We start from the raw sequence: 57,671 nt of genomic DNA, 5'->3' as shown, positions 1-57,671 counted from the left end.
GCTACGGGTGCAAGAGCGGCGATGGTGCCCATGGATGTTCCCATTGCTGTGGCAATAAAACCTGCAATAAGAAACATGCCCGGTAAGATTAAACTTGGTGGAAGCAGAGATAAGCCAAGATTTACCGTTGCGTCGACACCCCCAGTCGCTTTGGCAACAGCGGCGAATGCCCCTGCTAGCAGGTAGATTAGGCACATCGCGATGATATCGCTGTGGCCGACTCCGTGAATGAACTGCTCAATCGCTTTATTGAGTTTCTCTTTACTAAGGAGGATGGCGAGTACAATGGCTGGCAGTGCCGCAACAGGAGCTGGAAGCTGGTAGAAAGCAAAATCGACGCCTTGCAACGTCAGGTAGCTTCCCACTCCGATAAACAGAGTCAGAAACATCGCGAGAGGGAGTAAAGCTTTGGCCGATGGCGATACTGGCATTATTAAAAGTCTCAATAAACGAAAAGGGCGCAAAGAGTACGTAGTTTGATTGGACGTGTCAACTTCCAGACGTCCGTATGGCTTTTGTGAGGGGGTAGAAATGATCGGTTTAATCGTTATACAAAAAAACCCGCACATGGCGGGTTTTCAAATTTAGATCAACGGTAATTAGTTGAACATTGCAGAGATTGACTCTTCGTTACTAATGCGGCGAATCGCTTCAGCAAGCATACGTGATAGGCTAAGCGTGGTGACTTTACCTGTTGCTTCCATCTCTTTAGGTAGCGTGATTGAGTCAGTGACAATAACTTGGTCTAGGACTGAGTTACCGATGTTCTGTGCTGCATTACCTGAGAAAACAGCGTGAGTTGCGTAAGCAAATACTCGCTTAGCACCGCGTTCTTTCAACGCTTCTGCTGCTTTACATAGTGTGCCACCTGTATCGATCATATCGTCAACGATCACACAGTCACGACCTTCAACATCACCGATTAGGTTCATCACTTCAGAAACGTTTGCACGCGGGCGACGCTTATCAACAATAGCGATGTCAATATCACCAAGCGCTTTAGCTGTTGCACGAGCACGTACTACGCCACCTAGGTCTGGAGAAACCACAACTGGGTTTTCTAGACCACGTGCTTGCATGTCTTCTAGCAACACAGGAGTACCGAAGATGTTATCTACTGGTACGTCGAAGAAGCCTTGGATTTGCTCTGCGTGAAGGTCAATAGTAAGAACGCGGTCAACGCCAACGTTTGAAAGGAAGTCTGCAACAACTTTAGCAGTGATTGGCACACGGGCAGAACGTACACGACGGTCTTGGCGAGCGTAACCAAAGTAAGGGATAACTGCTGTAATACGGCCCGCTGAAGCGCGGCGCATTGCGTCAATCATCACTACAAGTTCCATTAGGTTGTCATTGGTTGGTGCGCAGGTAGATTGGATGATGAAAACATCACTACCACGTACGTTTTCGTTGATTTGAACAGCGACTTCGCCATCAGAAAAACGAGAAACAGTAGCATCACCAAGAGAGATGTATAGACGATCAGCAATACGTTGGGCTAGTTCAGGTGTAGCGTTACCAGCAAATAGCTTCATATCAGGCACGGTGGAAACCTCAGGGTTGCGTCCAGTTTTTAAATAGATTGTGATTGAGCTAAGTGATACTTAGCTAGCGTCTCATATAAAGGTGAAATATTTCTACCTTTAGCGACAAATGCGGAGACAGTGTCTGGCAGTTTCCCGAGGGTCGATTCAGCTTGAGTTTTGCACGAAAACTCGGCAAATATGCATGATCCCGTCCCGGTCAACCGCGACGGCGCGTATTGTAGCAGCCAAGAAAGTTGCTTATCAACCTCTGGGTACAGCATTCGGACAATTTTTTCGCAATCGTTTCCGTATTCACTGTCAACAAGCGTTGCCAGCGAACGTTTTGGCGTGTTTCTGGTTAAGTCTGGATGAGTGAAAATATCGACGGTTGCAATCGATACATCGGGTCTCACGACGAGATACCACTTTTCTTCCGGTTCGGCTTGAGTTAACTCTTCACCGACTCCTTCGGCAAACGCAGCAAAACCGCGCGTAAATACAGGTACATCGGCTCCAAGCTCTAACCCGATTTCAGCCAATTGATCTTCAGTTAAATTGGTTTGCCAGAGGTAGTTGAGCGCGACTAATGTGGTTGCCGCATTTGATGAACCGCCACCGATGCCACCACCCATCGGCAGAACTTTATTGAGTTCTATGTGAGCGCCGAACGGGCACTGAGTTCTTTTTTGCAAAGCGGATGCCGCTTTCCAAATCAAGTTATCTTGCAGGGCAACACCGGGAATATCCGGAGTAATGGTAATGTCACCTGAATGATTGGCGATAATAGTCAGTTCATCACCGTGGTCGAGAAACTGAAATAAGGTTTGCAACTCATGGTAACCATTGTCTCGGCGACCAGTTATATAGAGAAATAAGTTGAGTTTTGCTGGTGAAGGCCAGTGAGTGGTGTCGGTGATCATGAGCTTATAGTCCACTTCGAAATGATAATGTTGATTGAGATATCGCCTTGGGTCAGTTTGAGTTTTTGTGGCAGGGGTAGCGCGACACCATCAATGATGACATCTTGATAGCTCAAGTAGCTAAGTTGCCAGATTTGGCTGCCAACTGATTTGGTCAATGAGGCGAGTGTATTGGTCTCGTTAAGTTGATAGTCATCTGCCTGTGTTGGCCTTCCCAGTAACCAATCATTAAGCTGCTGAACCGGAATGTTTAAGCCTGTAAGTTGCTGTATTAGTGTTTCTGCGCTTGAGGCATGAAAAGTTTGGTCGTCGTAGGTTTCTACCTGCGCACCATTAGGCGTGGCTTGCAAATTGAGCGCGGTCTGGCCAAGGAAAGTGGTCAAACGCAACTGGGTCAAAGCAGGGGAGTAGCGCCACTGAAAATTGAGTGATTGTCTTTGGTCTGGTGCAATATAGCCCAGCTTGCCATTAGATTGATAATTCTGAATTGTGGCTAAACGCTGTTGATGTGTCTGCCATTCGACATCGGTTGTACTTTCTAAGCTTGCACATCCGTTTAAGAAAAAAGTACCGATAAGCAAGCAAAAAATCGCTCGAAAATGTGTCACCATCGCTGATTATTCATCCAGTTTTTGCCAAACAGTCTGGTCACTATATCATTGAAATCACGAACTCAAGAAAACATATCCTGATTCCCCTTTCAATAAACGGGGGCATCAAGTAAAATTCCGACCCTATTTGTCCATTGTCTGATTCAGAGAACCCAAGATACATGTCTTTGCTTGCTATAGGTATCAATCACAATACGGCCTCCGTCGAGCTTCGTGAAAAAGTCGCGTTTGGTCCGGAAAAGTTACCTGAAGCATTAGACCAGCTTGGCCAAAGCCCCATCGTCAACGGTAGTGTGATTGTCTCTACTTGCAATCGCACCGAGATCTATTGCGATGTGAAAAGTGGCGGCAAAAGCAAGATCATCGAATGGTTATCTCAGTTCCATCAAGTCAGCCCTGAGGATCTAAAACCAAGCCTATATGTGCATGAAGAACAAGCCGCTATTCGCCATTTGATGCGAGTTTCTTGTGGTTTGGATTCTTTGGTACTGGGTGAACCGCAGATTCTTGGTCAGGTAAAACAAGCGTTTTCTGATTCACGCGGCAGTAAGGCGGTAGATTCGGCAATGGAGAAATTGTTTCAGAAAGCCTTTTCTGTTGCCAAACGAGTCCGTACCGAAACCGACATTGGCGGCAATGCCGTCTCGGTCGCCTATGCCGCTTGTACTCTGGCCAAGCATATTTTTGAGTCGCTTGAAAAATCAACCGTATTATTGGTTGGTGCAGGTGAAACCATTGAGCTGGTGGCAAAACATTTGGCAGCCAATGGGTGCAGTAAGATGATTGTTGCCAACCGGACCAAAGAGCGTGCTTTGCCGCTGGCAGAGCAATTTGGTGCTGAGATTATTGGTTTGCCAGAAATTCCACACCACTTGCCTCGCGCCGATATTGTGATTAGTTCGACAGCCAGCCCTTTGCCTATCATAGGTAAAGGTATGGTAGAAACCGCGCTGAAAAGCCGTCGCTTTCAGCCTATGTTGCTGGTTGATATCGCCGTGCCGCGAGATATTGAGTCGCAAGTGGGTGAACTCAATGACGCTTATCTCTATTCGGTTGACGATCTACAATCGATCGTCGATAGCAATATGGAGCAGCGCAAAATTGAAGCCATTCAGGCAGAGGCGATTGTCAGTGAAGAGAGCGCGGCATTTATGTCGTGGATGCGTTCATTGCAGGCGGTTGACAGTATTAGAGAGTATCGTCAATCCGCCAACGACATTCGTGAAGAGCTGCTGAATAAAAGTTTACAGTCTCTGGCAGCAGGAGCCGATGCAGAAAAAGTGCTGCTTGAGCTTAGCAACAAGTTAACCAACAAGTTAATTCATGCGCCAACCCGCGCATTGCAAAGTGCCGCCGAGAAAGGTGAGCCAGCACGGCTTGCTACTATTAGACAAAGTTTAGGTCTGGATAACTCATAACGTGCGTTGTGAGTAACAGACTTCATTAGACCCCTGAGTTAAAGAAAACTATGAAATCCTCTATTCTAACTAAGCTAGAAACCCTGGTTGAGCGTTACGAAGAAGTTCAACATCTACTTGGTGATCCTGGTGTTATCGGTGACCAAGATAAATTCCGTGCGTTATCCAAAGAGTACTCGCAGCTAGAGGAAGTCACTAAGTGTTTCCAAGCTTATCAGCAAGCTCAAGAAGACTTGCTTGCCGCTGAAGAGATGGCAAAAGAAGATGACGAAGAAATGCGCGAAATGGCTCAGGAAGAGATCAAAGACGCCAAAGAGACGATTGAGCGTTTAAGCGACGAATTACAAATCCTATTGCTGCCGAAAGACCCTAACGACGATCGCAACTGTTTCCTTGAAATTCGCGCTGGTGCGGGTGGTGACGAAGCTGGTATCTTCGCGGGTGATCTATTCCGTATGTACAGTAAATTTGCTGAAAAGAAAGGTTGGCGCGTAGAGGTGATGTCTTCCAACGAAGCCGAACATGGTGGATACAAAGAGATGATCGCTAAAGTGTCGGGTGATGGTGCATACGGCGTATTGAAATTTGAATCAGGTGGTCACCGCGTACAACGTGTACCCGCTACTGAGTCTCAAGGTCGTGTACATACTTCTGCTTGTACCGTCGCGGTGATGGCGGAAATTCCAGAAGCGGAAATTCCAGAAATCAAAGCGGCAGATCTAAAAATCGATACCTTCCGTGCATCAGGCGCAGGTGGTCAGCACGTTAACACCACAGATTCTGCTATTCGTATTACTCACTTACCTACCGGTACGGTTGTTGAGTGTCAGGATGAGCGCTCTCAGCACAAAAACAAAGCGAAAGCGATGGCTGTACTTGCTGCACGTATTATTCAGGCGGAAGAAGCTAAGCGTGCCGCTGAAGTGTCGGATACGCGCCGTAACCTACTTGGTTCGGGTGACCGTAGTGACCGTATTCGTACTTACAACTACCCACAAGGTCGTGTGTCTGATCACCGTATCAACCTAACTATCTACCGTCTGAATGAAGTGATGGAAGGGGATTTGGCAAGTTTGGTTGATCCTGTTATCCAAGAACACCAAGCGGATCAGTTAGCCGCTCTAGCAGAGAACAACTGATCGAATGTCGGCTGATAACAGTGTTGAATGCACACTCAGAAAGGCCGTACAGCAACTTCAAGAGAGTGGCAGCGATTCGCCCTCTCTTGATGCCGCGGTGCTTCTTTGCCACGCTCTAGATAAACCCCGCTCATTTCTTTTGACTTGGCCTGATAAGATCCTTGAGTCTGAGCAGTTAAATGCATTTAACGCGCTATTACAACGCAGACTGACAGGAGAGCCAGTTGCTTATATTACCGGCGAACGTGAATTTTGGTCGCTGCCGTTAAAGGTATCCCCAAGCACGCTTATTCCAAGGCCTGACACCGAGCGTCTGGTTGAAATCGCGCTTGATAAAGCTCTGTTAAATCAAGGTGACATTCTTGATTTAGGCACCGGAACAGGTGCAATTGCTTTGGCGCTGGCGTCGGAATTACCTCAACGAACAGTGTGGGGTGTCGACCTCAAACAGGAAGCTCAGCAACTTGCACAATCCAATGCCAGCTTGCTCAATCTGACCAATACGCATTTCCTATTTGGCAGTTGGTTTGACCCTATAGAGTCTGGCACAGAGTTTGCTCTTATCGTCTCTAATCCACCTTACATTGAGAAAAACGATCCTCATCTCACTCAAGGAGATGTCCGATTTGAACCAATGAGTGCATTAGTTGCAGAAGAGAAAGGTCTGGCAGACATTAAACATATCGCAACGCTTGCTCGTTCTTATTTATCTGAGGCAGGTTGGCTTATGTTCGAGCATGGTTTCGAGCAAGGCGAGGCGGTTCGAGAACTATTAGTTTCCCTCGGCTATGACCAGGTGGAAACTTACAAGGACTATGGTGACAATGATCGAGTAACCATCGGTCAATTTCATCACTGAAGTAAGAGAGATAATTCATGTACGAAGGTTTAAAACATTTTCATCTGTTAACCATTGCGATCAGCGCGACACTACTTTCAGTGCGTTTTGCGATGATGATGGCGAACTCACCGTTCTTAGAAAAAAAATTCTTCAAGGTGTTTCCACATATCAATGACACCGCATTATTGCTATCAGGTATTGGTTTGATTTTTATCACTGGCTTTATTCCGTTTACGCCAGCTGCGCCTTGGCTAACAGAGAAAATTACCTGTGTTTTAGCCTATATTGCACTCGGATTTTTCGCGTTAAAGTTAGGCAAGAACAAGCTACTCAGAACCTTTTCGTTCTTTGGCGCACTCGGTTGGCTAGCGATGGCAGGTAAGGTAGCTATTACTAAAACTCCAATGTTCTTTGGCTAACGAGGTTACAACGACCAATATGCTTGAGTTATTTGATGAAGACTTTGATGCAATGGAGCTGGTAGAAGGCGCGTTGGCATTAAACAAAGCGATCAATCCTCAAACCCAAGTTCAATGGGCTGACGCTGAGTTGAGCCGCCTATTACAAGAAGCGGAGCTCGCCCTCGTCCATGAAGTGAATGAGCAACAGCGCTTTGAAGCCCTATTGCGCCTTTTTTATCATCAATGGGGTTTTCAAGGAGATCGAGAAAGCTATTTCCATTCAGAAAATGGCTTTGTTGATAAAGTTCTTGAAACACGCAAAGGGATACCGGTTAGCTTAGGTGCCATTTTACTTTATATCGCGCGTAAATTAGGTTTCCCTCTCGTTGGCGTGACTTTCCCGACTCAATTTCTCCTCAAATTAGAGTGGTACGGTGAGAAAGCACGTTACATCAATCCGTTCAATGGTGAATTTGTCTCTGAGCATACCTTGGGTGCTTGGCTAATCGGTCATAAAGGACCGCTGGCTAAATTAGAGTCGAAGCACTTGCTTGAAACAGATAACCCGACGGTGATAGGTCGCTGGTTAGCGCTGCTGAAAAGCGCTTTGTTACGTGAAGAGCGCTATACTTTGGCGTTAAAGTGTACCGATCTTGCGTTAACCTTTGTTCCTGACGATCCTTATGAGATCCGTGACAGAGGGTTTATTTACCAGCAGCTTGATTGTCATCAAATTGCGTTAAATGACTATCAGTATTTTATTGACCAGTGTCCTGATGACCCTGCAGCCGAGCTGCTTAAAAATCAAGTCACCGCTATGAGTAGCACTCAGGTGACTTTACATTAAGCCCATCTCTTAGAGTTGGCACGACATCGAAATAGAGAGAAGAACATGGAACAGAAAATTGTTCACGTTGGTGATATCCCAGTAGCGAACGACAAACCATTCACGCTGTTTGCTGGTATGAACGTGTTAGAATCTCGCGATCTCGCTATGCAGATCTGTGAGCACTACGTAAAAGTCACCGAAAAGTTGGGGATTCCTTACGTTTTTAAAGCCTCTTTTGATAAAGCGAACCGCAGTTCTGTTCACTCTTACCGAGGCCCTGGTCTTGAAGAAGGGATGAAAATCTTCCAAGAATTAAAAGATACCTTTGGTGTAAAAATCATTACTGATGTGCATACAGAAGCGCAAGCTCAACCAGTGGCCGATGTTGTTGATGTTATTCAGCTACCTGCATTCCTTGCGCGCCAAACCGATTTGGTGGAAGCGATGGCAAAGACGGGTGCGGTGATCAATGTTAAGAAACCTCAGTTCATGAGTCCTGGTCAGGTCGGTAACATCGTCGACAAGTTCAGCGAATGTGGCAATGAAAAGATTATCCTATGTGAGCGCGGCTCATGTCACGGTTACGATAACCTAGTGGTTGATATGCTTGGCTTTGGTGTCATGAAGAAAGCGTCTAACGGTAGCCCGATCATTTTCGATGTTACGCACTCACTTCAAATGCGTGACCCATCAGGTGCTGCTTCAGGTGGTCGCCGCGAACAAACGGTTGAACTGGCAAAAGCAGGCCTTGCAACTGGCATCGCGGGTCTGTTTATTGAAGCGCACCCGAATCCAGATCAAGCGCGTTGTGATGGTCCATCGGCATTGCCTTTAGATAAACTCGAACCATTCCTTGCTCAGATGAAGGCATTGGACGATCTGATCAAAGGCTTCGAGCACATTGATATTAAGTAATTTTGCTTGATTATTCTAATATGGGCTGGTGAATACCGGCCCTTTTTTTGTTTTACGCGCGTCAGGATTTTGACCATGCTTTCCAACTGTGTTGAGTAAGCGCTAACCTTCACACTGCTATTCTGCTTGGCATAGCTCACAGTCAAACGATTGCTTGTGATCGTTTATTAAACCAATTGTAATTTTGACGATCTGTTACACATTTAGTAGGGTTTTATGGTGATCTATACTACATAAATATGAAATCACTCTGTCACGTCATGAATGTTAATTTAAACTAGTTCAAGTTTTACTGCTCTCTCAACCTGTTATTTCCAATTCTGTCTATTCTCGGAGAGCAGTATATAAAAGCAGTGGAAACCCCTAAAAGTTCAAAAGGTATGACAATGAAGCAAGGCCTGATCGTAAAAAGCGCAATTAGCGCAGCAATTTTGGCGACCCTAGCTGGTTGTGCAACAGCACCACAACACGAATGGGAAGCAGACAAAACTTATAAGTTAACGGTTCTACATACTAACGACCACCATGGTCGCTTCTGGCAGAATAAATATGGTGAGTACGGCATGGCGGCTCGTAAGACTCTGATTGATGAACTTCGTGCAGAGATCGCTGCTGAAGGTGGTAGCTCGTTATTGCTCTCTGGTGGTGACATCAATACGGGTGTGCCAGAGTCTGACTTGCAAGATGCAGAACCAGATTTTAAAGGTATGAGCAAAATTGGTTACGATGCTATGGCGCTAGGTAACCACGAGTTTGACAACTCGCTTGATGTACTATTCAAACAGAAAGAGTGGGCAAACTTCCCTATGCTTTCTGCGAACATCTACGATAAGAAGACTGGCGAACGCATGTTCCAGGCTTACGAGATGTTTAACAAACAAGGCATCAAGATCGCTGTTATTGGTTTAACGACTGAAGATACGGCTAAAATCGGTAACCCTGAATTTATCGGTGGCATTGACTTCCGTGATCCAAAAGAAGAAGCGAAAAAACTGATCGCTGAATTGGAAAAAACAGAAAAACCAGACCTGATTTTCGCTGTGACTCACATGGGCCACTACGAAGATGGTAAGCGTGGTGTTAACGCACCGGGTGACGTGGCATTGGCGCGTTACTTGGATGAAGGTTCTCTTGACATGATCGTCGGTGGTCACTCTCAAGAGCCTGTTTGTATGGAAGCGCCTAACGTTGTTAAGAAAAACTTCAAACCTTCTGACGAATGTAAGCCAGATATGCAAAATGGTACTTACATCGTTCAGGCCCACGAATGGGGTAAATATGTAGGTCGTGCAGACTACGAATTCCGTAACGGTGAGCTTGAAATGGTTAGCTACGATCTCATTCCAGTAAACCTTAAAAAGAAAGTTAAGGTGGATGGTAAGAGCCAACGCGTGTTAATTGAAGACGCAATTGCTGAAGATCAAGAGCTACTTGAATTCCTACGTCCTTACCAAGAAAAAGGTCAGGCGCAGTTGGATGTTAAGATTGCTGAGACTAACGGCAAGTTAGAAGGTGATCGTAACGTAGTTCGATTCCAACAGACTAACCTAGGTCGTCTGATTGCAACCGCTCATATGGAACGTGCGAAAGCTGATTTCGCAGTAATGAACTCAGGTGGCGTACGTGATTCGATTGCGGCTGGTGACGTAACTTACAAAGACGTTTTGATTGTTCAGCCATTTGCCAACATCCTGACTTACACAGATATGTCTGGTCAAGAGGTAATGGATTACCTCAATGTTGTCGCAACTAAGCCTGTCGACTCAGGTGCTTATGCCCAGTTTGCGGGTATCTCAATGACAGTTGCAGAGGGCAAAGTATCGAACGTATTTATTGGTGGTAAACAGCTTCGCCTTGACGAGACTTACCGTTTCACTGTACCAAGCTTCAATGCTGCGGGTGGTGATGGTTACCCTAAATTGACTGGCCATCCAGGCTTTGTAAACACTGGCTTTGTTGATGCTGAAGTACTAAAAGAGTACCTACAAGCAAACAGCCCAGTCGATATCAACAAGTACGCACCATCAGGTGAGATTGTTTACAAGTAAGTTGACACCCACTTACTCAGCTAATTAAGCTAAAGCGCTACTCGAAAGAGTGGCGCTTTTTTGTTGTTATTCACTGGGGGGAATATGACGCCTGCAATCGACCTGGCAAAGAAGAAAAAAATCAACCACGCCATACACCAGTATCACCATGATCCTCGGGCTGAAAGCTATGGATTAGAAGCAGCACAAGCATTAGGTCAGAACCCAGAGCACGTTTTTAAAACCTTGCTGTTTTGCTTAAATGGTGAGCCGAAAAATCTAGCGGTTGCCGTAATCCCAGTTGCTCAGAAACTCAACTTAAAACAAGCGGCAAAGGCAGCGAAAGGCAAAAAAGCCGAGATGGCCGATCCGGATATTGCACAGAAGATAACGGGGTATGTGGTTGGTGGCATTAGCCCACTTGGGCAGAAAAAAGCACTGCCGACATTTATCCACCAAAGTGCATTGGCGCAAGATACGATTTGTGTCAGTGCAGGCAAGCGCGGTTTAGAAATCGAATTAGCACCGCAAGATTTGGCACTGTTAACTAGAGCGCAATTCGCGGAGTTGTGTGGGTAGGGACGGGCAAACTTTTTAAATCAGTCAAGTTAGTCGCTGTCGAATTGGCCAAAAAAGGGTTGGCATAAAACGCCAACCCTACAAATATATGAATTTCTAGTTTCTACTTCGCTTCTTCTTCCATTTGTGCATTATCCACGATGTGGTTTTCACCCAAGTCGTGTGGAAGAATTAGGTTGAGTAGGATAGCGACGATACCACATAGGCTCACACCTTGAAGGCTAAACTCGCCAACACCAAAAGCCATCCCGCCAATACCAAATACAAGCGTAATCGCGACAATGACTAAGTTGCGCGATTTGTGTAAATCGACATTGTTTTTAATCAGAGTGTTAAGACCTACGGTTGCGATGGAGCCAAACAGTAGAATCATAATGCCGCCCATAACAGGCATTGGAATGGTTTGTAGTACCGCGCCAAGTTTACCCACTAACGCTAACACGATGGCGCACACCGCCGCCCAAGTCATGATTACAGGATTAAAGGCCTTAGTTAACATTACCGCCCCCGTAACTTCAGAGTAAGTTGTATTTGGCGGAGCACCAACCATAGAGGCGGCAATCGTCGCAACCCCATCACCAGTAATCGTGCGGTGCAAGCCTGGTTTCTTGATGTAGTTTTTTCCGGTTACATTTGAAATAGCAAGCATATCGCCGACGTGTTCAACAGCCGGAGCAATCGCAACAGGAATCATAAATAGGATGGCGTTGATGTTGAACTCTGGGAAGGTGAAGTTTGGCAATGCAAACCATGCTGCTTGATGAACCGGATTGAAATCAACAATGCCATAACCAAGGCTTAGTGCGTAGCCGACCACAATGCCACCTAAGATTGGTGTGAGCTTCAAAAAGCCTTTAGCAAAGACACTAAGAACAATAGTGGTTAGCAATGAAGCAACTGAAATGACCAATGAGGCATTTGCGTCAATGACTTGCGCGCCATCCACTTTGCCGAGCGCCATATTGACCGCTACAGGTGCAAGGCCAAGACCGATAACCATAATCACAGGGCCGACGACGACGGGTGGTAGTAGTTTATGAATAATCTCTACACCACGAACTTTAATCAATGCGCCCATTGCAACATAGACGAAGCCGGCTGCCATCAGGCCGCCCATCGTTGCAGGAACACCCCAAGATTGCACACCATAAAGAATTGGTGCAATAAAGGCGAAAGAGGAAGCAAGAAAGATAGGCACAGAACGACGGGTAATCAGTTGGAACAGAAGTGTACCGACACCGGCACCAAAGAGCGCGACACTAGGATCTAATCCTGTCAACAACGGGACAAGGACTAGGGCTCCGAAGGCGACAAACAACATTTGTGCACCTTGAATAGCATTTTTCATCGGTTATTCCTTTAGGTTGCAAAGCAAAGAGCACCAAATAGTGGCGCTCTAATAATAAAATTCGCGGGATTTTATCATTCCTGCAAACGTTTGCAATTGGTATTGGATCAAAGTTTTTTTAATTTACTGTCTGATTATCCTGTCGTACCCGGATAGAAAACCGTGAATAGTCCTAATAACCCGGTGCATTAGTTGCCCCGATCACGATAGTTGCTTATCATCGACATTTAACGTGTAAGAAACTGATCTTAGGAAGTGTATGCGTCATTTAGCTTTGTTCATTTTGGGACTGATTGCCCTGCCTGCATTGGCTCTCACCAATGTGGATTTGTACCAAACTGAAGTTGTATTAGACCAAACCATTGACAATGCCGATGCGCAAGCGCGCGTCGAAGGCATGAAGCAAGTGATTGTACGTGCCTCTGGTGACCGCAACGCAGTATCAAATCAAGTGGTGCAAAAGGCACTGAGACAAAACTCTCAATACGTTGCCCAGCTAAGCTACGGCCAGGTCAATGGCGCTCAATCTCTACGTATGTCATTTAGTGCCCCGCAAATCCGCTCTCTATTGAGTCAGGCACAGTTGCCGATTTGGCCAGCAGATCGCGCCAATCTGCTCGTTTGGCTAGTTGAAGAAAGCCACGCGGATCGCAATATTATTTGGGAACACTCTAGTTCTGCTGTACTAAGCCAAATGAAGCATCAAGCGGAAAGTCGTGGCCTACCTTTAACCATTCCGGTTGGTGACTTTGATGACATTACTGGCGTCGAAGTGTCTGACCTGTGGGGAGGATTCATTCAACCTGTTGGACAAGCAAGTCAACGCTATCCAGTTGATGCTGTGCTGGTGGTAAAGGCGCAAGGCAATAGTTTGCGTTGGACCTTGTATGACCAAAGACCAGCGACGATAGGTGTAACTCGTCAATCGCCTTTAGCTGGTTCGAACAATGGTAGCGATGCTGCGGAAAAAATGATCCATCAACTCAGCGATTATTACGCGAAGAAAAGCGCTGTGGTCGTAGCGAGTGAGTCGTCAGAAGCGATTAAAGTTCGCTTTACTGAGCTCAATGATGCGGTGAGCTTCTTTACCTTAGAGAATCAGTTGAAAAAATTGAGCTCGGTTGCGGCCTTGGATATCCTCAAAATTCAGGGCAACCAAGTGACCTTCAATGTCCATCTTTTATCCTCTCAACAAGAATTTGAGCAAGAAGTAAGACGTTTGAAAGATGTTGTTCAAAGGGAGAGCGTCACTGATGAGCCTGTCGTGATGCTTGCCGATGTTGAAGTGATTGAACCGAGCAATGAGCCAACTTCGCCAGACAGTTCAATGCCAGATACTGCAGTAGAAGTAGCAGCGCCTAGTGAAGTCATTCCTGCTGTTGAAGTGACGCCTGAAAAGGTGGTTCCGGCGGAATTGATCTTGATGTTTGAATGGCAAGGCAAACCTTACGTTGCGCCTGTCCCTGTAGAGTCAGAATCAGAAGTGACATCGGATGCTGCTCTTGCTAAGCCTGATGTGATTAGCGAATAATTGACTTGATAAAAAAGGGTCTGGAAATCCAGACCCTTTTTATTGTCAGCTATTTATCTATTGGTATTATTTTGATTCAAAGCGCGCTTTTTCTTCTTTCTCGACTTTAGACAATCTTTTTAGTTTCATACCCAGCTCTTTGCCTCGAGCCCTTGCATAAAGAATATTGCCAAAGAATGCCAGCGTTGTTAGCACCAGCTCAACGCCCGCTAGCCAGCGCTCTCCGTCATCGATATACAGCATGGTAAATCCATGAAGAAAGTAGAGCATTAAAACAAAGTTGGCCCATGCGTGAGTGTATGGTTTACCTGCCAAAATTCCCGGCAAAGGCAACAGCAGAGGGACAGCCCAGGCAATAGCCAATGTTGTACTACTAATGTGCGGATGTGGAGAGAGTGAAAGCTGCCACAGCATTACCCATGCAAGTAACGCAAGGTTGCCAAATAAAGCCATTAAGCGATAGAGCTTAGTCGCGGACTGCATCTCTTGCATTGTTACTGACCTTTTAGTTTTAATGCGGTTAACGCTAAGCGCTTTCCGAGTTGTTGTGACAATTCGATTTCATCTTCACTCAGGGTATGGTTTGCACTTGTAGAAGTCGCGCCATAAGGCGTACCACCGGTTTGGGTTGAGTGAAGTTTAGGTTGTGAGTAGGGAATACCTAAAATCATCATACCGTGGTGGAGAAGCGGCAACATCATCGTTTGCAGTGTCGTCTCTTGGCCGCCATGCAGCGTCGATGAAGAGGTAAAAACACACGCCGGCTTGTCAATCAAATCACCCGATACCCAAAGCGCCGTGGTCTTGTCCCAAAAGTGTTTTAATGGTGCAGCCATATTACCAAACCAAACCGGACTGCCCATCGCTAAACCATCACATTGTTTAAGCTCATTGATAGTAATGGCAGGATCTTGGAGGTTGTTATCGCCTTCAAGTTCATCGACCGTGCGCAGTACCGCCTCACACTGTGGGATAGATTCTACCCCACGGGCTATCTGTCGAGCGATGGCGCGCGTTGAACCATGTCGACTGTAATACAAGATAATGACTTGGCAACTCATAGAATATCGAGGACTTGCTCCGGTGGACGGCCGTGTTTTGCTTGACCATTGGCGACAACAATTGGGCGCTCGATCAGTTTCGGGTTGTCGGCCATGGCCTTGAATAGAGTGTCGTCGTCGGCGTTTTTAAGGTCGAGATCTTTATAGATATCTTCTTTAGTGCGCATCATATCGCGAACTTGTGCAACTCCGAGTTGAGTTTTGAGTGCTTTTAACTCTTCGATACTTGGTGGTGTCTCTAAGTATTTGATGATTTCAGGTTGGATATTATTTTGTTGCAAAAGCTCCAGAGTCTGGCGACTTTTTGAGCAACGTGGGTTGTGATAAATCACGACTGACATAGAGTTATCTCCATTTATTATTGTAAGGCGAGGAATCGATCTCTTTGAACCATAAGTTGGTCAATACGGGCATCGTACCTTGCTTGTTTCAAACTGCCTAGCTCGGCAATTTGACTGGCTTGTGTGTAATACTGAATTGCTTTATTCCAATTCGCTTTTAAGGCGAGTATTTCTGCACGAGCGGCTAAATCTTCATCACTGACACCAAGGTGGATATTGGCTTCAGAGAGCAAGTGCCAGCCGTTGACATCGTTCGGGTTGTCGTGGGTATAGCGCTGCAACACCTTAATCGCATCTGCATTGCTATTTTGCTTCATCAAAGCGTTAGCGTAGTTGATGGTCAACACCGCGTTGTTTGGCGCTGATTTTAACGCGGTTTCTAACATTTTTTCCGCTTTGCCAGCCTGATTTTGCGCGATATATAAGTCAGACATCGCATCAAGATAGAAGCGATTGTTGGGGTCTTGCTTGATTAGGTTATGTAACAGGGTACTCGCTTGATCAAGCTGTTTGCTGTCGAGGTAAATGAGCGCTTTGCCATAGTCAAAAGAAGGCTTGATATCCTCTGATACCCCTTGTCCTTTACGATTCATCCAGTCAAGAGCCGCTTGGCTTTCAATCCCAGCATAGCGCGCAATAATACGTGCACGCGCTAAATAGTAATTGAGGGATGGATCAACTCGTCGTGCCGGGTAGCTTTGCGCGCGAGCACGGCTATCGGTGATGCGATCTTCAGGCAGAGGGTGAGTGAGCAACATTGGTGGTGGTTTACTCGCGTAGCGGAACTCGTCTGACAGACGGCCAAAAAAGCGTGGCATGGCGTTAACGTCAAATCCCGCTTGTGCCATGGTACTGATACCAAAACGATCCGCTTCTTTTTCATTGCTACGCGTATAGTTGATTTGCCCTTGCATGCTGCCTGCTTGTGTGGCCGTCATGGCGGCAATACCGGCTTGAGGTGATGCGATGGCAAGGAGTAATGAGCCTGCCAGCGCGGCCAAGGTGGCCGGTGAGCGTCTGGCTTGTTCTTCCATACTGCGAGCTAGGTGGCGCTGGGTAACGTGGGCAATTTCGTGGGCAACGACTGACGCCAGTTCACTCTCACTTTGAGCATGAAGAAACAGGCCTGAATGCAGCGCGACGTAGCCGCCAAAGAAAGCAAATGCGTTGATGTTACGATCACGAATCAAAAAGAAGGTAAACGGTGTTTTGACATCAGAGGCATTGGCAACTAAACGGTGCCCTAAACTGTCAATATATTCATTGAGTACCGGGTCGCTCACTATCGGTGCACTGCTACGCAGCATACGCATATAGGCGTCACCGTATTGCAACTCTTGGTCAATCGTCAAAGTGCCGCTCGCTGCCGTCCCGATATCGGGTAAATTGAGGGTATCAGCGAATGCCGGAGTCGGAGCGCTTAGTGCGGTAGCAATACAAAGGCAAACGAGGGAACGCGTATGTTTAAGCATATTTGACAGGTGGTACTCCATTGATTTCTTTATCTTTATAACCCAAATTGTAGCAAGGTGGGTTAACGGTTGGACAGCCGATATTAAAGATTGTTTCCAATTTGTTAGCTGATTCATCCAGTGAATTTCAAAACGGCAACTTAGGTGTTCGTGACTGGCGACAATACGCTGACATTATTTGCACTGACGCCTGCAAAAAAACACTATACAATACCTAGCCGTAATAATATGCATCGGGCGGTAGAATGGAACCGAATATTTTTGATTTACGCCAAGAACGTTGCCCTATGGCCTTGTTACTTGCTAAGCGTCACACAAAAAATTTGGTTAACGGTGAGCAGGTGTTGCTGTTGGTTGCCGATTCCAGCTCGTTGACAGATATTAAGCACTACCTTCAAAGACATCGATATGGTGTACTTTGTGTAGAGCAGGAAGGCTATTTTCGCCTACATGTCACTAGGTCGACAGACCCTAAGGAATCACGCTGAATGTTTGAAATGGTAAGTCGTTGGTATAAGCGACGTTTTTCTGATCCACACGCCGCAAGTCTTGTTGCGATTCTCCTGTTTGGTTTCATAACAATCTATTTCTTCGGCAATTTGATCGCTCCTCTGCTGGTGGCAATTGTTCTCGCTTATCTGCTTGAATGGCCTGTGGCGCAATTGTCGCGTGTTGGCCTTCCGCGTACGTTATCGGTTATCTTAGTTATTCTCAGTTTCATTGGTTTGATGTTAGTGGCTATTTTTGGCCTAGTTCCTACGATCTGGCAACAGGTGGGTAACCTTATCAATGACATACCCACCATGTATGTTGGACTGCAAGGATTCATTGCCGAGCTGCCAACACGTTATCCTGAATTAGCCAATCTGCAAATTGTCGAGTCATTGGTTTCGAATGCGAAAAACCAAGTGATAGGGGTGGGCGAAACCGTAGTAAAAGGTTCGTTGGCGTCCTTGGTTAGTTTAGCCACACTTGGTGTTTATTTGATTCTTGTTCCACTGTTGGTGTTTTTCTTATTGAAAGACAAACAGCAGATGATGGATATGACTCGAGGCGTGCTGCCGCGCAATCGCCGTTTAGCCACTAAGGTCTGGGACGAGATGAATGAACAGATCTCCAACTATATTCGCGGCAAAGTGGTCGAAATACTGATTGTCGGTAGCGCGAGTTATATTACTTTCGCCCTGCTCGATCTGCGTTATTCCGTCCTGCTTGCGGTTGCCGTAGGGTTGTCTGTCTTGATTCCTTATATCGGTGCTGCTGCGGTCACTGTGCCCGTCGCAATGGTCGGGCTATTTCAATGGGGGCTTACGCCTCAGTTTTATTGGCTATTGCTTGCTTATGGCATTATTCAGGCACTTGATGGCAACGTATTGGTACCAGTATTGTTCTCTGAAGCAGTCAATTTGCACCCAGTGGCTATTATTGTTGCAGTGCTTGTGTTCGGTGGTCTATGGGGATTTTGGGGCGTGTTTTTTGCCATCCCGTTGGCGACGTTGGTCAAAGCGGTTTGGCATGCGCTACCTAGCCATGAAGAAGAAGCGGCGACATAATGACTCTCGGCACATGCAATTAATAACCTATCAAGCCCTAAAGTTTGCCCTTTAGGGCTTTTTGTTTGTGCTAAAGTTGGCATTTTTAACCAATATGGAATTTACTTTGTGTATTAACTGTAAGAAATTATTTAAGTAAACGTTATGTCGGGCGATAACAATTGAAATAACAATAACTATATGCTTGCTGACTAATTGAGGGAAAATATGAAATTTAGCCAAAAAATTGTTGCGGCGTCTTCTGCGTTGATGCTGGTGACAGTAACCCTGTTGTCGATTCAACAATTGAGCACGTTGAAGCAGGAAGTTGAAGAACTCGTTGATACTAGCCTTACAGAGATGGTTAAAGGGGTAAAAAATACCGTTGTTTCCGAGATGGAAAGTAAAAAAGCGCTTGCTCAGTCAATGACTGAAGTATTAGAACTGGATCCACAGAACCGCTCCGTTGTGAAACAGATCCTCGAAAAGCCGAAATTGAAAAGCAGCTTTCTTGCGGTCGGTTTTGGTTATCAATCGGATGGTTTTGTCGTTGAAAACGATGACGGTTGGGATGCTGGGCCAGATTACGATCCGAGAGTACGTCCTTGGTACAAAGATGCGCAAACACAAGGTAAGTTAGTGGTCACTGACCCTTATGTTGATGCATCCTCGAAAAAAGTGATCATCTCAATTGGTACACCTGTTAAAGAAAATGGACAATTCATCGCAGCCATGTTCTACGATATGGAGTTAGGCGGATTGGCTGATTTGGTTAACAGTGTCAACCTCCTTGATGCTGGCTACCTGTTTATTGTTACCGCTGACGGTACAACCATTGCGCACCCTCAAGCGGAAAACAATGGAGAAAACATTTCTAAGTACTTACCCCAAGCTAAAGTTGAGGAAGGTAATCAAAGATTTGAACAAGATGGCCAGCGTTTCTTAGTTCACTTTACTAAAGTGCCATCTGAAAATTGGTACATAGGTGCTTTGGTTGACGAAGACATTGCGTTTGCCTCTGTCGCTGATATGCGTAACAGCTCAATCATCTATGGTGTGATAGGTGTTGTACTCAGTGTGTTGGTACTTACTTTCCTAATCAAAGCCTTGATGAAACCGTTGGCGACTCTTAACGATGCTATTCAAGATGTCGCTTCGGGTCAGGGGGACTTGACCAAGCGACTAGATACCGATACTGACCAAGAGTTTGCCCAGTTAGCGGAAGGGTTCAATACCTTTACTGAAACGCTGCAGAAGCAGATTCAACAGTCTAAGGCGATTGGTGCCGAAATTTTGCGTGGTACAGAAATGACAGTGGTTGGTGCTCAGCACTCAGCTGAAGCAATGCGCAGCCAGCTTGAAGAGCTCGAACAGTTAGCGACGGCGATGAACGAGATGGCAGTGACAGCTACCGAAGTAGCCAACAATGCTCAAGGCGCCGCTGCTGCTGCAAGAGAAGCTGATGAAGCGACTCTGGATGGTTCTTCAGTGGTTAGCGCTACAACCAGTTCGATTGACACCTTGTCTGCTCGAATTGACCAAGCGGTAGAAGAGGTGCTCGGCCTTGAGTCGGCGACGGCGAATATCGAAACCATCTTGAAGGTGATCAATGATATTGCTGACCAAACTAACCTGCTGGCACTCAACGCGGCGATTGAAGCAGCGCGTGCGGGTGAATCTGGTCGTGGCTTTGCTGTGGTTGCGGATGAAGTTCGTACACTGGCTCAACGTACGCAAGAATCAACCACCGAAATTCGCAGCATGATTGAACAGCTTCAAGCAGGAGCGAGCTCAGTTTCGGCGGCGATGAGCGAGAGTAAGAACACAGCGGTTGATGCTGTTGATAAAGCTCAGGCGGCGAATGAGGCGCTACAGCGTATCCGTGAGGCTATCCAACGCATTAGCGATATGAACATCCAAATCGCCTCTGCTGCCGAAGAACAAAGCTTAGTGGCGGAAGAGATCAACAGTAATACTGTGAAAATCAAAGATTTGTCGACTCAAGTTGCTGATTCTGCAGAAGACGCCAATATGGCGATGCAAGTGCAAACAGAGAATGTTCGTGAACAAGACGCGATTTTGAATAAGTTTATTGTGTAAAACTTAGCCTATTGCGAAAGATAGAAACGCCAGCGATATGCTGGCGTTTTTGTTGTTGTGATTGGTTTTATTCGCAAGCTAGATTACTGGTTGTCGTTTAAGTAATCGAGTACCACTTGGTGGTGATCTTTGGTCTTAAACTTATTGAATACATGTTCAATAACACCTTGCTCGTTAATTAAGAAACTAATGCGGTGCAGGCCATCGTATATCTTACCCATAAATTTCTTTTCCCCCCAAACGCCAAATTGTTCAGCGACTGCATGGTCTTCGTCAGAAAGGAGGGTAAAGTTTAATTGGTCGCGCTCGATGAACTTACCTAAACGTTTAACAGGATCAATGCTCACACCAAGCACAACCACATTGTGGGCATCAAGTTCCGCTTTAACATCACGTAGACCTTGTGCTTGAACAGTACAACCTGGGGTCATTGCTTTAGGGTAGAAGTAAAAAAGGACTTTTTTACCTTGGAAATCACTGAGTGAGACGGTTTCGCCATTTTGATCGAGTAAAGAGAAGGCAGGCGCTGGCGCACCGGCTGTGAGCGTGTTCATGGAGATTCCTTTTATTGACTGTTCTTTAAGAAATTGAGTGAGCCCTGGACAGAGAGACTGTGACAAAGCGTGTCGAACTCTTCTTGAAGTTGCATCAGGTTACACCCTGCTTCGACGGCGGCAGTGATGGCAATATGGAATTGGTCGCTATCTGAACCAATCTTATCTTTGCTGATTGTTTGCGCACTGAGTGACGACAGGCCAATGTTCTTTGCCGCGAAAAAATTGGTGAATTTTTCCGTCAGGCCCGGTTTATCGTCCGACTCAACAAACACTTCTAAGGTATAGGTATTATCTAGATAAGAATGTGTTGATGTGCGTTTCATTATGGTGATCAGATCATGTTCTTGACCGAGCAGGGGAAGCGTGGTTTCGACACGTGTAATTGCTGCGTTGTTTCCCGTCAGCAGCATGATCAGAGTAAATTCATTGCCAAATAGGGCGATACGACTGTCAACAATATTGCATCCAGACTGAGTGACCAGGTGCACCACTTGATTGCACACGCCTGGGCGGTCTGTTCCTACCGCAGTAATCACCAGATGTTGAGTCATAGTTTCACTTTTATCAAAGTTAGGTTTATTAATCAGATAGCTTAGCACACTTGCTGAATAGAAAAATGGGCGCTGAGCGTTTTTCTGCTTAGTGATGAATGCTTTTTAATCGCACGTGTAGAACTTGATTTATTCCTCACATGTTACTGACATGGTGGCAATTGAAAGGAGTAATTTGCCAAACATCTAACATCTGATAAATATTCATTCATTTAGGCGATTTAAGCGAGTTTAAGCGCTTGTCTTTTTCAATCGCCTTACAGTACCATGCGATTAGTATCTAATTTAGGGAGAAAGACATGTTTTCAGGAAGTATTGTAGCGTTAATTACACCGTTTAATCTGGATGGCGAAGTAGACTACGTGAGCCTGAAGAAGTTGGTGGACTATCATGTGGCCGCAGGCAGTAACGGTATCGTTGCAGTGGGTACCACTGGCGAATCGTCGACGCTTACTATTGAAGAGCATGTCAAAGTTGTAATGAAAACCGTCGAATTCGCTGACGGTCGCATCCCTGTTATTGCAGGTACAGGTGCCAACGCAACGCATGAATCGGTCACCTTTAGTCGTCTACTGAATAACTCAGGTATTGCGGGTTGTTTGAGTGTCACTCCTTACTACAACAAACCGACTCAAGAAGGCTTGTTCCAACACTACAAAGCCATCGCAGAAGAGAGCGATGTTCCGCAAATTTTATACAACGTACCGGGTCGAACTGCGGTAGACTTATTGCCAGAAACCGTTGCTCGTCTGGCCGAGATCGAAAGTATCGTTGCGCTTAAAGATGCAACTGGTGATTTAAGTCGAATTGCAATTCACCGTGAACTTTGTGGCGAAAACTTTATCTTACTCAGTGGTGATGATTCAACTGGCCTTGATTTCGTTAAGCAAGGCGGCAACGGTGTTATCTCTGTCACTAACAATATTGCTGCAGAAGATATGGCCAACATGTTCAGACTGGCAAGCGAAGGTAAGTTTGAAGAGGCAGAAATTATCAATCAACGATTGATGCCACTGCATAAAAACCTCTTTGTTGAGTCAAGTCCAATTCCTGTCAAATGGGCAGCACACAAGTTGGGCTTAATTGAGCATGGTGGACTGCGTTTGCCATTGACTGAGTTATCGGAAAATGCTCGTCCAATAGTAGCTCAAGCAATGACGGAAGCTTGCATTTACTAAAGTTAAATATGGATTGCCGAAGTGATTTCACTTCGGCAAATAAGTATCAGGAGTTTCAATGAAATTGTCTCACCAGCTAGTCGTCAGTTCACTAGCTGTTTTTGTTTTAAGTGCTTGTTCAGGAAACGCTGCGCAGCGTCGTCAAGCGAAGGATGACTTCGAATACTTAAACTCACCACCGCTTAAAGAGTGGCAGTTAGCTGAGGGCTCAACGCCTGAATTTTATACCAATTACAATATTCCGCAGGGTGATTTTTCTGGCGGTGTGGGTAAAGACGTTGATATTCGTTCTCCTCAGCAAATATTGGAGCTGATTCCGGGTGCGCGTGCGGAACGTAAACAAGGTGAAACAACGCTTTGGTTACTGCGTGAAGATGAGCTTGATAAAGTGTGGCAGACGGCATTAAAAATGTTGCAAGAGCGTGACATTGCGCTTGTCGAGCAGAGCGATACCCGCTTAGAAACCGATTGGGTAACTTGGACAGAGCAAGATGAAGATATCGAAATTGGTTCTCGTTACTCGATTGAGCGTCTGGTTGTTGCTGGGCGACATGGATTCAAGATTTCCTTAATTGATTGGCGAGAAGATGGCAAACAAGTGCCGGTGACAGCAACAAGTAAGGAACGTTATAACGCTTTGATGACCAATTTGGTGACGGCTCGCTACGACCAAGATTTGCGTGAAGAAGCAGCACGTAAAGCAGAGGAATTGGTCAAGCAGATCCCTATTTCTATGGGCTCAGACCGTAGTGGTTTCCCTGTGATTATCGCTCGTACTCCATACAATGTACTGTGGCTGCGTTTGCCAACACTACTGCCTGAAATGGGCTTTGAACTTGAAGAGCGCAATCAGTCGCAAGGTACGATCAAAGCGAAATACACTGCGCCAGAAGATGGCTTTTGGAGTGAAGCGGGTATTAAGCCTCTTGAGCTTGCTCCAGGGAGTTATACCTTCTTGTTCGGCGATCTTGGTAACCGTACCTCTATTAATGTTACTGATTCTGCAGGTAAGCCAGTGGATGAGACATTACTGGAAGATATGGTGCCTATCATTGCCGCCGTTGTGGAAAAGCAAGCTAAGTAAGAACTTAGGCACAATAAAAAAGCTGACATCATGTCAGCTTTTTTTGTCGCTATTGCCAGCGCAAATAGAATGTGGCAAATAGGTTAGAGCACCATGGCGGCAATCCAGCCAAATACGATCAGTGGGATATTGTAGTGGATAAAGGTCGGAACTACGGTTTCCCAGATATGTTCGTGTTGACCATCAGCGTTCAAGCCAGATGTTGGGCCAAGTGTTGAGTCTGAAGCCGGTGAACCAGCATCTCCCAGCGCCGCAGCGGTACCAACAAGGGCAATCGTTGCCATAGGGGAGAAGCCAAACGCCGCCGCCAAAGGAACATAGATGGTAGCCAGAATAGGAATGGTCGAAAATGAAGAGCCAATCCCCATTGTCACCAACAGGCCAACCACCAACATCAGCAATGCAGCAAGCGGCTTGTTGTCACCAATGCTGTTCGCAAGTGCTTCAACTAGCGACTCAACGCCACCTGTCTGCTTCATTACTGCGGCAAAGCCTGCAGCGGCAATCATGATAAAGCCAATCATCGCCATCATGTGAACACCTTTGGTGAAGACGTCGTGAGTCTCTTTCCACGCGATGACGCCACCAAAGGTAAATACCATAAAACCAGCCAGACCACCGATGATCATAGAGCCTGTTGAAAGCTGAACGCTGAGTGCGGCAATGATTCCAACAACAGCAACTAGAATATTCTTCTTATTGATTGTGCTTGGGTTTTCATCTACATGGGTTAACTCGGTTTCTTGGTATTGGCGTGGCTTACGGTAGCTAAATAAAATCGCCGTCAGTAAACCAAAAACCATTCCTGCTGCTGGCAAAAGCATCGCGATAGGCACTTGGCTCGCAACCACGTCTGCCAGACCATTGTCATGCAAGTTCTTCAGCAAAATGTTGTTGAGGAAAATACCACCAAAGCCAATCGGCAAAACCATGTAAGGTGTAACTAAACCGAAGGTAAGTATACAAGCGATCATGCGGCGATCGAGGTTGAGCTTGGCAAATACCCCCAATAGCGGTGGGATTAAAATGGGAATAAAGGCGATATGCACTGGGATAATGTTTTGTGAAGACATGGTCACGAGGACCAATGCGACTAGTACCGCATATTTTAGTCCAGTTGACGCAGACGCATTTTCTTTTCCGTGAATACGTTTAATTACGCTATTCGCCAGCAGATCAGTAATACCGGAGCGTGAAATGGCAACCGCGAAGGTACCAAGCATCGCGTAGCTAAGTGCGATCGTCGCACCGCCGCCTAATCCGCTTTCGAAGGCCGCAACCGCTTGATTAAGTTCCATACCAGACACCAAACCACCAACGATGGCGCTGAATGTCAATGCAACGACGACATTCACCCTCATTAGTGCTAAGGCAAGCATGACACATACAGAAATGACAACAGGGTTCATAATTTACTCATAAGTTATGTTTACATTTTTCTTTTGATTGTTTTGGGCTCAATCAACTAATGGCCAACCACCAAGTGCTTTCCATTTGTTGACGATGCCACAGAAGAGCTCTGCTGTTTTTTGAGTATCGTATAGCGCAGAGTGAGCTTCATTATTGTCGAAATCCATCCCTGCTGTTTTGCACGCTTTGGCAAGTACGGTCTGACCATAAGCCAAACCACTCAAGGTTGCGGTATCAAAAGTAGCGAAGGGATGAAAAGGGACGCGTTTAAGCTTGCAACGTTCACTTGCTTCCATCACAAAGCTGTGATCGAAATTTGCATTATGAGCAACCATGATCGCACGGCTGCAGTCGGTGGCTTTTTGCTCTTTACGTACAAGCTTGTAGATCTCTTTGAGGGCTTCTGACTCTGTCACTGCTCCACGCAGCGGGCTAAAAGGATCTCGAATGCCATTAAATTCGAGTGCTTCCTTTTCTAAGTTGGCACCTTCGAATGGTTCTACATGAAAATGAATCGTCGAAGCAGGCACCAGATCGCCGTGCTCGTCCATTTTTAAGGTAATCGCGCAGATTTCAAGCAGAGCATCGGTTTTCGCATTGAAACCGGCTGTTTCTACGTCAATTACCACAGGAAAGTAGCCGCGAAAGCGTTTTTTTAGCGTCATTGCTTCGTTTTCAGTAGTCATGTGTACTTAAAATAATGTGACAGGGCGGGCATTATTGCAGATTCTTTACCCGAGAAAAACCGTTAATGCTGATTGAAAATGAATCATTGGTAATTTGTTCTATACAAATAAATTGGCGAGATTCTTGCATTGTGTTTTTGCAAGAAAATCGAGTGGCAAAACAAGGCTGCTCAGTCGAGTTAAGAGATGAAGTATTCTATGAAGAAGTTGTTGGTGACCAGTATTGCAACGGCAATGACAGTGTTTACCTCCAATGCCATGGCGTTGGAGAAGCACTACGTTGCTAAGCCTCAGCAATCTATGTGGCAAATGGTTGCCAATACACCGCTCGAATGCCGTTTAGTTCATCCAATACCCAACTTTGGTGATGCGGTTTTTTCTTCGTACGCGAGTAAAAAAATCAACCTCGATTTTGAACTTAAGATGAAACGACCAATGGGCCAAACACGAGATGTAAGTTTAATCTCGATGCCACCAGCTTGGCGCCCTGGGGACAGTGCCGATCGCTTGACAACCATCCGTTTCTTCCAGCAGTTTGACGGCTATGTCGGTGGACAAACGGCGTGGAATATTCTCGGCGAGTTAGAAAAAGGGCGTTACCCTACTTTTAGTTATCAAGAGTGGCGTAGTCGAGATCAGCGTGTCGAAATTGCACTCTCATCGGTCTTATTTCAGCAATCATATAATGTGTTTAGTGATTGTATTGCCAATCTGCTGCCATACAGTTTTGAAGACATCGCCTTTACCATACTTCATTACGACCGCACTAGCATTGAGTTAAACAAGCAGTCACAGAAACGTTTGGCTCAAATCGCTGAATACATAAAACATAACCAAGATATCGATTTGGTCTTAGTTTCGACATATACAGACTCTGAAGACAGTAAGAGTGTCAGCCAAAGTCTATCTGAACAACGTGCGGAAGTGCTCGAAGAGTATTTTAAATCTTTAGGGTTGCCTGAAGATAGAATCCAAGTCCAAGGCTATGGTCGCCGTAGACCTGTTGATGACAATGCGTCACCGCTGGGTAAAGATCGCAACCGACGTGTTGTTATCTCATTGGGTAGAACCCAAGTTTAATTGATTGGAATATAAAAAGAAAAAGGCCAGAACATCTGGCCTTTTTTGATAATGTGTAGCACTTAACCTTCTAAGCCTGCCGACGCTTGCTTGTTTTGGATTAATTCAATCATGTAGCCATCTGGGTCTTTAACAAAGGCTATATGTGTTGTGCCACCTTTAACCGGGCCAGGCTCACGCGTCACGTTGCCACCCGCCGCTTTGATAACATCACAAGTGGTGTAGATGTCGTCAACGCCGATAGCAATATGACCAAACGCACTACCCAAATCGTATTCTGTCGTGCCCCAGTTGTAAGTCAGTTCAATCACAGCTCCCTGAGATTCATCACCGTAACCAAGAAACGCCAGTGTGTATTCGTACTCTTTATTTTCATTGGTACGAAGCAATTGCATCCCCATCACTTCTGTGTAGAACTTGATGGATTTGTCTAGATCACCTACGCGAAGCATAGTGTGCAGGATACGCCCATTTGACATTGCCTTGCTCTCCTAATTTTCTGGATAAACTTTTTCTTTGAATTCGCAAAGATCTTCAATAATACAGCTACCACAGCGTGGTTTGCGAGCGACACAAGTGTAACGACCGTGCAGGATCAGCCAGTGGTGTACGTCTAGCTTAAACTCTTTCGGTACAACCTTGAGCAGTTTCTCTTCGACTTGGTCGACATTCTTACCCATTGCCAGTTTGGTTCGATTAGCCACGCGGAAAATATGTGTATCTACAGCGATGGTTGGCCAGCCAAAGGCAGTATTCAGTACCACATTGGCTGTTTTTCGCCCAACGCCTGGCAATGCTTCGAGCGCTTCGCGATTCTCGGGGACTTCACCCTGATGTTGTTCTAATAAAATCTTGCAAGTTTTGATGACATTCTCAGCCTTTGAATTAAATAGGCCGATGGTTTTGATGTACTCTTTTACACCATCAACACCTAGATCCAATAGAGCTTGAGGTGTGTTCGCGACAGGATAGAGCTTGTCTGTCGCTTTGTTTACGCTGACATCGGTCGCCTGTGCAGAGAGAAGCACGGCGATCAACAACTCGAAAGGCGTACTCCAGTTGAGTTCAGTTTGAGGGTTTGGATTGTTCTCCCTCAAGCGCTCCAGTATTAGTTTTCGCTTATCTTTGTTCATTTGAGGCTGCTTTCAGTGTTCATTACCAGTTTGCTCGCAGCAAACGGTTTATTATGGATTGGTGACTCGGGCTCGCTCGATAGTCTGTTTTTGTTGTTTTGGCTGGCGAGCTTCGAGTTGTTTGTCGATGATATTCTTCACTGCAATCAGCAAACCGACACCGATAAAGGCACCCGGGGGCAGCAAAGCGAGTAAGAAACTATTGTCGAACTGGAACACTTCAATACGCAACGACGTTGCCCAGTCGCCCAACAGCAAATCGGCACCGTCGAATAAGGTTCCATTGCCAATGACTTCACGCATGGCTCCAAGAATAACCAGTACGCTTGTCATGCCTAACCCCATCCACAACCCATCTTGAGCTGCAGGTAGGAGTTCATTTTTGGATGCAAATGCTTCGGCGCGACCAATAATAATGCAGTTGGTAACAATCAAAGGAATAAAGATTCCCAGCGATAAATACAGCCCGTAAGCATAGGCGTTCATCAATAATTGAACGCAAGTTACCAGGGCTGCAATGATCATCACAAACACCGGAATACGCACCTCTTTCGGCACATAGTCACGCACTAAAGATACCGTGACGTTAGAACCGACCAATACAAGTAAGGTTGCAATACCTAGACCAAGGGCGTTGGTCACGGTTGACGAAACTGCCAGTAGCGGACACAAACCTAGTAGCTGAACTAACGCTGGGTTGTTGTCCCATAAACCGTTCTTAATTAACTTTTTATGTTCACTCATGGTTACCTCCACAATTGCGTGGTTGTGCCAATATTTGATCGCGATGGGTGTTGGTGTACTCAACGGCCTTCTTGACCGCTTTAACCACGGCACGAGGGGTGATGGTTGCGCCAGTAAACTGATCAAATTGACCGCCATCTTTGCGCACATTCCAGTCTGATAGATTTGCCTCACTTACCGTCTTACCAGTAAAGCCAAGAATCCAGTCTGTAATGCGTAGATCAATTTTATCGCCCAGTCCGGGTGTTTCACGGTGGTTTAATACACGTGTGCCAGTGATCGTACCATCATGCGTCATTCCAACAATAATCTTGATTGCCCCGTTGTATCCATCAGGTGCAATAGCTTCGACGGCCATAGCAGAAGGTTCACCGTTTAATGACGCCATGTAAATAGGCATTGGCGATTGTGTGCCAAGTGCAGGGTCACTGACAAGCGTACAATCTTGATAGAGCTCATTGTCGTGCATTTCATGCGGGATGACTTGGTTCAATACCGACAGGAGTTGTTTTTGCTCCTGAAGTTGAATTTGGTCTTTGGTTAGGTAATTGGTCAGTGCAACAACACCTGTAGAAGCACAGGCAAAAATCGCAAGAACAACCCCATTTTTTCTTATCGCATTTAACATCTTGAAACCTTAGTGACCATAGGTTCTTGGTTTGGTGTAGTAATCAATCAAAGGGACGCACATATTACCCAACAAAACAGCGAAGGCGATGCCATCAGGGAAACCACCCCAAGTACGTATGATGAATACCATAGCGCCAATGAAAGCGCCGAATATCAGTCGACCTTTAACCGTTGTGGACGCTGACACCGGATCTGTGGCAATAAAAAATGCCCCGAGCATAGTTGCACCCGAAAGAAGATGGACGAGCGGTGAAGCGCTTGTGCCGGGTGTCACCATGATAAACAGGCTGCTGATTACGGTCAGGCTGATTAAAAAGCTCAGCGGAATATGCCAGTTGATCACTCGGACTTTAATCAGTAACAAGCCGCCGACCAAGTAAGCAAGGTTTACCCACTCCCAACCAATGCCCGCTAAGCCACCGAATTGTGGTTGAGCCATTGCCTCGCTTGCTGTATTACCAGCGGTTAATGCGGTTTTGAACGCGTCGAGTGGCGTGGCCATAGTGACTCCGTCAATTCCGGTGCGAATTTGTTGCAATGACAAACCTTCGAGATTAAAACCAGTAAAGATCAGTGAAAAGGCATCGCCACCTGAGATGGGAGTCGCTTGAAGTTCACTCGGTGATATCCAACTGGTCATCTGTACTGGAAACGAAATAAGCAGCACAACATAAGCAACCATGGCTGGATTGAATAAGTTCTGACCGATACCGCCATAAAGGTGTTTGGCAATGACAATGGCGAAAATAAGGCCAATGACCACTATCCACCACGGAGAAAGAGGCGGAATGGCAACGGCAAGCAGCCAAGCCGTCACTAACGCACTGTTGTCGCGTAATGCAGACATTGGCGGACGTTTTCGCGCAACCATGACCAGTGCTTCTAAGCTTAGGCCAATGACGATCGCGATAATGAGTTGGACAATAGTGCCCCAGCCAAAAAAGTAAGTCTGCGCGGCTAAACCGGGAAGAGCGCACAGAGCAACCCACTTCATCAGATCAGGCGTACTTCTACGACTGTGCGCATGGGGTGAGCTGGCAATAAAGAAGGCCACTACTCTTTCTCCTCAAATTGTTTTTGTTGTTCTTTTTCTGCTTTGCGCGCTTTAGCACGGGCAATTGCCGCGGCGACAGCGGCTTTTTTCGGATCCACTTCGCTTGCGTCTGTTTGCTCGCTTGGCTGCTCGGGTTGAGATTCTGCCTGTTGCTCGGCTTTACGCGCTTTAGCACGGGCAACTGCAGCGGCGACAGCGGCTTTTTTCGGATCCGCTTCGCTTGAGTCTGCTTGCTCGCTTGGCTGCTCGGGTTGAGATTCTGCCTGTTGCTCGGCTTTACGCGCTTTAGCACGGGCAATTGCAGCGGCGACAGCGGCTTTTTTCGGATCCGCTTCGCTTGCGTCTGCTTGCTCGCTTGGCTGCTCGGGTTGAGATTTTGCCTGTTGCTCTGCTTTACGGGCTTTTGCTCGGGCAATTGCAGCAGCGACAGCGGCTTTTTTCGGATCCGCTTCGCTTGCGTCTGATTGCTCGCTTGGCTGCTCAGGTTGAGGTTCTGCTTGTTGCTCGGCTTTACGGGCTTTAGCACGGGCAATTGCAGCGGCGACAGCGGCTTTTTTCGGATCCACTTCGCTTGCGTCTGCTTGCTCGCTTGGCTGCTCAGATTGAGGTTCTGCCTGTTGCTCGGCTTTACGCGCTTTAGCACGGGCTATTGCAGCGGCGATAGCGGCTTTTTTCGGATCCGCTTCGCTTGCGTCTGATTGCTCGCTTGGCTGCTCAGGTTGAGGTTTTGCCTGTTGCTCTGCTTTACGGACTTTAGCTCGGGCAATTGCAGCGGCTACCGCATCCTTCTTACCCTCTGTTGATGGTTCCTCAGCTCCTGCCTGCTGATCTCTTTCTGCTTTACGCTCTCTGGCCTGACGCTTGCGCTCTTCACGCAGCTTTGCCATTTCAGAGTTGTCTGGCTGTGTCTGTCCGCTTTCTAGCGCTGCCGCTTGTTTTGCTTTGGCTTTGGCGATCGCAGCGGCAACGGCTGGTTTAACTGCATTGTCTTCTGCTTTAGCATCTGATTTTTGCGCTTTCACGCGCGCAATAGCCGCAGCTATGGCATCATCGCCACCAGTTGATTTCATCTCTTTACGGCGATCATCTGCCGCTTTCTTAAAGCGGTTTTCACGCGCAGCTTTATCACGCTCTAAGCGAGCTTTTTTATCTTCGAAACGAATTTTCGCTCTTTCCGCGGCTTCGGATTCTTCTTTACGCGTGCGAATTTCAGCCTTGGCTTGACGGTAATATTGAACTAGAGGAATTTCGCTTGGACAAACAAAAGCACAGGCGCCACATTCAATACAATCTTTGATGTTGAGCTCTTCACACTTGTCTAGCTCTTCTGCTTTTGAATGCCAGAAAAGTTGTTGAGGGAGAAGTGATGCCGGACAGGCTTCTGCACATTGACCACATCGGATACAAGCCATTTCATACTGCTGCGGCGAGATCTCTTGGCGTGTCGGGGCAAGAATGCAGTTGGACGTTTTGGTGATGGGTACTTGAGCATGCGGTAAGGTAAATCCCATCATCGGCCCGCCCATAATTAGGCGAGGGAGCTTCTTATCCGCTTGATAGCCGAATTCACTTAATAGTGACTGTACTGGCGTGCCAAGCAGAGCCCAGACGTTTCTTGGCTGCTTGAAGGTATCGCCAGTGAGCGTCACTACACGTTCTACTAACGCTTCACCATCGATGACCGCGCGTTTAATGGCGTAAAGTGAGCCGACATTTTGCACCAACATACCAATATCGGCAGGAATACCTCCGTTCGGTACTTCCTTGTCGGTCAGTATTTTAATTAGCTGTTTCTCACCACCGGAAGGATACTTAGTCGGGATAACGCGAATCACAATATCTTTGTGCTTTGCGGCTTGTTGCAGCGCCTTGACGGCCTCCGGTTTATTGTCTTCAATGCCGATCACGGTAAGTTGTGGTTTGAGGATATGTTCAACCACCTCAATACCTTGGATGATTTCATCCGCATGCTCGCGCATCAACATATCATCAGCGGTAATGTACGGTTCACACTCAGCGGCATTGATGATCAGGATGTCAGTCTTGGCGATACCCGATTGAATTTTCTTCGCCGTCGGGAAGCCTGCGCCTCCCATTCCAGAAACGCCAGCTTGACGGATTTTCTCAAGCAGTTCCTCTGGCGTACGCTGCTGGTAATCTTGCCAAGCGTCGCGTTCACACCAGTTATCGGCCATATCCGGTTTGATGACGATACAGGTTTCACTTAAGCCCGAAGGGTGGGCAGTGGTTCTCGGTTCAATCGCAATCACAGTTCCGGATGTTGGAGCATGGACTGGCAGCATAAAGCTGGTGTCGTATTTGGTTAACGACTGGCCTTTGAGTACCTGTTCGCCGACTTCGACTGTAATGTTGCCCGGCTTACCAATGTGTTGTTTGACTGGCAAGACAATTTCTTCGGCAATAGCAGCGTGAACCAAGCCATTACTGACCGATTGGGATTTATTTTCTGCAGGATGAACACCACCAGGGAATGTCCACAAGGCACCGGATTTAATTTGTTCGATTAATGACAGCATACCAGTCCTTAATTCACGCTTTTCTGCTGGTGGGCAGAATCGGTAATATCAACAACAGGAATGGCGTCCATTTGCCACTTCCAGCTCGCTGTAGTGGTCTCTACAGGAATCATTTCAATACAATCGGTTGGGCAAGGCGCAACGCATAAGTCACAGCCAGTACATTCATCCTTGATCACGGTATGGAGCGCTTTTGTCCCGCCGACAATGGCATCAACAGGGCAGGCTTGGATACACTTAGTACAGCCGATGCACATGTCTTCATGAATAAACGCGACGGTTTTAACGGTATTTTCAAGATCGTGCGCTGAGTCGGTGGTTTCAACGCCCATTAAATCAGCCAGTTTTTCGATGGTTGCCTGACCGCCAGGAGGGCATTTATTGATGTCGTCACCGTTTGCAATCGCTTCCGCATAGGGTCTACAGCCAGGGTAACCACATTGCCCACACTGAGTTTGCGGCAAAATATTGTCGATTTGATCGACGATAGGATCAGCCTCGACTTTAAAGCGGATGGAAGCAAAACCTAATATTGCCCCAAAAATGGCGGCAAGAACCGCGATGGCGATAATTGCGATTAATATTGCGCTCATTACAACTTCACCAATCCAGTAAAGCCCATAAATGCAAGAGACATTAGTCCTGCTGTAATCATTGCGATTGACGCGCCTTTAAATGGCATCGGGACATCGGCAGCGGTAATTCGCTCACGCATTGAAGCGAACAGTATCAGAACCAGAGAGAAGCCAACCGCAGCGCCAAAGCCATAAATGATCGATTCGATAAAATTGTGATTTTCATTGATGTTGAGTAGCGCAACACCTAAAACCGCACAGTTGGTCGTGATCAAGGGAAGGAAAATTCCTAGCAGTCGGTAAAGCGTTGGACTGGTTTTGTGTACCACCATCTCAGTGAACTGAACCACGACAGCAATGACCAAAATGAAACTCATGGTGCGCAAATATTGCAGGTTAAGTGGCTCTAGAATGTAGTTTTCGACGAGGTAGGCGCATACGGAGGCTAAGGTCAAAACGAACGTCGTCGCTAACCCCATTCCGATTGCGGTTTCTAGTTTCTTAGAAACACCCATAAATGGACATAAGCCCAGAAACTTCACCAGTACAAAGTTATTGACCAGCACAGTGCCAACCAACAACAAAAGATATTCGGTCATAGTTATATAATTTAGAAATTCCGATCCCAGTATTATCCTGCTTTGCTTACGCAATAACAACCAAGGAAAGATAAGGTTTTATATTGTTGAATAAAAATTATACGAGATTGTGTTAAAAAAGTTGAATAAATAACGTCAAGTGACGGAAAGCGGAGGGGATTTTTCTGATTTTGTGTCTGTTGCCGTCAGTGAGAAAAGGACAGCGCGCGCTGCCCTTGGAGGGAATCAAACTTTACCAATTTGGTTAAGCAAAACCTCAGTGATTAATCCCAACTGAGTATCGTCCAGTTTGTCTGTTTGGCCTGAGCTTTCAAACGAGGACATGGATTGACGAGATAGGTGTAGTCTGCATATTCGCACAGCGGCAGGTCATTGATAGAGTCAGTATAAAAGTGCAATGTCGAATAGCGGTTGGCTTGAGCATCTAGCCAAGCTTTTAGCCGCGTTACTTTGCCTTCGCGATAGCTGGGAATGCCAAGAATTTGAGCCGAATAGCCGTTCTCTTTCTCAACTAAATCAATACCTAGGACGGTCGGTATTCCCAACTTAAGACCAACTGCTTCAACTAAAAAGGTGACACTGGCAGAGATGATCACCATATCAATATCGTCGCGAGCGAGCTGTTCAATCAAAATTTGCGATTGCTTAAACTGTTTGCTTAGGATGTGCCGTTCGACGCACTCTTGTGCCAAGTCTTTTACTTGTTCAACTGACAAGTTGCAAAGTGGTGCCATACAGAAGTTGAGGTAATCTTGCATATCCAGTTTACCTTGAGCGTAGAGATCCATAAGACGCTGATCTTCTTCAATAAAATATGGCGAAGTCGCAATGCCTTTCTCAACCAGAAACTCGTTCCAAATCATTGCGCAGTCGCCATTGATTAGGGTGTCATCCATATCAAACACATAAAGGGGTTTAGGCATGCTTAGGCTCTCACTGGTTGTATTTCATTTAAGTTAAATAGCAACTCCAACTGGCTGCCATTGGCGCGTAAACGCTCTGATGATCGGTTGAGTAAGTCTACCGTGAACTGACACTCATCGACCTTCACTTGGTAGCGAATCACATTGCCCAGTAATTGGTGGTTTTTTATCGTGCCGACTAGAGGTGCTGAAATGTGGGGTTCATATTGGCGTCCTTGTTCTTTTACGTAAATTGATTCAGGACGTATCGCCACTTTCCATTCGGTATCCATATTGAATAGCTGCTTGGCTTGGCTTGCTTCAATCAGATTGTAATGGCCCATAAACCCGGCAACAAATTCATCCGCTGGCTGGGTATAAATCTCTTCTGGTGTGCCCGCTTGCACGATTGAACCTTGGTTCATCAGAAAAATACGGTCAGACATGATCATCGCTTCTTCTTGATCGTGAGTGACAAAAATCGTGGTCAAGTTGAGCTCTGTTTGAATTTCGCGGATCTGCTGACGTAAGTGCTTACGGATCTTGGCATCCAGCGCCGAAAGGGGCTCATCGAGCAGCAAAATACGTGGCTTAACTACTAATGCACGTGCAAGGGCGACACGTTGCCGTTGGCCTCCGGAAAGTTGGTGGGGATAGTGTTGCTCTTTGCCTTTGAGGTCAACCAGCTCGATGACTTGCGCGATTTCTCTTTGTATGACATCGGCATTAATTTTTTTCATCTTTAAACCGAAAGCAATATTGCCAGCAACGGTCATATTTGGAAACAGCGCATAGGATTGAAACACCATACCAATGCCTCGTTTCTGCGCAATTTGATGGGTGATATTCTCACCATTAACCCAAATCTCGCCACTGTCGACTGGGGTTAACCCTGCCAAACTGCGTAGTAGGGTGGATTTGCCACAACCACTTGGGCCTAAAAGGGTAATGAATTCACCTTGTTGAATGGTGAAATCAATATCTGCAAATACGCTGTTGTCCGCAAAACGTTTTGCCAGCTTTTTGACCGTTACATAACTCATGATTTAACTCCTTGGCTGAAACGACTTGCCAACCAAGTCAATATAAAAATAAACAGGAAGTAGGTCATAACCAGAGCCGAGGTAAAGTGACCGCTGGTTTGACGCATGTTGTAGAGGTAAATTTGTAAGGTTTCATACCGTGTACCAACCAAGATATTGGCAAAGACAAATTCACCTAATAGGAACGAGAACGAAAGGAACAAAGATGCCATCAACCCCTTACGTAAATTTGGTAGAATGACGAGTAAAAACGCTTTACTGCTGCTTGCACCCAATAGATGGGCGGCGTCCATCAAGTCATGCAGATTAATGGCTTCAAAGCTGTTGGCTATGGCCCGATACATAAATGGCAGGGCGATAGTGAAATAGGTGCCAATCAAAATCCATGGGGTGCCGATTAAAGCAATCGAGCTATCAGCATACAATTGCAATAAACCGACCGATGACACGACAGGTGGTACGGCGAATGGCAGAAGAATGAACACGTTCATCAGTTTGTCGAGTTTTGGGAAGTAATAAAACACGACGAAAATCGCGGGAAGAACAAGGATCACGCTGAGTATTAGTGACGCGATACAGATAAACAACGAGCGGCCAAAAGCGTGTAAAAAGCGCGGATCTGTTAGCAGCTCAGTATACCATTTGACAGTAAAACCATCAGGTAGGATGGTCGCTCCCCAGCGTGAAGACAATGAGTAGACTAAGGTGGCGAAAATTGGAATCAGCATCACGCCGACGATTGAATACACCACGGTTTGGTGCCATCGAGAGTTAATTTCTTGCATCGTTTAGCTGCTCCCTTTTTTGCCAGCGTAGCTTTTCGCAATCAGCCATTGGTTAATTAGAGTAATGAAGGCCAGTAGTCCCATCAGAACAACCGAAATGGCGGCGGCTAGGTTAGGCTCAAGGAACAAATCTCCCGATACCAGACTGGCAATACGAATGGTGATGAGATTGTAGTTGCCTGAAGTCAGTGCGTAGACACTCGCATAGGCGCCAATTGCGTTGGCAATCAGTATGATAAAAGTGCCAAACAGAGCTGGAGATAGGACGGGAAGGGCAACTTTTACCCAGTATTGGCGTGTGTTGGCGCCAAGCAGAGAAGCAGCAGCCTGCCAATCGTCACTCAACGCATCGAAGGCAGGGTAAAGCAACAAAACGGCGAGCGGAATTTGGAAGTAGATGTAAATCGCTAGCAAGCCCCACTTTCCGTATAAATCGAAATCACCCAATAAGCCGTATTGCTTGAGCAGCAATGTTACCGCGCCATTGGTGCCCAAGATAATGATGAAGGCAAATGACAACGGAACCCCAGCAAAGTTGCTACTCATGTTGGTAAACGCAATCACACCGTCTCGCAGTTTACTGTCAACGCGGCGAAGGGAAGAAACCAGTACCGCTGCGACTGAAATACCGAAAATACTTGACCAAAATGAGAGCCATAAGCTGTTGCCAAATGCTTGCATCATAAAGGCGGAATCAAAAACGTCGAGGTAATTATCGAGCGTGATTTGATCATAGTAGACAAAGCTATTGATCACGACCCAAATCATAGGAGCAAGCTGAAACAGATAAAAGAACAGCGCAAAAGGCAGCAGCCACAATGCGGGCTTAATGCGAGTTAACCACGGCAGGGTGGTATTGGTGATCGTGCTGTTCGAGTCGTGTGATTTTTTTGATACAACGGATTCGTTCATAGCGCTAACAGTTCCTGAGTGTAAGGCTTCGAGTGTTCAAGGTTTAGAAGCTGACACACGTTGCCACAGATTTCTGTTTGCTCTACCTGACATGCATGGTGAGTAAATTTATCGCCAATCACAAACAAAGGCACTTCTCGCTCTTCGGCTAAAATGCCACCATGAGATAGGTCGTTGTTCATGCCATGGTCACTGGTGATCATGATTTGATAGCCATCACGACGCCATTGCTCGATATAGTTGGAAAGAATGATATCGGCGCCACGCGCACAATTGCGATATTGACGCGAGTCCAAGCCATACTTATGACCCATGTCATCAATGTTCATCGGATGGATGAGCAAGAAGTCGGGGTGATAAGTACGACGTAGATATTCTGCATCTAGAAACAGCGCTTCATCTGGGTAGTGATCCCAATGATAAAAGCAGCCATGTTGAATATTCATTGTTTCATCGTTGGTAAAGCGATCTAGGACGGGATGGTAAGGCGCACGGTTGTAGAGTTCGCTGATCCAATGATAAGCAGCGGCTGATGTCACCTTGCCTTGAGATGCTGCCAAACTAAAAATTGAAGACTGATTAGAAAGGCGGACGACATTATTATTGACTATACCGCTGTCGACAGGGCGTACCCCGGTTAAAATGCATTCATACAGTGGACGCGACATCGATGGCAGTTGACACTCTACTTGATAGAGTGATGCGCGCTGTTGTTCAAGAAGACCGTTAAGGTAGCCCATGCAATCACGGGCTACCTGATAGTTCAGTCCGTCTAGAACAACAAGGATGACCTTATTGCTCATAGTGCAGACCTTATTGCTGGTGGATTAATACGCTTTCTTGCCATTGGCGTGGCAGTTTACGCGCCGATTTTTCCCATGCAGCAAAGTCTGTGACAGGGTGAACGTTGCTGTATTGGTCATTGGCAATTAGCTTATCTTGCACCGATTTTGGCAGCGTAATACTGGTACGGATTGGGCGCGCGTAACCTTGTGCAAGGTTAATTTGGCCTTGGTCACTGAAAATATACTCGCGAGCAAGTTTTGCGGCATTGGGGTTCTGGGCGTATTTATTGATGATGGTGGTGTAACCTGAAATAACCGAGCCGTCTTGTGGAATGTTAACCGTGAATCGGTCACGGTCAATTTTGTCGCGGTAGTTCAGTGCATTGAAATCCCACATGATTGCCACTTCCACTTCGCCTTTTTCTAGATTAGCGATATTTGGGTCGGTAAACGATAGTCGACCTTGTTTAGCAAGTTCTGCAAAAAATTTCAGTGCAGGCTTAAGGTTAGACTCATTACCACCATTAGCGAACGCCGCCGCCAATACAGCATTGTTTGCTTGCGCGGCAACGCCAACATCACCCACGGTGACTTTGTAATCACCTTTAAGTAAGTCATCCCATGACTTAGGTGCATTTTTCACCAGATTGTTATTTGAAATAAAAGAAATGGTGCCCGTGTAGGCCAGCGCCCAGTGACCATCTTTGTCTTTTGCCCAGTCAGGAATGTCGTTCCAGGTACTTGGTTTGTAGGGTTGAGTCACCCCTTTTTTCACTGCGACACGGGCAAAGGCAAAGCCCACATCACCAATGTCGGCGGTGGCATTTTTCTTTTCTGCCTCAAATTTCGCAATTTCTTGCGCCGAGCTCATGTCGGTATCTTGGTGTTGTAAACCGTAGTTTGATTTTAAATCCACCCAAGTATCTTTCCAGTTGGCCCAACTGTCTGGCATGCCCACACTGTATACTTGCCCCTCTTTTTGGGCTGCTTTTATCAGTGATTCAAGGTCGGCATCTTTTGCCATTGCTGGCGAAGATAATGCTGTCGCGAGCAGTGCCGCGGGTACGAGAGTTGTGCTACTTAGTAAAGTTTTCATTGTCTCTATCCTTCTGGACTAGGTCAGTAAGTTCAAAATTTATCCTAGGCCGAGATTGTGACGATTGAGCGCAACTAATTTGACACTTTTTAGGTAGTTAGATGGCAGTTTTATTTCATATGGTGACGCTTTAACCAAGTTACGGGATGTCATATTTCTGTTACTTACGCACCTTAAATTGGTCACAAACCCATTCATGGACTAGATCAGTCATGAGTACAGCAACGAGTCAATTTGGCACCCAACTTGGAAAAATTAAACACAGCCTTAGGGAGCAAATTGATACAGGCATTTTGTCTCAGGGACAGAAGCTCCCCTCTGAACGCGAATTAAGTGAGCTATTTGCGACCACTCGCATCACTATTAAAGATGCCTTGGTTTCTCTGGAAACGGAGGGATTAATTTATAGAGAAGAACGGCGAGGCTGGTATGTGTCACCGGAAAGAGTTTGCTACAACCCTCTTTCGCGCAGCCATTTTCATCAAATGATTCGTGAGCAGCATCGTATCGCTGAAACAAAGTTAGTAAGAGTGCGCAGTGAAATGGCCGCAGGTGAATATGCTCATGCATTGGCGATAGAGCAAATTACGCCGATTCATATCATTGAACGGCTGCGCTTTATTGATGGTCGCGCGGTATTGTTTGTTGAAAACGTACTCAAAGCAGACTTGTTTGCCGATATTTTGGCAGAAAAACTAACGTTATCATTGACGACCATTTATCGTGAAAAATACGGTTACCAAACCCAACGTTCGCGATTTGATGTCATTCCTACTTCCGCTCCAGCGCACGTAGCCAAGGCCCTCAACTTAGCACAAGGCCAGCCAGTACTAAAAATATGTCGAGTGAACTATAAACAAGATGGCGAGTTGATGGACTGCGAACTGGAATATTGGCGGCCTGATGCGGTAATCATCCGTATTGACAGTGTCACACAACAGACAATTTACTGATTAATGAGTATGTATGCATACTCAAGATGAATGCTATTATCTATGTTACATAGTCAGCATTATCAAAGTTGGTAACGTCAAGAATGAATAATAATGATGATCAACGATTAAAAGACTCCATTTATCGCTTGTTCGAAGTGACCCCTGTCCCGACCATTTTTACCTACCCCGACGGTAACTTAGAGTACGTTAATCCTGCGTTGAAAAAAATGTTGGGCTATGACGGCGATGAAATATACGCCAGCAACGTTGTTATCACTCATCATCAAGATCTTCAATTGAACGAACGTATTCGTCAGCAACTCAATCAACCCCCATTTGAGCCTGTGCAAATCGAAAAACGTTACAAACATAAACGTGGACATACGGTTTACGCCCAGTTGAATGTTGTTGCCCAGCCAGATGAAAATGATCGTGTGGTTCGGTATATCTCCCAGTTGGTTGATTTAACCTCGATAAAGAAGTTGTACGCGGCCGAAGTCTTGCTCAATAAGCTGGTCGATCAATCCAATGATGCTATCTATATTGTCGATCCGAGATTTGGTCAAATATTGAATTCCAACAAACCCGCCTATGAGATGCTTGGATACAGTAAAGAAGAACTCTTATCCATGACCGTTTCTGACATCAACCCACAGTATGTCACTCAACTCAACTGGAAAGATAAAATTGAAAGTATCAAACGCCGAGAGAGTAATGTTTACGAGTCGGTACTGCAGAAAAAAGATGGCACGATTTTTCCGACAGAAGTCAGTGTGTCGTACGTTGAGTTAAACCAGCAAAGTTATATCTTGAGCATCGTCAGGGACATTTCTGATAGAAAAGAGAAAGAGTTAGAAAGTTTAGAACTGGCGAATTTGGATCCGTTAACACAACTGCCTAACCGACGTGTCCTCGATACAAAGCTAAGAGAAATCTTCCAGCAAGCCGATGAACAAGAACATATGGTTGGATTGATCTTTATTGATATTGATGACTTTAAAGATATCAATGACCGCTATGGGCACAGTGAGGGCGATATTGTTTTGGCAAACATTGCTAAGCGGTTAACGCACTCATTGAGACAGTCGGATTTGGTAGCTCGAATTGGTGGTGATGAGTTTCTTGCGGTCATTAATGGCGTTTCGAATAAAGAGCACCTCAATACCTTAGTGACTAAGTTATCGAATGAATTTTGCTTTCCATTTAAGACAGAGTCTCGGATGTTAAATGTTGATGTCAGTATCGGTGTGTCTATCTACCCTTATGACAGTCACGATCCCGTTGCCTTGATACGCTATGCGGATGAAGCCATGTACCAGGCAAAGAAAAATCTCGGCACGAGTATCCGCCAGTATGGTAGTTCAGTGGACAAGTAGATTGGGTTTTGAGCGAGTAATTGCTTTACCGCTATAGTTTTTTCCTTAATTGATCCTGCGTCAGTATGTTAGCAATTTCATTCTATTTTCAACCTCACACACTTCTTACACTAACGTTATCCAATTCGGAAGTGTAATTATGTATGAGGGGATGCTATGCAGTTTGATACTAAATTTGTCATTGTTGTCGCAGAAGATTTAGCCAACTGGCAAAAGCTCAATGTTGTGAGCTTTCTATCGGGTGGCGTTACGGCCTCTCCAATAGTGAATACTGGAGATCGTTATCGAGATGCTTCAGGTTGTGAGTATTTGTCCCTTTGCGTACAACCTATAGTGGTACTAAAAGCGACCAGAGAAAAGTTGGCAACGTTTATTCAAAGAGCCAATCGAGAACAATCAGAGGTCGCGGTTTTTATCCAAGATATGTTCGAATCTGGCCATGACGAGGCCAATCGCGAAACGGTAAGCCAATACTCAACCGACGCCTTGCCATTGGTCGGTATAGCTATGTGTGGAGAGAAAAAGCGTGTCGACAAAGTCTTTAAGGGCGCTAAATTGCATGATTAGACCTAGCTTTAGCTAGCATATTAATTGACATCACACTGAGCTTATCCTACTGGGTAAACTCAGTGTGACTGTATTTAAAGGGTAAGATTGAGTGGGGCGGCTAAACGCTTGCGCAGATAAACGTATTTGTGAATGTCGCTTGGCTACTCACTCGACCATTCGTAGCGATTTCGTCCGTTACCTTTGGCAATATACAAAGCACTATCTGCACGTTTCATCGCATGGTGTGCTGATTCTTTCTCTGTCTTGAGTGAAATGCCAGCACTGACTGTCAGGTGTTGATCTTTAGATATTGAGATGGAACGACTCCTTACTAAAAGTTGAGAGATATAATTGTCGATGAGAGTGCGATCATGTGTTTCGATGAACACAGCAAACTCTTCCCCACCCAGCCTAGCCGACATCGAATTAGGCAAGTTCATACTTGAAAGTAATTTGCCAAATGCTCTCAGAACAGTATCCCCCTTTTCATGTCCATAAGTGTCATTGACACTTTTAAAATGGTCTAAATCTATAATAATCATGGTTAAGCGCATGTTCTCATAGCGAGATAAGACTTCTTTGAAAAAACGTCTATTCGGCAGATCGGTCAGGTCATCATAGATGGCAAGTCGTTTAATTTCGCTTATGTAGCGCTTTACGCTTTTTACCAATCGATGTAATCCTACAATGCAAATAATCATGCCAATGGAGCGGAGGAGATCTTCTCCCCATACTGATAGCCAAAGGGGCTGATAGAATATCTCGTCCATAAAATCTATGGTGCAGGAAATAATCCATATGATTAACCCAATAGAAATCGTTAGGTAGTTCTTTCTATTCAGAGGTGTTACTTGAATTATCGAAAATATAACTATAAGTAGGACTAGCACTAAGAATTCAAATATATAACCATAGTTTTCGCTAAGAATATTTTCTATCGGATTAGTAAATATTATATTAAGAGCTACAACTATAGATATAGAAACCAGTAGGGTGCAGGCCATTGCAAACTTTATAACAAATGACTTGTTTTTATTACTCTCATTAAAAACTATTTCTTCCATAAGTTTTCCGATAATATAAGATATGTAATGTATCTAGACGACATGTTAAATCCATAATTCTGGAGGGCTTGGCTTGTGTAAACCATAGCCTTGCAGTATATATGCTCCAAGACTTTTTAAATGTGCTAAGGTTTCATTGTTCTCAATACCTTCAGCAACCAGTTCTATATTATTGTTGATACAGTGCTGTACTAGATAGGAAATTAAATCCCCACAGGTATTATGTGTTAGGGAGTCGTGTATTAAGCTTCTGTCTAGTTTTAATTGTTGAATGGGTAACCTGAAGATACTAGTTATCGAGCTATAGCCAGAACCAAAGTCATCTAGGGATAGATTAAAGCCTTGATTGTGAAGTTCTTTTGCTGCGAGGGAACCCGTGTCACTATCATCAAGTATGTGTGACTCCGTTATCTCAAAGGTGATTCGTTGTGGAGGTATGTTCTCATTTTTTGCTATATCAAGTGCTCGATCTGAGAAGCTTCTATCATATAATTGGAGGGCCGATATGTTGATATTAATTTTGGCTCTACTATATTGGGCGTCTTTAATTTCTAGTTTCTTTAAAAAACGACATGCTTTCTGAAGCACTAAATAGCTTAGTGGGGCTATTAAGTCTCGTTCTTCTGCGATAGGAATAAATTCGTTAGGATAAATATTTCCTAATTTAGGATGTTGCCATCTAACTAATGCTTCAAAACTTATTATAGAATTTGTTCTAGTGTCAATAATGGGTTGAACCACAATCGATAGGTCTTGGTTTGATATAGCTTCAGCGAGTGAGTCATGAATAAGGAAATGTCTTTCTACCGCATGTTTCACTTCGTTTTCATAAATAGCAATGCCGCCTTTTTCATGTGCATAATCTAAAACTTTAGTGACTAAATTAAATGCATCAACATTACTGAATTCTATTTCATGAATCACTCCAATAGCAATGTCACTAGTCAGGATAGCAATATCTAAATATGGACTCTTTGAAATTGACTCTGCTGCTATACGAGTAATATCATTAATTATACTGGTTGACACTTTTGTGTCTGAACGTATTAAAAAAGTCTCTTTTGACAGACGATATATGTCAGGCTCGGATAACTTTGAGTCAAACCAGTGTACCAGCGATGATGCCACATCTTTAAGGACCTGACCATTCCACTCTTTGCAATAGCGATTTACATTCCGCAAGGAAAATAGAAAGCTCGTCCCATTCTGAGGTGAGTTCTTTATATCATTTAGCCATTTCTGTTTGTTGTATAAGCCTGTTTCATCATCATGATAGGCAACATATGACAAGTAGTCATTGAGTAGGTTTCTCTCTGAGATGTCTCTATGGCAACCTACCATATATTTCTCATTACCATCATCGACAATAATTCCTGTAGCTTCAATCCAAATATAACGACCAGAGCGAGTCTGAACACGATACTCTGAGTTGATGACAGATTCATTACCACATTTATGACTGGAAAGCCTATTGGTGAAAATCTTCTGATCTTGAGGATGAATAAGTGCCACCCAATGTTCTAATAAAGAATCCGTTAAAGGTATATTAAACTGTTCATAGAACTTTGTGTTGTAAAAATTGACATGTTCATCTGAACCCATATACCACAGGCCGTCTTTTGATGAGTTGAATATATGTATAAGCTTCTTTAGCATCGAGCTTTTCTTATCGTTTTCCATTATGGTACCAGCTAGCGAACTACGTTTTAGTTATAAGGGGGGATTTCCACGAGTTACATATAAGAATAATTACTCGGCTATGTCAATTAGTCAAAATTACTTTAAATTATCCTTGTTTTTAATGTGGGAAGTGATGAGTGCAAAGATGCATATTGGTTGTTTAAATTACCTTGTTATCTTTAATGATATTGATAGCGTTAAATATATTATGGTTATTAGTATTTTTCTGGTGAGGTGAGTTTTTATATTAAGTAATACCAAGTGTCACATTACTAAGTGCTAATTTATATTTATTTGTTGCAGTATGATCTCTTTCTTCACGGAAGTGGCTGTCTGATGGTTTACATACTGTATATAAATATTCCATCAACCCATGAGTTAGTTATGCATGCAGTTAATTCTGTATTCTATTGATGAACAGAAAGCTCGTGAAAGTTAAACTTTGTAATTCGTTCAACCTTATCTTTTTACTTTTTATCTAAGTTTTTCAAGAACGTTATCATAAGCAGGTTTCTGATCTGAATTGGTATGAAAGCTTTACACTTGTATTCCGACAAGTGTCATTGACATTGACTCCCTCCACTTACAACTGCACATCAGAGAATACATAGACGATTATCTATACAAGTTGGCGTTAAATTATCAACCTCATCAATGAGATAAGAATCACGCTTCAGGTTACTTGAAGTGTCTCGCATGAACTAATTTGATTGAGTTTTACTGTACTTTTTTGGTTGTCAAATGAAGAGGGTGATTTCTTGTATTAATGTCGAACATAAGACATTTCTCGTATGAGAAGCATAAAAATAACGTCAAATGGCATAAAGGTTTACAGAATGGATTTCATCCAGTGTGGGCGATTTGCAGCTTCACTCGGTGCGGTATGGACGCTGTCTATTTCTGTTGTTGTCGCTGCACCTATTAATGCAGCTTCTCCAACCACACGTATTGAGCAAGAGCGCGAGCAAGCCCAAAGATTAGAGCAACTTGAACAGGCCAAAGAGTCTGTGCAACAACTTCAACCACTCCCCGTTTTACCTGACTCATCCGGTGACGTCCCTGATATGTGTTTTGACGTTGATGTCATCGAGTTTCAAGGGAACCATATCTTTTCTGACGCTGAATTATTGGCGTTGATTCAGTTTACTCCGGCCTGTGTCGGGGTGGCTGAGATTAATGAGTATTTACGTGTCATCACTAATCACTACATTGAATCGGGTTATGTGACGTCTCGTGCTTTTATGACACCTCAAGATCTTTCCAGTGGTACGCTGAAGATAGTGGTACTTGAAGGAAAAGTTGAAAAAGTACTATGGAACGGCGAAGTTCATCCATGGCTGAATATGGCGTTTCCGGCAATCGCTGACAGCGTATTAAATTTGAGAGAAATAGAGCAGGGTCTCGATCAAATTAATCGCTTATCTCGCTACAATGCAACGATCAAATTGTTGCCATCGTCAAAGCCGGGCTATTCGCTGATTGATTTGCAAACGTCAGTGGGGAAGCTCGGTAGCCTCGGATTAGGGCTGAACAACAGTGGTCAAAAATCGACTGGTGAAGAGCAGATCGCGTTGAATGTTACAGGGGAAAATGTCCTTCAATTGTTAGACCAATGGACAATGTCAGCGACGAAAAGTGCGGCATTTGTTGATTCAAAAGCCTCCGATAGCCTGTACTTAGCTGTTGATGTTCCGGTTGGCTTCTGGAACGTGGGCTATCGAACCTCCTACAGCACGTATAAAACGACCTTTGAAAATCAGGGGTTTATTTTCGTTTCGACAGGTAAAACCAATAGCCACTATTTGGATGCCAAGTGGCTGTTTTACCGAGACAGCAGCAGTAAGTCAGCATTAAAAGCAACGCTGAGCCATCGCAGAGAAAAAAACTACATCCTCGGCAATCTATTGGATGCAAGCTCACGTAATTTATCTTCTCTTACTTTTTCATGGGAACACAGCACGCGACTGGCGAACGGATTTTTTACGCTCTTACCGAGTTTTTCGTTTGGCGCGGATTGGTTCGGAGGAGAAGAAAACCAATCCAATGATCCTCGTCTTGCCAAAGCTGAGTTTAATAAAGGGACGCTGACGGGCAGTTATACCTACCCCATCACACCGCAGTTGACTTGGACGTCGACCTTATTCGGGCAATGGTCAAATGACACCTTATACGGCAGTGAACGAATCAGCATTGGTGGTGAGTACTCAGTACGAGGCTTTAAGGGGGCTTCCCTCTCTGGGGATGAGGGTTATTACTGGCGCAATGACTTGACTTATAACATTGGGCAGTGGCCACTGCTTGGTTCGGCTTATGCTCAACTCGCGTTAGATACTGGCAGTATCGCGAAAGATGTCGCTGATCAGTATGAACGAGGCTCGTTAATGGGCAGCAGTCTGAGCATAAAAACTTCGCAAAACTACATGTCGACGGCTTTGGGGCTCGGAGTGCCCATCGCTGCTCCTTCACGATTACAAAATGACGACTATGTCGTCTATTACAGAATCGACATCAAACTATAATTACAACCGGTTGGCTAAATGAATAAAAAACTTACGCTAGGGCAGGTGTGCCTAACATACGGACTGTGTAGTGTTATTACTCTACAGCCTGTGTTTGCTAATGTCGTCATTGATAAAAACTCCGGCAATACAGGCAAAACATCCGCTGGGAATGGTGTCGAAGTGGTTAATATTGCCACGCCCAACAGCAAAGGTCTGTCGCACAACAAATATCAAAAGTTTAATGTCGACCCCTCTGGCCTGATTCTCAACAACTCGACTGCTCAGCTTGCTCAATCTCAATTGGGCGGCATATTGCAAAATAACCCCAACCTAAAAGGGAAGGCAGCGAGCGTTATTCTCAATGAAGTGACGGGGGCTAATCGCAGCCAATTAGAGGGTTATACCGAGGTGTTTGGGCAGCAGGCTAACGTGATTCTAGCCAACCCTTACGGCATTACGTGTGATGGGTGTGGCTTTATAAACACGCCGAGAGTGACGCTTTCAACCGGCTTGCCTGAAGTGACGAATGGAGAAATGTCAGGGTTTGATGTCGCAGAAGGGAGCGTGACGATTGAAGGGCTGGGGCTAGATGCCACAAACCAAACCTATTTCGATATCCTTGCTAGAACGCTAGAGCTTAATGCTGAAATTCATGCCAATGACCTCACGGTTGTGGCTGGTACCAACAAAGTCGCTTACAAGACCAATGAAATAACCCAAATAAAAATGGGTAGTGATGAAAAATCGCCTCACCTTGCTATAGACTCCTCAATGCTTGGAGGGATGTATGCAGGCAAAATTTCTCTGGTTGCGACTGAAAGTGGGGTTGGGGTTAACTTAAGTAACCTAGCATCTTCGCATGGAGATATTACTCTCACTGCGGAAGGAAAAATTACACTTGGCAATTCTAGCAGCTCGAATAGTGTTGAACTCTCCTCTCAAGATAGCATTACCTTACTAGGTCAGCATAGCGCGGCTGATAGCATCGACTACCTAGGGGATTCGGTTCTGGTCAGCAATGCGACAGTTGTAGCTGGTGACGATCTTTCAATACGAAGTGATAGCGTACTGGTGAATGAGTCGAGCTTACAAGCCAATACACTTGCCTTTGATGTTAGCGCTGTTGAGATTAAGACTGACAGTGAACTAGTTAGCCAAACTACAAAAATGGATAAGTTAGAACTGCTAACTAACTATGGGCAGATACTTGCCAATAATCAACTGCTTATATCGGGAAAAGATATTCATGTTGAAGGTGGTGGCAATATCATTGCTAACAATTTGGATGCGACAGCGAGCCGTTTAGTATTAGACAGTGATTTCAGTACAGGCAGTGCAGATATTAGGGCTACTGATTCATTGACTCTCGCACAAGATGCTCAGATCACGGCTACCGATAATATTGATATTACATCCAGAGCACTTATACACAATGGGCGACTTACCTCCGCAGAGAGTGTCAGTGTACAAACGGAACAAGCGTCTATTAGCGGTTCTATCCAGTCTAAGCAAGTTGCTTTAAAAATGAAGCAACTAGAATCAACAGGAAAAATAATCGCTCAGGAAGTGATTTCTATCTCAGCAGATCAAGCGGAATTATCTGGGGAGGTTGCGTCTGCAGGAAATCTTACTTTTCTGGCAAGCGAATCTTTAGTCGCCGATAGTCAGAGTCAATTGTCAGCAGGCCAAGTATTAGACATTGAAGGGGGGCACTTAGATTTTGATGGTTATATTGCGTCAGTTGGTGCAATCGAGATAGAAGGTGGCCAGGTTAGTACAAATGGTGTTTTAAAAGCGAATGATAATATTGAGTTGCGATCAGAAAACTTAGCGTTATCGGGGCGCGTTGAGAGTGGCAATGAAGTTAAGATCATGTCCCAAACAATGGTGCAGAAAGGCGATATTGTTGCTGGTGATTTGATTGATTTGAATGCAGATAGCATAGAAATTGAAGGACAGGTTTCATCATTAGGAAATCTGGTGTTGACGGGGCAGGATATTGAACAAGCTGGAAATCTTTATGCAAAAAAGGATATAAAAATTGAAGGCAATTCATTGTTACACAAGGGCTTTAGTCAAGCTGAGTCTGACTTTACCATAAATGCGGATAGCATCACAACTCAGGGGGAGCTAGTTGCTTATCACGATCTTTCTCTCACAGCTGAGTACGCCAATATACAGGGTGAATTGGCTGCGAAAAGAGAAGTTAGATTGAATGCTGATGAACTAAATCTTTCGGGTAACATTAAAAGCCTAGGTAGTGTTGACGTTGAAAGCTTTGGCAGCATCGCTGTTATGAAATCTGGAAGCTTAACGGCACAGGACGCGATTCATTTAACAGCAAATAGCCTGGATAGCCAAGGTGCTCTGTATACCAACAGTGATTTGGTGCTCAACGTCGATACGTTAGTCGACAATGGTTCGCTCACCGCACTTAACAACCTTGATATTACCGCTAACAACGTTGATTTTAATAGCACTCTTCAGGCTGGGAATGATTTAACGCTGAGTGTTGATGGGGCGTTAACAAGCGAGCATAAACTGCTTGCAGGGCGCGATCTACGTGTTGAGGCGGCAAGCCTAGATAATCGCTCACAAATTTCCGCGGGAAATACAGTCAGTATCCTAACAACAGGAAACACCAGCAACCACACTAATGGTATTGTTTCAGGTGACAACACTTATATCCAGTCTGCTGCATTGGTAAATGATGGTAAACTGCAAGCGTTGGAAAACTTTGGTCTGGATGTGAGCTCTATGACAAATAAAGGGTCACTTGTAGCGGCAAATGATCTTTCAATCGAGAGCAACAGCTATTTATACAACTATGGCCTAGTCTATGCGGGGCGAGATGCGCAAATTAGATTGACGTCTAAACTGCTCAATCAGCAAGCCGATCTGCTAACCGGGCGCCACCTAACTATTACAGAAATAAGCAGGAATAATAACAGCCATCTTCACAATCGCTCAGGGAACATTGAGTCGGGTGGAAACCTGACAGTGACAATGAATACGCTGGATAACACACGCTTGCGTATTTCCTCAAGTTCTAGCAGCACAACTCACAAGTCTGCTCCATCTTCGTTTACCACAGAGTCATCCGCCTCACAAACTTCATGCTACGCTTCTTCGGGCGGAGGTGGACAAGGTGTTGGTCATGGTGGTGGCGGAGGTTGCAACTACGCATATAGTGCCAGTGCTCGCGACATTCATTACCGAACAGATCGCGTTCAAATTGTCGCCGAAGGTGAGAGCTCACGTTTAATTTCGGGTGGCAACATGGAAATATCTTCGCAAGATGTTACCAATAAAGCTTCGTTAATGGCGAGCAACGGCGACCTAACTATTGATGCCAGAACTGTTAAAAATCAAGGATATGTTGACTCGCTCGTCAAATATCTAGCGACTTACTACTCCGATAGTGGTTTTTTAATGAGGCATTATACAGGAACATCGCAGAACCCGCCTTCGTCTGTAACATTCGACCGCTTGTATACTCGAACTGGAAATCGAACAGAAAGCTCATCAACTGCGAGTTATAGCTCGACCATTCAAGCCAAAAACGTTTTAACCATTAAAGCGAACTCACAATTCAATAACTCGGTGAAAAAAGCTTATGCTGGAGCATCAAGCATTAATAATGGCAATGTTTTACTAAACACGACAGATAAGGCATTAGTAGATGGGGGCTCTATCTCTGTGTCAGGTCCAACTGAGCAAATCGGATTAAGTGAGAGGATAAGCGCTGAAAATATTGACGCTATAGTGAACAACAGCGTCTCATTCCCTGCATTTCGTCTACCAGCCAATCCTAATGGGCTGTTTTTCTTCAGTCATGATCCGAAAAGTAGCTATGTAATTGAAACGAACCCGTTGGTGACCGACATGGGACAGTTTTTAGGGTCAGATTATTTTCAAGATAGCGTTAGTTTTTCTCCAGAACAAAAGATAACGTTTCTCGGTGACGCTTATTATGATACGAGTATGATCATCCAAGCTATTTTCGAACAAACAGGACAACGCTATCTAAATCAATCTGTTGGTAGCGACTTAGCACAGATGAAACAGTTAATAGATGCAGCAGGCGAACAGCAAAAAACACTGGATTTGAATGTCGGCATTGCATTAACCAGCGATCAAATTGCAAACCTAACAGACGACATGATTTGGTACGAAGAAGTCAAAATCAACGGCCGATTGGTGCTTGCTCCTAAGCTTTATATCGCGCGAGCCAATGATCGTAGCTTTACGCACGGCGCAATAGTGTCTGGCGGTGAACTGCTTATTGAGTCGGGCGCGATAGAAAATAATGGTGATATCACATCAGATAGCTCAATGGAATTGGTAAGCGAGTCTGCGATTTTTAACACTGCAGGAAGTCTTCAAGCAAAGGGTAATCTGACTCTTTTGGCGAAAGATGATATTTGGAACCAAAGTGGTCAAATTGGAGGTAAAGATATCGTCATTACCAGTGTCGCGGGAGATGTGATTAACGAAACCTTATTCGATCAAACCAATATGGATGCTAACGGAAAGCTGGTTAACCAAAATAGTGCTGCCGTTACCACTACGAATATCAAAAGCCCTTCCAAGATAGATGCTGTAGGCAGCTTAACCATTTATGCTGGGCGAGATATCAAAAATATCGCAGCAGATGTATCGTCAGGCTCAGATATGGCACTCGGAGCAAAACGAAATGTTACTGTGACGACAATCGAAGACCGAACCCGTATAGACGCTAAGACAATCGATGGAAGAAAAGTCGATCAAACCATTAACCATGTTTCCTCATCGCTACAGACAGGTAATAACCTGTCTATCAATGCTGGTCAGAATGTACAAATGGTTGCAACAAACGTCATCGCAGAGGGGGAGGTAGAGATTGATGCGGGCAAGAATTTAAATTTGGAGGCTGAGCTAAATGAATCTTATCAGTCCACAACTCATCGCAGTGGCATTATTACTGATCAAAGTACCGTACATCAGGGTTCAAATATAGAAGGCAAAAACATATCACTTAAGGCCGGTAATGATTTGCTAGTCAAAGGTAGTGATGTGACCGCGGAAACTAGTATCGACATCAGCGCCAAAGGAGATGTTTCTGTATTGGCTGTAAACGACAGCCAATATCACTTTGACCAAACCGTCAGTAAGAAATCCTTCGGACGTAGCTCAACCACTACGAATGAAACGTATCGTGAACTAGTGAAAGGCAGTGCAATAGATGCAGGTCAAGATATTCGCATCAAAGCACAAAACCTAGCGGCGGCGATCACTGCCGGAGGTGACAGTGATATCAACATCATCGGCTCAGAACTTAATGCCAACAATGAAGTGACTCTTTCTGCCGATGGCGATGTCAACCTCGCAGCCCAAAGCTATAAAGAGTTTGAACGCCATGAAACCGTGAAGAAAGGTTTTGGGGGGCTCAGTGGCCGAAATAGCGGAACGGCTAGCGATTCGACCTTGCTTAACAGCAGCTTCCTGATTAACTCTGGAAATACAGCGATTGTTGCGGGTAAAGACATTGGTGTCATTGCCAGTGAAGTGACCAGTGGTGGCGATTTAAACCTCAATGCTGTTGAGGATGTCTTGATTGCTGCCGGAGATGTTTTGAAACAGACCCAACAATGGGATGAAAAGATGTCGTTCCTCAGTGGCGGCAATCTCTTTGAGATGGAGAAAAAACGTAAAGGGCAAGAAACCTCCGCGGCTCAATCAAGTTCGATTCAATCAGGTGGTAGCCTTGCTGTTAACGGTGGCTCTATCAAAGTGGTTGGCTCTGAAGTCAATGCTGGCAACAATGTTAGCCTAACGGCCGATACGGGTGATGTTGAAATTCTAGCCGCTAAAGAAACAACGAAAACGTTTGAAAGCGAAGAGAAGCTCTCTATCAGTTTAGGCGATGGTTTGGATGGCGCGAGCGTTGAAGATGGCCAAATCAAAATATCTCTAGGTGAAGCGACGTACGACAAAGTTAAACAACAAAGCGATGCGTTGAATCACAAAGGGAGTGTGGTGAGTGCTCAGAATGATCTCGTGGTCAACGCGGAGTCATCCATACTTGTTGAGGGCTCAACGCTGGCTTCAGATAGTGATGGAAATAATCAAGGTGATTTGAGTTTAACGGCGGAAGAAGACGTCACGATTAAAGAAGCGGTCGATACGCTAAGCGAGCAACGTGAAGAAATTCATGGCAAAGCGGAAGCTAGTATCGTCGTTCAACATCAAGCTGTTGAAGTGGCGAAAGCGGCTTTAGCACTGAAAAAAGCGACGAAAAAACTCAAACAAGCGAAAGCGGACTTTAAGCAGTACCAAAAGAACCTTGATTCTTTAGAGGCGACACTAGCAACGTTAGAACAAGAGTACAAAGCTAAAAAGCCAGGAGTGTTATTTGAGGATGTGGGAGAGCTTCAAGATCTTATCTCTGAAGTGAAAAGTGACGAGTCTTGGTACATCGCGGGAGTTGCGCTAGCGACTGAGGATGTTGTATCCAAGACGACATTGTTAGTTCAACAAACGGTAGCAGCGGCGCAAAGTACGGGGACTTATGGCTTTAATGCAGGCTTACACTTAGATATAGAAGCGAGTAAGACTAAGGCAAGTTCACAACAGACGACGTCAGTCGGTTCGCAATTGAGCGGACAAAACGTAATAGTTCGCGCTGGCGAAAGCCAAGGTAACCAAGCCAACATTAGTGGCTCTACCGTAGCGGCTAACGACAGCATTGAAATAGCGGCGAATGAAGTCAACATCACAGCTTCACAAGATACTCAAAACAGTAAGTCTGAGACTCAATCGGGAAAAATCGGCGCATCCATGACCGTTTATGGTGCATCTACTGGAATTAACCTCAATGCCAGCTTTGACCGCAACCAGAGTACTTCATCTTCCGTTACGCATAACAACAGTCGTTTGAACGCTGACAATATCAAGATAACGTCCAACCAAGACACCAACATTAAAGGCGCGAACGTTGCTGCGAATGACAGTTTGATTGTCGATGTCGGCGGTGATTTGAATGTCGCCTCTGTACAAGACCGCCATAGTTCGAGTCAAAAAGGCATGGGCATCAGTGGAGGCCTGTCTCTGAGTGATGGTGCGGCTTCAGAGGTAACGGGAGCCAGTGGCGGAGTCAATGCTTCCAGTGGACGAACAAGAACTAAGCAAACCGTGGTTACTAACCTAACTTCGGATGGTACAGCCAATATTAATGTGGCTAACAATACCGACGTGAAAGGCGCGTTCATTGCTACCATTGATGAGCAAGGTAATGATAGCGGCAAACTCAACCTCACCACAGATTCTTTGACCTACGCTGACCTATCTAACACCAGCTACAACCAAAATCGTAGTATGGGGGTCAGTTCAAGCGTGGGTATCAATGGCGGAGAGATAGATTCAACCAATAACTCAACATCGATACAGTACAAAAATACATCTGGTTACAGCAAGTCCAAGACACTAGCGACAATAGGTCAAGGTAATTTGACTATTGTGGACTCAGAAAACTCTGACGACATCACTTCCCTCAATCGCGACACCGAACATACAGAAAAGGACCTGTTCACAGTTGACCGTAAGCAGGGGGACTTTGATGTAACTGTTGATCACCGTCTGCTGATCGAAGATGGAAGGGCGCAGATCGGAAAAGAAATGGATGAGTTCGGAGATAACATACAAAAAACAGCTCAGAATGTTCCTGCGTCTAAAGGTGGAAACGTTGTTGAGAATACCATAGGTACAGTACTAAATACACTAAGTGATTTTACAGGAGGTATTATACCAAGCGATAAAAATCACGGAGGAATGATTGCACAGTTACCCGTGCTGTTTGGTGCAGAGGACAATAGGCATAGAGTGATTGAAGGTGTAGGTAATCATGTTTATGTTAATGGCATGATGAATACCGAGTCAGAAGCTGAAGAGGGTGCAAAAAATGTCACAGGGAGTGATAGAAGCACAATTTGGTACAACCCGACTCATGGATTTATCAATGACTTGGTGGAATCCGGCGTGGATAAATTTGGCAATATGTTTGGAATGCAAACGGGTATTAGTAAACAGATAGAAACATTGCAAGATAATAGCTCAGGAAAAACAATCCATATGCATTCTCAAGGGAATCTGATTAGTGCTAGGGGTGCAAATACAAACAATACTTATAAGAGTTATGGAGCACCTATGTCGGAAAGTAGTGTAGCGGAAAAGTTCAATGTGTTAGAACCAAAACGAGATATTCAGCAAAATGAAGGGGACTACGTAAGTAAACCTTTGAATGCCTTGAATCCAAATACATGGAGTATGCTAGGCCATGGCACTGAGAACTATGGTGCAGCGCGAGAAAACAGTTTAAATCAATCAACGGAAAACGGTACTGCTGAATGAAAGAAATAACATTATTTTGTTTATTCCCCCTGATTGTAGCTTGTAGTGGTGTGGATTTTATGGGAGCTCAACGTTATCTTTCAGGTGGTTTTTACGCTGAGCGTTGGTTTTTAAATGAAGCGCATGATAAAAGCGAACTACCCCCGGGAACGGCTTTATACGGGGAATCAGCAAATAAGATTGAACACATGTTTACTGTACGTTATTACGTGATGGACGGACAACGAAACAATATTGAAATCCCTTCAGAACGAATGTGGAAAGTTATACCGGATGAGGTGGTTCATGTTCCTCCTGTTTGGAGGTACAAGAATATCTACTTGTATAAAAAAGAAGATGACACTTATATAAAAGATGAACAACTAATAGCTTTAACAAGCCTTCGTAGTGGTGCTATAGAGATCCCTATACAATCGTGTGATCCTAATGGATGGTGCAAGAGTTATGTATCGCGTTATTACAGAACTTTGTATAAAGGGGAGGTGGAGTACAACTTTGATGACGTGTATTACATTAAAAAGCAGTATTTATACAAGGGTGAAGATCGGTTATTTGAGTCCCAAAAGCGAGAGCTGAAAACGCGCAATGCAAAGGCAAAGGTTGCCCAGCTTCCTTTCATAACGCCATCAAAGGAAGTGTGTATAAAAAATCGAGGAGAGGTAGAGCGCGATAATAAATGTTATCTGCTGGCTCATGGCTGGAAAGCATCTCAGATATGCTCTGATTCAGGAGGAAGGTTACCGACTAATACTGAATTAATGGAAGTGGTTCAGGAATGCGGTGGGCCGATAAAGGACAATGACCTGCCAAAACCTCATGAGAAAAACAGCCGCGAAATAGATAGTTACGACGCATGTGTACTGGATAAGGGTTTTGTTTACAGCAAATATTTTACTTCTGAGACTAAAGACTCTGAAAGTGCAGGCGGTTCGGTAATAAACTCTGTTCAATATGTTCATTTCGAGCAAGGTGAAAGTTGGTGGAGTGGGACCGACCTGAAAAACGCAAGTGGTAACGTTATTTGCCACGAAATGTAGCTAACTTTCTAGGTGTACGCCATTCATCTGTGTGATTCATAGAGATGGTTTCAATTTTCTTAGCCGAAGATCGAGACTGTAATTTTGCTCTTGAAACCGCTATGTCTTGATCTAGTAGTTCTGAGGTACCTCTTCAGACAAAGGAGTTTGATCAGATATCTCATAATCCTGTCTATCGGGGTTAGCCCATTTGTAACGGTAGACTTAAA

At 45.0% G+C, this 57,671-nt stretch carries 50 protein-coding genes (1 of these 50 running past the window's edge); 21 read left to right on the top strand and 29 right to left on the bottom strand.

Going from position 1 to position 57,671, the window contains the following annotated elements; genetic code table 11:
* From TW81_RS18225 to lolB, 4 genes are all read right to left on the bottom strand, one after another.
* On the bottom strand, positions 1-431 hold the beginning of the coding sequence (locus tag TW81_RS18225; RefSeq protein ID WP_045957172.1) for a Na+/H+ antiporter NhaC family protein. Its footprint begins 889 nt before the window's first position; the window shows 431 of its 1,320 coding nt (coding positions 1-431); its start codon is at positions 429-431; its stop codon lies off the left edge, out of view.
* A gap of 168 nt (positions 432-599) precedes the next feature.
* Complete coding sequence (locus TW81_RS18220) at positions 600-1,544, bottom strand: ribose-phosphate pyrophosphokinase (RefSeq protein ID WP_045957171.1); 945 nt, start codon at positions 1,542-1,544, stop codon at positions 600-602.
* A 29-nt stretch (positions 1,545-1,573) separates the two neighbouring features.
* Positions 1,574-2,446 (bottom strand): 4-(cytidine 5'-diphospho)-2-C-methyl-D-erythritol kinase, encoded by an 873-nt coding sequence (gene ispE / locus TW81_RS18215; protein WP_045957177.1) that lies wholly within the window; start codon positions 2,444-2,446, stop codon positions 1,574-1,576.
* Complete coding sequence (gene lolB, locus TW81_RS18210; RefSeq protein ID WP_045957170.1) at positions 2,443-3,057, bottom strand: lipoprotein insertase outer membrane protein LolB; 615 nt, start codon at positions 3,055-3,057, stop codon at positions 2,443-2,445. Before lolB ends, ispE begins: the two co-directional genes overlap by 4 nt.
* A 161-nt stretch (positions 3,058-3,218) precedes the next feature.
* Between lolB and hemA the strand changes: the two genes are divergently transcribed.
* The 8 genes from hemA to ybaK all read left to right on the top strand — a co-directional run bounded on the left by hemA (position 3,219) and on the right by ybaK (position 11,206).
* Positions 3,219-4,475 (top strand): glutamyl-tRNA reductase, encoded by a 1,257-nt coding sequence (gene hemA / locus TW81_RS18205; protein WP_045957169.1) that lies wholly within the window; start codon positions 3,219-3,221, stop codon positions 4,473-4,475.
* Positions 4,476-4,525: 50 nt separating this feature from the next.
* Positions 4,526-5,614, top strand: a complete 1,089-nt coding sequence (gene prfA, locus TW81_RS18200) for a peptide chain release factor 1 (RefSeq protein ID WP_045957168.1) — start codon at positions 4,526-4,528, stop codon at positions 5,612-5,614.
* 4 nt (positions 5,615-5,618) lie between these two features.
* Positions 5,619-6,473 carry a peptide chain release factor N(5)-glutamine methyltransferase gene (gene prmC, locus TW81_RS18195; protein WP_045957167.1) on the top strand — a complete coding sequence of 285 codons (855 nt, stop codon included), beginning with the start codon at positions 5,619-5,621 and terminating at the stop codon, positions 6,471-6,473.
* 17 nt (positions 6,474-6,490) lie between these two features.
* Positions 6,491-6,874, top strand: coding sequence for a SirB2 family protein (locus TW81_RS18190; RefSeq protein WP_045957166.1), 384 nt, complete (start codon positions 6,491-6,493; stop codon positions 6,872-6,874).
* Between the two features lie 19 nt (positions 6,875-6,893).
* Positions 6,894-7,703: a SirB1 family protein gene (locus tag TW81_RS18185; protein WP_045957165.1), complete on the top strand. Its 810-nt coding sequence runs from the start codon at positions 6,894-6,896 to the stop codon at positions 7,701-7,703.
* Positions 7,704-7,748: 45 nt separating this feature from the next.
* On the top strand, positions 7,749-8,600 hold the full coding sequence (kdsA, locus tag TW81_RS18180) for a 3-deoxy-8-phosphooctulonate synthase (RefSeq protein WP_045957164.1): 852 nt from the start codon (positions 7,749-7,751) through the stop codon (positions 8,598-8,600).
* Between the two features lie 386 nt (positions 8,601-8,986).
* On the top strand, positions 8,987-10,648 hold the full coding sequence (gene ushA, locus TW81_RS18175; protein ID WP_045957163.1) for a bifunctional UDP-sugar hydrolase/5'-nucleotidase UshA: 1,662 nt from the start codon (positions 8,987-8,989) through the stop codon (positions 10,646-10,648).
* 84 nt (positions 10,649-10,732) lie between these two features.
* Positions 10,733-11,206: a Cys-tRNA(Pro) deacylase gene (gene ybaK / locus TW81_RS18170; protein WP_045957162.1), complete on the top strand. Its 474-nt coding sequence runs from the start codon at positions 10,733-10,735 to the stop codon at positions 11,204-11,206.
* 103 nt (positions 11,207-11,309) lie between these two features.
* Here the strand turns inward: ybaK and TW81_RS18165 are convergent, their stop codons facing one another.
* Positions 11,310-12,554, bottom strand: coding sequence for a uracil-xanthine permease family protein (locus TW81_RS18165; RefSeq protein WP_045957161.1), 1,245 nt, complete (start codon positions 12,552-12,554; stop codon positions 11,310-11,312).
* Between the two features lie 259 nt (positions 12,555-12,813).
* On the opposite strand from TW81_RS18165, the gene TW81_RS18160 reads away from it, so the two are divergent.
* Positions 12,814-14,085 carry a DUF2066 domain-containing protein gene (locus tag TW81_RS18160; RefSeq protein WP_045957160.1) on the top strand — a complete coding sequence of 424 codons (1,272 nt, stop codon included), beginning with the start codon at positions 12,814-12,816 and terminating at the stop codon, positions 14,083-14,085.
* A 66-nt stretch (positions 14,086-14,151) separates the two neighbouring features.
* Here TW81_RS18160 and TW81_RS18155 read toward each other — a convergent pair whose 3' ends face one another.
* From TW81_RS18155 to bepA, 4 genes are read right to left on the bottom strand one after another with little or no spacing between them, the layout of a single operon-like run.
* Positions 14,152-14,577, bottom strand: coding sequence for a DUF2069 domain-containing protein (locus TW81_RS18155; RefSeq protein ID WP_045957159.1), 426 nt, complete (start codon positions 14,575-14,577; stop codon positions 14,152-14,154).
* Between the two features lie 2 nt (positions 14,578-14,579).
* Complete coding sequence (gene wrbA, locus TW81_RS18150; RefSeq protein ID WP_045957158.1) at positions 14,580-15,146, bottom strand: NAD(P)H:quinone oxidoreductase; 567 nt, start codon at positions 15,144-15,146, stop codon at positions 14,580-14,582.
* Complete coding sequence (arsC, locus tag TW81_RS18145) at positions 15,143-15,487, bottom strand: arsenate reductase (glutaredoxin) (RefSeq protein ID WP_045957157.1); 345 nt, start codon at positions 15,485-15,487, stop codon at positions 15,143-15,145. The genes wrbA and arsC overlap by 4 nt, the downstream gene beginning before the upstream one ends.
* Before the next feature lie 17 nt (positions 15,488-15,504).
* On the bottom strand, positions 15,505-16,959 hold the full coding sequence (gene bepA, locus TW81_RS18140; RefSeq protein WP_045957176.1) for a beta-barrel assembly-enhancing protease: 1,455 nt from the start codon (positions 16,957-16,959) through the stop codon (positions 15,505-15,507).
* Between the two features lie 245 nt (positions 16,960-17,204).
* Between bepA and TW81_RS18135 the strand changes: the two genes are divergently transcribed.
* The 3 genes from TW81_RS18135 (at position 17,205) to TW81_RS18125 (ending at position 20,591) form a co-directional block, all read left to right on the top strand.
* Complete coding sequence (locus TW81_RS18135; protein WP_045957156.1) at positions 17,205-17,447, top strand: sulfurtransferase TusA family protein; 243 nt, start codon at positions 17,205-17,207, stop codon at positions 17,445-17,447.
* Positions 17,448-18,512 (top strand): AI-2E family transporter, encoded by a 1,065-nt coding sequence (locus tag TW81_RS18130; protein ID WP_045957155.1) that lies wholly within the window; start codon positions 17,448-17,450, stop codon positions 18,510-18,512.
* A 207-nt stretch (positions 18,513-18,719) separates the two neighbouring features.
* Positions 18,720-20,591, top strand: a complete 1,872-nt coding sequence (locus TW81_RS18125) for a methyl-accepting chemotaxis protein (RefSeq protein WP_045957154.1) — start codon at positions 18,720-18,722, stop codon at positions 20,589-20,591.
* 83 nt (positions 20,592-20,674) lie between these two features.
* On the opposite strand, the gene bcp is transcribed toward TW81_RS18125, so the two are convergent.
* Both bcp and TW81_RS18115 read right to left on the bottom strand, forming a co-directional pair.
* Positions 20,675-21,145, bottom strand: coding sequence for a thioredoxin-dependent thiol peroxidase (bcp, locus tag TW81_RS18120; protein ID WP_045957153.1), 471 nt, complete (start codon positions 21,143-21,145; stop codon positions 20,675-20,677).
* Between the two features lie 11 nt (positions 21,146-21,156).
* Entirely contained in the window at positions 21,157-21,699 is a 543-nt protein-coding gene (locus TW81_RS18115; protein WP_045957152.1) for a glycine cleavage system transcriptional repressor, read from the bottom strand.
* A 299-nt stretch (positions 21,700-21,998) separates the two neighbouring features.
* Here TW81_RS18115 and dapA point away from each other — a divergent pair, with 299 nt between their 5' ends.
* Both dapA and bamC read left to right on the top strand, forming a co-directional pair.
* Entirely contained in the window at positions 21,999-22,877 is an 879-nt protein-coding gene (gene dapA, locus TW81_RS18110) for a 4-hydroxy-tetrahydrodipicolinate synthase (protein WP_045957151.1), read from the top strand.
* 58 nt (positions 22,878-22,935) lie between these two features.
* Positions 22,936-23,961 carry an outer membrane protein assembly factor BamC gene (gene bamC / locus TW81_RS18105; protein ID WP_045957150.1) on the top strand — a complete coding sequence of 342 codons (1,026 nt, stop codon included), beginning with the start codon at positions 22,936-22,938 and terminating at the stop codon, positions 23,959-23,961.
* Positions 23,962-24,044: 83 nt separating this feature from the next.
* On the opposite strand, the gene TW81_RS18100 is transcribed toward bamC, so the two are convergent.
* Together TW81_RS18100 and rnt are read right to left on the bottom strand one after the other, a co-directional pair.
* A complete protein-coding gene (locus TW81_RS18100) occupies positions 24,045-25,370 on the bottom strand; it encodes a Na+/H+ antiporter family protein (protein WP_045957149.1) in 1,326 nt (441 codons plus the stop codon).
* Between the two features lie 48 nt (positions 25,371-25,418).
* The gene (rnt, locus tag TW81_RS18095) at positions 25,419-26,057 is read right to left on the bottom strand and encodes a ribonuclease T (protein ID WP_045957148.1); all 639 of its coding nucleotides are present in this window, start codon (positions 26,055-26,057) and stop codon (positions 25,419-25,421) included.
* Between the two features lie 198 nt (positions 26,058-26,255).
* Between rnt and motY the strand changes: the two genes are divergently transcribed.
* The gene (gene motY, locus TW81_RS18090) at positions 26,256-27,137 is read left to right on the top strand and encodes a flagellar protein MotY (RefSeq protein ID WP_045957147.1); all 882 of its coding nucleotides are present in this window, start codon (positions 26,256-26,258) and stop codon (positions 27,135-27,137) included.
* 62 nt (positions 27,138-27,199) lie between these two features.
* On the opposite strand, the gene gloA is transcribed toward motY, so the two are convergent.
* From gloA to TW81_RS18020, 14 genes are all read right to left on the bottom strand, one after another.
* Positions 27,200-27,616: a lactoylglutathione lyase gene (gene gloA / locus TW81_RS18085; RefSeq protein WP_045957146.1), complete on the bottom strand. Its 417-nt coding sequence runs from the start codon at positions 27,614-27,616 to the stop codon at positions 27,200-27,202.
* 12 nt (positions 27,617-27,628) lie between these two features.
* Positions 27,629-28,270 (bottom strand): endonuclease III, encoded by a 642-nt coding sequence (nth, locus tag TW81_RS18080; RefSeq protein WP_045957145.1) that lies wholly within the window; start codon positions 28,268-28,270, stop codon positions 27,629-27,631.
* Between the two features lie 51 nt (positions 28,271-28,321).
* Positions 28,322-29,014 (bottom strand): electron transport complex subunit E, encoded by a 693-nt coding sequence (locus TW81_RS18075; protein ID WP_045957144.1) that lies wholly within the window; start codon positions 29,012-29,014, stop codon positions 28,322-28,324.
* Positions 29,007-29,642, bottom strand: coding sequence for an electron transport complex subunit RsxG (gene rsxG, locus TW81_RS18070; protein WP_045957143.1), 636 nt, complete (start codon positions 29,640-29,642; stop codon positions 29,007-29,009). Before rsxG ends, TW81_RS18075 begins: the two co-directional genes overlap by 8 nt.
* A 9-nt stretch (positions 29,643-29,651) precedes the next feature.
* Entirely contained in the window at positions 29,652-30,698 is a 1,047-nt protein-coding gene (gene rsxD / locus TW81_RS18065) for an electron transport complex subunit RsxD (RefSeq protein ID WP_045957142.1), read from the bottom strand.
* Positions 30,698-33,235, bottom strand: coding sequence for an electron transport complex subunit RsxC (rsxC, locus tag TW81_RS18060; protein WP_045957141.1), 2,538 nt, complete (start codon positions 33,233-33,235; stop codon positions 30,698-30,700). The genes rsxD and rsxC overlap by 1 nt, the downstream gene beginning before the upstream one ends.
* 8 nt (positions 33,236-33,243) lie before the next feature.
* Entirely contained in the window at positions 33,244-33,828 is a 585-nt protein-coding gene (rsxB, locus tag TW81_RS18055; protein ID WP_045957140.1) for an electron transport complex subunit RsxB, read from the bottom strand.
* Entirely contained in the window at positions 33,828-34,409 is a 582-nt protein-coding gene (rsxA, locus tag TW81_RS18050) for an electron transport complex subunit RsxA (protein ID WP_045957139.1), read from the bottom strand. Before rsxA ends, rsxB begins: the two co-directional genes overlap by 1 nt.
* A gap of 263 nt (positions 34,410-34,672) precedes the next feature.
* Positions 34,673-35,332 (bottom strand): HAD family hydrolase, encoded by a 660-nt coding sequence (locus TW81_RS18045; protein WP_045957138.1) that lies wholly within the window; start codon positions 35,330-35,332, stop codon positions 34,673-34,675.
* Positions 35,333-35,334: 2 nt separating this feature from the next.
* Positions 35,335-36,354 carry an ABC transporter ATP-binding protein gene (locus tag TW81_RS18040; RefSeq protein WP_045957137.1) on the bottom strand — a complete coding sequence of 340 codons (1,020 nt, stop codon included), beginning with the start codon at positions 36,352-36,354 and terminating at the stop codon, positions 35,335-35,337.
* Complete coding sequence (locus tag TW81_RS18035) at positions 36,351-37,139, bottom strand: ABC transporter permease (protein ID WP_045957136.1); 789 nt, start codon at positions 37,137-37,139, stop codon at positions 36,351-36,353. The genes TW81_RS18040 and TW81_RS18035 overlap by 4 nt, the downstream gene beginning before the upstream one ends.
* A gap of 3 nt (positions 37,140-37,142) precedes the next feature.
* Positions 37,143-38,051: an ABC transporter permease gene (locus tag TW81_RS18030; RefSeq protein WP_045957135.1), complete on the bottom strand. Its 909-nt coding sequence runs from the start codon at positions 38,049-38,051 to the stop codon at positions 37,143-37,145.
* The gene (locus TW81_RS18025; protein ID WP_045957134.1) at positions 38,048-38,854 is read right to left on the bottom strand and encodes an alkaline phosphatase family protein; all 807 of its coding nucleotides are present in this window, start codon (positions 38,852-38,854) and stop codon (positions 38,048-38,050) included. Before TW81_RS18025 ends, TW81_RS18030 begins: the two co-directional genes overlap by 4 nt.
* 10 nt (positions 38,855-38,864) lie before the next feature.
* Entirely contained in the window at positions 38,865-39,932 is a 1,068-nt protein-coding gene (locus TW81_RS18020) for an ABC transporter substrate-binding protein (RefSeq protein ID WP_045957133.1), read from the bottom strand.
* Between the two features lie 212 nt (positions 39,933-40,144).
* Between TW81_RS18020 and TW81_RS18015 the strand changes: the two genes are divergently transcribed.
* The 3 genes from TW81_RS18015 (at position 40,145) to TW81_RS18005 (ending at position 42,810) form a co-directional block, all read left to right on the top strand.
* On the top strand, positions 40,145-40,885 hold the full coding sequence (locus TW81_RS18015; protein ID WP_045957132.1) for a UTRA domain-containing protein: 741 nt from the start codon (positions 40,145-40,147) through the stop codon (positions 40,883-40,885).
* Positions 40,886-40,968: 83 nt separating this feature from the next.
* Positions 40,969-42,243: a sensor domain-containing protein gene (locus TW81_RS18010; RefSeq protein ID WP_045957131.1), complete on the top strand. Its 1,275-nt coding sequence runs from the start codon at positions 40,969-40,971 to the stop codon at positions 42,241-42,243.
* A 156-nt stretch (positions 42,244-42,399) separates the two neighbouring features.
* The gene (locus TW81_RS18005; protein WP_045957130.1) at positions 42,400-42,810 is read left to right on the top strand and encodes a DUF2000 family protein; all 411 of its coding nucleotides are present in this window, start codon (positions 42,400-42,402) and stop codon (positions 42,808-42,810) included.
* A gap of 143 nt (positions 42,811-42,953) precedes the next feature.
* Here the strand turns inward: TW81_RS18005 and TW81_RS18000 are convergent, their stop codons facing one another.
* Together TW81_RS18000 and TW81_RS17995 are read right to left on the bottom strand one after the other, a co-directional pair.
* Positions 42,954-43,856, bottom strand: coding sequence for a GGDEF domain-containing protein (locus TW81_RS18000; RefSeq protein WP_045957129.1), 903 nt, complete (start codon positions 43,854-43,856; stop codon positions 42,954-42,956).
* A gap of 45 nt (positions 43,857-43,901) precedes the next feature.
* Positions 43,902-45,536, bottom strand: coding sequence for an EAL domain-containing protein (locus tag TW81_RS17995; RefSeq protein WP_045957128.1), 1,635 nt, complete (start codon positions 45,534-45,536; stop codon positions 43,902-43,904).
* Between the two features lie 836 nt (positions 45,537-46,372).
* On the opposite strand from TW81_RS17995, the gene TW81_RS17985 reads away from it, so the two are divergent.
* From TW81_RS17985 to TW81_RS17975, 3 genes are read left to right on the top strand one after another with little or no spacing between them, the layout of a single operon-like run.
* Positions 46,373-48,055, top strand: coding sequence for a ShlB/FhaC/HecB family hemolysin secretion/activation protein (locus TW81_RS17985; RefSeq protein WP_045957126.1), 1,683 nt, complete (start codon positions 46,373-46,375; stop codon positions 48,053-48,055).
* Positions 48,056-48,073: 18 nt separating this feature from the next.
* Positions 48,074-56,425: a two-partner secretion domain-containing protein gene (locus TW81_RS17980; RefSeq protein ID WP_084715961.1), complete on the top strand. Its 8,352-nt coding sequence runs from the start codon at positions 48,074-48,076 to the stop codon at positions 56,423-56,425.
* Entirely contained in the window at positions 56,422-57,462 is a 1,041-nt protein-coding gene (locus TW81_RS17975) for a hypothetical protein (protein ID WP_045957125.1), read from the top strand. The genes TW81_RS17980 and TW81_RS17975 overlap by 4 nt, the downstream gene beginning before the upstream one ends.
* The last annotated feature ends 209 nt before the right edge of the window (positions 57,463-57,671 follow it).

This window comes from Vibrio galatheae (assembly GCF_000967545.1).
Lineage (GTDB): Bacteria > Pseudomonadota > Gammaproteobacteria > Enterobacterales > Vibrionaceae > Vibrio > Vibrio galatheae.
The sequence above is the reverse complement of the archived record's forward strand: the minus strand, read 5'-3'. Positions and strand labels throughout refer to the sequence as shown.

What these genes read in the sequence shown, in the direction of transcription:
- TW81_RS18040 (WP_045957137.1), bottom strand. Translation starts at nt 36,354, where the DNA reads ATGAGTTATGTAACGGTCAAAAAGCTGGCAAAACGTTTTGCGGACAAC.
- prmC (WP_045957167.1), top strand. Translation starts at nt 5,619, where the DNA reads ATGTCGGCTGATAACAGTGTTGAATGCACACTCAGAAAGGCCGTACAG.
- TW81_RS18025 (WP_045957134.1), bottom strand. Translation starts at nt 38,854, where the DNA reads ATGAGCAATAAGGTCATCCTTGTTGTTCTAGACGGACTGAACTATCAG.
- TW81_RS18010 (WP_045957131.1), top strand. Translation starts at nt 40,969, where the DNA reads ATGAATAATAATGATGATCAACGATTAAAAGACTCCATTTATCGCTTG.
- TW81_RS18190 (WP_045957166.1), top strand. Translation starts at nt 6,491, where the DNA reads ATGTACGAAGGTTTAAAACATTTTCATCTGTTAACCATTGCGATCAGC.
- TW81_RS18030 (WP_045957135.1), bottom strand. Translation starts at nt 38,051, where the DNA reads ATGAACGAATCCGTTGTATCAAAAAAATCACACGACTCGAACAGCACG.
- motY (WP_045957147.1), top strand. Translation starts at nt 26,256, where the DNA reads ATGAAGAAGTTGTTGGTGACCAGTATTGCAACGGCAATGACAGTGTTT.
- prfA (WP_045957168.1), top strand. Translation starts at nt 4,526, where the DNA reads ATGAAATCCTCTATTCTAACTAAGCTAGAAACCCTGGTTGAGCGTTAC.
- TW81_RS18165 (WP_045957161.1), bottom strand. Translation starts at nt 12,554, where the DNA reads ATGAAAAATGCTATTCAAGGTGCACAAATGTTGTTTGTCGCCTTCGGA.
- TW81_RS18100 (WP_045957149.1), bottom strand. Translation starts at nt 25,370, where the DNA reads ATGAACCCTGTTGTCATTTCTGTATGTGTCATGCTTGCCTTAGCACTA.
- rsxG (WP_045957143.1), bottom strand. Translation starts at nt 29,642, where the DNA reads ATGTTAAATGCGATAAGAAAAAATGGGGTTGTTCTTGCGATTTTTGCC.
- arsC (WP_045957157.1), bottom strand. Translation starts at nt 15,487, where the DNA reads ATGTCAGTCGTGATTTATCACAACCCACGTTGCTCAAAAAGTCGCCAG.
- TW81_RS17980 (WP_084715961.1), top strand. Translation starts at nt 48,074, where the DNA reads ATGAATAAAAAACTTACGCTAGGGCAGGTGTGCCTAACATACGGACTG.
- TW81_RS18075 (WP_045957144.1), bottom strand. Translation starts at nt 29,014, where the DNA reads ATGAGTGAACATAAAAAGTTAATTAAGAACGGTTTATGGGACAACAAC.
- TW81_RS17985 (WP_045957126.1), top strand. Translation starts at nt 46,373, where the DNA reads ATGGATTTCATCCAGTGTGGGCGATTTGCAGCTTCACTCGGTGCGGTA.
- ispE (WP_045957177.1), bottom strand. Translation starts at nt 2,446, where the DNA reads ATGATCACCGACACCACTCACTGGCCTTCACCAGCAAAACTCAACTTA.
- ushA (WP_045957163.1), top strand. Translation starts at nt 8,987, where the DNA reads ATGAAGCAAGGCCTGATCGTAAAAAGCGCAATTAGCGCAGCAATTTTG.
- TW81_RS18020 (WP_045957133.1), bottom strand. Translation starts at nt 39,932, where the DNA reads ATGAAAACTTTACTAAGTAGCACAACTCTCGTACCCGCGGCACTGCTC.
- ybaK (WP_045957162.1), top strand. Translation starts at nt 10,733, where the DNA reads ATGACGCCTGCAATCGACCTGGCAAAGAAGAAAAAAATCAACCACGCC.
- TW81_RS18130 (WP_045957155.1), top strand. Translation starts at nt 17,448, where the DNA reads ATGTTTGAAATGGTAAGTCGTTGGTATAAGCGACGTTTTTCTGATCCA.
- rnt (WP_045957148.1), bottom strand. Translation starts at nt 26,057, where the DNA reads ATGACTACTGAAAACGAAGCAATGACGCTAAAAAAACGCTTTCGCGGC.
- TW81_RS17995 (WP_045957128.1), bottom strand. Translation starts at nt 45,536, where the DNA reads ATGGAAAACGATAAGAAAAGCTCGATGCTAAAGAAGCTTATACATATA.
- dapA (WP_045957151.1), top strand. Translation starts at nt 21,999, where the DNA reads ATGTTTTCAGGAAGTATTGTAGCGTTAATTACACCGTTTAATCTGGAT.
- TW81_RS18135 (WP_045957156.1), top strand. Translation starts at nt 17,205, where the DNA reads ATGGAACCGAATATTTTTGATTTACGCCAAGAACGTTGCCCTATGGCC.
- TW81_RS18115 (WP_045957152.1), bottom strand. Translation starts at nt 21,699, where the DNA reads ATGACTCAACATCTGGTGATTACTGCGGTAGGAACAGACCGCCCAGGC.
- TW81_RS18005 (WP_045957130.1), top strand. Translation starts at nt 42,400, where the DNA reads ATGCAGTTTGATACTAAATTTGTCATTGTTGTCGCAGAAGATTTAGCC.
- rsxC (WP_045957141.1), bottom strand. Translation starts at nt 33,235, where the DNA reads ATGCTGTCATTAATCGAACAAATTAAATCCGGTGCCTTGTGGACATTC.
- TW81_RS18045 (WP_045957138.1), bottom strand. Translation starts at nt 35,332, where the DNA reads ATGCCTAAACCCCTTTATGTGTTTGATATGGATGACACCCTAATCAAT.
- TW81_RS17975 (WP_045957125.1), top strand. Translation starts at nt 56,422, where the DNA reads ATGAAAGAAATAACATTATTTTGTTTATTCCCCCTGATTGTAGCTTGT.
- bamC (WP_045957150.1), top strand. Translation starts at nt 22,936, where the DNA reads ATGAAATTGTCTCACCAGCTAGTCGTCAGTTCACTAGCTGTTTTTGTT.
- TW81_RS18155 (WP_045957159.1), bottom strand. Translation starts at nt 14,577, where the DNA reads ATGCAAGAGATGCAGTCCGCGACTAAGCTCTATCGCTTAATGGCTTTA.
- nth (WP_045957145.1), bottom strand. Translation starts at nt 28,270, where the DNA reads ATGAACAAAGATAAGCGAAAACTAATACTGGAGCGCTTGAGGGAGAAC.
- TW81_RS18160 (WP_045957160.1), top strand. Translation starts at nt 12,814, where the DNA reads ATGCGTCATTTAGCTTTGTTCATTTTGGGACTGATTGCCCTGCCTGCA.
- lolB (WP_045957170.1), bottom strand. Translation starts at nt 3,057, where the DNA reads ATGGTGACACATTTTCGAGCGATTTTTTGCTTGCTTATCGGTACTTTT.
- TW81_RS18015 (WP_045957132.1), top strand. Translation starts at nt 40,145, where the DNA reads ATGAGTACAGCAACGAGTCAATTTGGCACCCAACTTGGAAAAATTAAA.
- gloA (WP_045957146.1), bottom strand. Translation starts at nt 27,616, where the DNA reads ATGTCAAATGGGCGTATCCTGCACACTATGCTTCGCGTAGGTGATCTA.
- rsxB (WP_045957140.1), bottom strand. Translation starts at nt 33,828, where the DNA reads ATGAGCGCAATATTAATCGCAATTATCGCCATCGCGGTTCTTGCCGCC.
- hemA (WP_045957169.1), top strand. Translation starts at nt 3,219, where the DNA reads ATGTCTTTGCTTGCTATAGGTATCAATCACAATACGGCCTCCGTCGAG.
- rsxA (WP_045957139.1), bottom strand. Translation starts at nt 34,409, where the DNA reads ATGACCGAATATCTTTTGTTGTTGGTTGGCACTGTGCTGGTCAATAAC.
- bcp (WP_045957153.1), bottom strand. Translation starts at nt 21,145, where the DNA reads ATGAACACGCTCACAGCCGGTGCGCCAGCGCCTGCCTTCTCTTTACTC.
- wrbA (WP_045957158.1), bottom strand. Translation starts at nt 15,146, where the DNA reads ATGAGTTGCCAAGTCATTATCTTGTATTACAGTCGACATGGTTCAACG.
- TW81_RS18035 (WP_045957136.1), bottom strand. Translation starts at nt 37,139, where the DNA reads ATGCAAGAAATTAACTCTCGATGGCACCAAACCGTGGTGTATTCAATC.
- TW81_RS18185 (WP_045957165.1), top strand. Translation starts at nt 6,894, where the DNA reads ATGCTTGAGTTATTTGATGAAGACTTTGATGCAATGGAGCTGGTAGAA.
- bepA (WP_045957176.1), bottom strand. Translation starts at nt 16,959, where the DNA reads ATGCTTAAACATACGCGTTCCCTCGTTTGCCTTTGTATTGCTACCGCA.
- kdsA (WP_045957164.1), top strand. Translation starts at nt 7,749, where the DNA reads ATGGAACAGAAAATTGTTCACGTTGGTGATATCCCAGTAGCGAACGAC.
- TW81_RS18125 (WP_045957154.1), top strand. Translation starts at nt 18,720, where the DNA reads ATGAAATTTAGCCAAAAAATTGTTGCGGCGTCTTCTGCGTTGATGCTG.
- TW81_RS18000 (WP_045957129.1), bottom strand. Translation starts at nt 43,856, where the DNA reads ATGGAAGAAATAGTTTTTAATGAGAGTAATAAAAACAAGTCATTTGTT.